This window comes from Prevotella sp. tf2-5, from assembly GCF_900115435.1.
Lineage (GTDB): Bacteria > Bacteroidota > Bacteroidia > Bacteroidales > Bacteroidaceae > Prevotella.
Map to the genome: position 1 here is coordinate 65406 of NZ_FOWK01000011.1, position 57671 is coordinate 123076.

The window sequence follows — 57671 nt, forward strand, 5'->3', positions numbered from 1 at the left end:
TCTTCGATTATTGTATTTATTTTATTTTTAATACTTGCTGGTATTGTATGTATTGTTTCTAATGTTGTCACAAAATAATCAGCATACTGCGGATAGTATTTCTTCACTCCTTCTTCAGCTTGACTGAAGTAATCAGGTGTAGTCTGTTGTTCTACATTCTCTACAATGGGAGATGCAGAACAATTATAAGAAACTTCGGCAGCCTTTGCCGGATAGGTGCATATAGCAAATACGAAACTACATGCAAGGACTCACTGGGTGAATAATGTCTTTCAGTACATAGTCTGGTTCTGTATTTTTGAGTCGTACTGCCCGCTGGGGACGAATTTCCGAAGATGAGGACCGTGACCCCTTGCGGAGCGGCGACCTTTTACCATGTGCCTATCTATGGGCGGCAGCCATGCTAACTTGCCTGCATATCCCTATGCAGCTTAATATAGCACGCTTTTCATTCCCCGCTCTTGCACCGTCGCTCCCGGCCTGTCCTTTTCATCCGCACAGGGCTATGAACGCAGATAAACGCTATCCCCTGGCGTGACTTCTTCCATGCGTCAGCGAGTCAAAGAACTCGTTAATACTTATTTTACTGATGACAAAGATAGGGATTATTTGGTAAGAATGCAAATTTTCAAGCGTATTTCTCCTGTCTTTAACGAATATTGTGTAAATTTGCAGTCATCGGCGGGTGTAGTGTAATGGCAGCACGCAAGACTTCAGATCTTGATTCGGCACATCTCCAGTGTGCAGGCGCGGGTTCGATTCCCGTCACCCGCTCTATGACAGAAAAAGACAGACAGCAACAACCGCGTCCGAAGGACAGTTTTAAGGATTGGGAAGCTCCGTTATACAACGACCTTCGCAAGATATTCTCTCGTGCTAAGTTGCGCGAGGTATTGACACATAGTTCTTTCTACGATGAGGAGGGTAAGGGCAACGGACGTTATGTGTTTGCTGGGATGTTTGTGTTCAAGGGTATGGTGGCACAGGTGCTCTACCGATATTTTTCAGGTGAGGGAACGAGACTGCAACATGTGTTAGGCAACCTGTTCCGCAATGAACGACTGGAAAGATTGTTTGACGACTTGAAGTTAAAGTCGTTCGTCCGTGCTAGCGAGAAGTTCGATGTCAAGACGCACAGGCATATTTTCGTTTATGCCGTTTTTGGCTATGTGACCACACTCGATGAAGATATCCGCAACTGGTTCATCGCCAAGTATATTCTTAATGATGAAAGCGAGCATCTGTTCCTGCATAAGAAACGAAACGCTAACCTGTTGGCACAGGCGGATGCCATGGTGAGGAGGACAAACGGGCAAAGACTGTCATTGGAGATGGAAGTGACGAAAGAGGGGCTTCATCGTGCCAAGGCGGTATTAAGCGATGGTACTGTGCTCTGCGAGGCAGAAAGCAAGAGTTGGCGCTATGCGCGAACGAAGACTACGAAACTCGCCTTGAATATGCTCGCCACTCCGTTCCGCAAGGAGATGTTGTCGAATCCAGAATATCAGGCTCGTGTCTTAGCTCGTGAAGAAGGGAAGATTGCCAAACGCAAGGCAGAGATAGAGGCGCGAGATGCTGCCAAAGAAGCCCTGCGTGCTGAGAAGCAGGAGAAACGAAAGGAGATTGCCCGTGCCCGAGACCGCAAGCGTCGCGCAAGTCAGGCTGCGGCAAAAACACGTAAGGCGGAGAATGCAGCCAGGACCGCTGCGAAGGCTGCGAAAGAGGCAAGACCCATGAGCGCAAAGAAGCGGAGATTTAAACAAGAAAAAATAAAAAAGCCCTGCCAAGCATGATGCCTGGCAGGGTTTTTACTTTGTTCAGCAGGCTCCGACGCAGGAGGTCGTTCCCAGTGCCGTCAGCAGGGCTGTGGCGAAGTACTTACCGCAAGCGGAGGAGCGAGGGTTCGTGTTCTGGATTTTGATGAATTTCTGACTCATGGTTTTAAATTTTTAAAAGGTTATTACAAAGATTGATTGTGTTGATTCAGATCTGCAGCTCTTCCTCATTGCCGTTACATCCTCAATGCAAGTGCAAAGGTACAACATTCCCATTGCGGTCTACGAATTTTCAGGTGTCTTTTTTTAATTTGTCTTGCCCTGAAAAACGTTGTTTTTATTCAACGTTTTTCAGGGCAAGACACCTTAACCCTTAACCTTGAGCCCTTAACCCTTCTCCCTTCTCTAGTATCTGTTAAGATGTATTCCAGTATCTCCCATAGGGGTATAACAGCCCTTAGTATCAGTCATACTAGGCTTTAGTACAAGTGATGGAAGATACTGGAGTGGGGGATAGAAGGCATCGGAATCAAATTGCCCCACAACTTTTGCGTGACAGTGACAGTTGTGACAGTAAGTTTTGGGTTAGTTTTTAACAGTTTAACAGTTAACAGTTAGCGAAAAAGACAAAATCAATCACAAATCACAGATCACAGTTACTTGTTTTGAGATTGACCGAAGAGGATTTTTCAGTTTTCAGCAAACGGGAATGGAAACAGAGTGGAAACGGAAACGGAAACAGTTAGCTTAAAGTGAAAAAATACTGGTACTAAATTTATTATATATATATAATATATATATTATATATATATAATAATATATATATACATATAATATACCTTGTTTCATTGAAAAATCAACTTCAACCTAACTGTTTCCGTTTCCGTTTCCGTTTCAATAACTGTGATCTGTGATTTGTGACTGCCATGATCCATACGGAATAAGTTGACTCCGCACCCTGGGAATCGTTGACGAGTGTCCCTAAGCTGATTGACTCTTATCCTAAGAACGTTGACTTTCACTAACTGTTTTCTATCACAACTGTCACACTTTATCCCTGCCATCGGTTGAATATTTGCTTAACACTAACTGTTAACTGTTAAACTGTTAAATCCCGATTTTTTATGATTTATGAATGTACTGGATATGTCTTCTCAAATGAGCATCTGTGTAATGGCTTCAATCCTAGTACATTCATAGAGATTAAGTAGAAAATTAATTTTATTTTCTCCTTAGACTTTTCCTATTTGATTAAATTTTTTCAATTTTTACTACTTAAATACCAAATTTTTTTGTAACTTTGCCCTTGCATTGCCACGATGCTTTAGCGAAAGCGGCAGTGTAAACTTTTGTGGGTTAAAATTAGCGTTTGCTGTTTACAGAACATTCCAAAGCTTGGTCGCAGAAGGATTTCAAAGTAAAACTTGCAAACGTTCACGGTAATCGTGGACGTTACTTGTTTCTTTGAAGGGTATGACCAAGCACCTGGAATGTGGATGAGTAATCGTCCACGTTTCTTGTTGTTTGGTCTTGCTTTTGTTTTTTAGAGAGCAGCGCATAAACGACATAACGCTTATGCAAGCCAATAACGACAATCCCGTACTGAATAATCCATACGAGGAACCGAGGTATTATTATGATACCGATATGAATGGGAACATAGACTATCAGACCGTTATCAATGGTAGACGGCCTTATGGTTATGATGTGAATATTGTGCCAAAAAAACGAGGAGAAAAGACTTTCTTCTCGCAAGACGACTTTATCTCGGTTGATCCCAATGCCGAGTTCATCAATGGCATCCGTAAAGAAGTAAAAACTTGGCGAGAGGGAGGCTACCCAAAAGCATCTCGTATCACAAAAGAATTACTTGATTTCTGGTTTAACAATAAGGAGCGCAGGGCGAACCTTCGTTTGTTCTTCTGTCAGCGTGAAGCTGTGGAAACGGCAGTCTGGCTGAACGAGATAGCAGAGCGCGACCCCAATACAGGTAACTACATCCTGAATCTGTTGGGCGAACGTAGGCATACCGTCTCAAAAGACGATGCCTATGTGTTGCCTCGTACAGCTTTCAAGATGGCTACGGGTACAGGCAAAACGGTGGTGATGGCAATGCTGATTCTCTATAACTATCTGAATAAGCGAGCCAATCCGATGGATACTCACTACGCTGACCATTTCCTGCTTTGTGCACCAGGTATTACCATCCGTGACCGCCTTTCCGTGTTGCAGTTAGACTATAGTCAGCGCAGCAATAATTTTGAGCGAACAGACTACTATCATCAGCGTGGACTGATACCACCTCAATTCGAAAAAGAACTGGGTGGACTGAATGCCAGCATCACCATTGTCAATTACCAACAGTTCCTGCCTCGTGTGTTTTCAGGCAAACATGCATCGCCTCTTGATGGCAAGCAGAAATGGGTAGATGGAGAGTTGGTGACTCAAAAAGACAAGGAAGACTACAGCGTGATGCTGAGTCGTATTCTGGAAAAAGGCGTGAAGGGCAAGCGTATTGTTGTTATCAACGACGAAGCACACCATTGTTATCTACCCAGACAAAACAAAGACAAGAATCTGACTGAGGACGAAAAGAGCGACCTGAAACAGGAGAACGATGCTGCTATGGTATGGTACGAAGGTCTTCGTCAGATGAAACTTTTGGGCTATAAGCTCCAACAGGTCTATGACCTCTCTGCTACACCTTATTATTTGAAAGGATCCGGTTATCCTGAATACTCTCTATTTCCTTGGGTGGTCAGCGATTTCGGACTGGTGGATGCTATTGAGAGTGGTTTGGTGAAGATACCATATCTGCCTGCCTATGACAATACAACAGACTTGGATGAGCCCAAACTGCGTAACATCTATGAGAGTATCAAAGACAAACTACCCAAGCGTGGCATTCGTGCTCAGAAGAAAAAGGACAAAGAAGATAATGTAGATACATCCATTTTGTCTGTACAGGCCCCTAACCTGCCAACGCTTCTGAATACTGCCTTAGAGCAATTCGTGAAAGACTATGAGGACTACGACAGAGGTCTGCGTCAGGCATACGAGGCTATGGGTACACTCTATACGGCTCCGCCTGTATTGATAGTGGTTTGCAATAACACAACGGTCTCACATGAGGTTTATCGAGATATTGCCGGCTATCAAGATGGTGTTAATAAGGATGGAGAACCTCGCTACCGTCGTGGACGTTTTGAAGTCTTTTCCAACTACGATGGCATGGGATTGCCTAAAGAGAAGTTCCCAACACTGTTGATAGATTCCTCAGCACTTGATGAAGCATCAACCCGTATTGACGAGGCATTTAAAAAAGCATACGCCAACGAGATTGAGGAATTCCGCCATGAATATGCTAATCAGCATGGTGCTGGTTCTGCCGATAATCTGACGGATGCAGACATTCTGCGTGAGGTGGTGAATACCGTCGGCAAGCCTGGCAAATTGGGGGGCGATATAAAATGTGTGGTCAGCGTGTCGATGCTGACAGAAGGTTGGGACGCCAATACCGTCACCCATGTCTGTGGCATCCGTGCTTTTGGCAGCCAGCTGTTGTGCGAACAGGTGGTAGGTCGTGCTTTGCGTCGTCAGAGTTATGACCTGATTCCCTACGACAAACTGGGACGAGAGATAGACCGTAAGGATTTGAAAAGATATAACCCAGAAAATATCACCTATAAGTTCCCACCAGAATACGCTCGTATCATTGGTGTACCATTCAACACCTTCAAAGGTGGTGATACGGTAGTAACGAAACCTCAAAAGCCCAAGGCTATTATCCGTGCTTTGCCAGAGCGTCAACAGATGGAGATTCGATTCCCTGTCATTACTGGTTATCGTTCGGATAATATCGAGGGGGCTCTAACTGCAGACTTCACAGACCTGCCCAAGTTCAAACTAGACTTCAACAAGATTCCTACAGAGACAATACTTGAAACCATCGTCAATGGCGATCAGAAGATGTTGAAGACGGACTATATGGAATTGCGTGATAAACAGGTTGTTTACTACTTTGCCCACCTGATGATTAGAGAAAGATACCGAGACCCAAATGGCTTTGATAAATTCCAAAAGATTTCAGACATTCTGAAAATTGTAGAAAAATGGTATGACGAGCAGTTGGAGATTATTGGAGGAGACGGCAGTAAAGAACAAAGAAGGCTTGTTATGTTTTCTAATTATTTAGCTGTATTAGATAGTATAAGCGAGGGAATCCATCAGGCTAATGTTGATCGTGAAGTTATCTCTGCTGTTTTGAACTACTACAATCCAGAAGGCAGTACCATCCATGTGTATCGCCCCACGAACAAATCTGTCTATCCAACACAGAAGAGTCATGTCAACTACGTGATAGCTGAAGACAATAGTTGGCAGCAGATAGCAGCTCAGACACTTGACTCATTGGAATGTGTAGAGTGTTGGGTAAAGAACACCTATCTTGGTTTCCGTATTCCTTATACTGTTGGTGATGAGAATAAGGAATATCAGCCTTCATTCATTGTTCGTGTGAAGGGAATAAATCTAATAGTGGAGTGTGAAGACTTCGATAGCGACAAGTCTGGTAACAAAGAAGCCAAGCGTCACTATCTGAAAGACTATTGGATTCCTGCTGCCAACAACCTCAAGACATACGGTACTTGGGACTTGTTGGAAGTAAGAGATATAGACCAATTAGAAAAACTCATAAACGATAAAATCAAGCAACTATGACATACGATAAGAATCGCCCCGTAAGTAGTATTAAGCACAACGATAAGCGTGCTGCCATTCCTGATAGTGCCCATCAAGGAGAGGAACAGATGGCTATTAGTGGCATGCCAGAACAGAGTGAGTACGACATCTTCCGTCATGAGTTCCAGCGTGGTAGAGACCCGGAACTCTATTGGCTCAACAAGTATAAGAATGATGATGAGGATAATACCGACTATATGCCGCAACTGCGTACAGACATCCGAAGCCTGTATAAGCATGAGGACATCCGCCCGGAGGCCATCATCGATAGTCTCTATGAACTGCATGAGCATAAGAGCGAGAGTGCCAAACTTCAGCTCGACTTGTTTGGCGATTTTGAGGAAGAGCAAGAGGATGAACTGGAACGATTAGCTGGTTACTACAAGCATTGTGACAATTGGCAGAATCGATTGATTCAAGGTGACAGTCTGCTAGTGATGAATTCCTTGCTGAATCGCGAGGGCATGAAGGGTCAGGTGCAATGCATCTATTTTGATCCGCCGTATGGAATTAAGTATGCCTCTAACTGGCAGATGAAGTTGAATAGTCGAGAAGTTAAAGACAATGACAACAACATCTCAGGGGAGCCTGAAATGATAAAGGCATTTCGCGATACATGGGAACTGGGTATTCATAGTTATCTGTCATATTTACGAGATAGATTAGTTATTGCTAGAGAATTGTTAAGTGAAAGTGGTTCTGTATTTGTTCAAATATCAGACCAAAATGTTCACTTGGTGCGTAGTTTGTTAGATGAGGTGTTTGGTAGTGATAACTTTTTCTCCCTTATTACGTTTAAAAAGACATCTCCACTAGGAAGTGCAGGATTACCTGGTGTTGTTGATTATCTGATATGGTATGCTAAAGATATAGAGTGTATGAAGTATCGTCCTTTGTTTGTAAACAAACCGATAGGACAAGGAACGATGTATAAGAATGTGGAACTTCCTGATGGAACTCGTCGTTCAATGACAAAGGAAGAAGCTCAAGATACTAATCTTCTTCCTAAAGGTGCACGTGCATACAGATTAGATAAACTATCATCAACAGGGTATACCGATTCTTGTATGTATGATTTTGAATTTGAAGGAAAAACATATAAATGTGGCAAAAAGAGTTGGAGAACCAATTATAATGGCATGCAAAGACTCATAGAAAAAAGAAGAGTTGAGGCTCCAAGTACAGTACCTTGTTATGTTTTGTTTGCTGATGATTTCCCAATGCAAGACATTAATAACTTATGGGCAGATACAGCAGGAGCATCAAATATAAACTATGTTGTTCAAACTTCAGAAAAGGTTATTCAAAGATGCCTATTAATGTGTTCGGATCCTGGTGATTTAATCCTTGATCCTACATGTGGTGGAGGCACAACAGCCTATGTTGCAGAGCAATGGGGACGCAGATGGATTACCATAGATACGAGCCGGATAGCGTTGAATATCGCTAAGAAGCGACTGACGACAGCACTCTTCCCATATTATAAAACTCACGATGATAGCGAGAATCCCAATATCCGCAGAGGCTTTATCTACAAAAAAGTGCCACATATCACCCTAAAGGCTTTGGCCAATGATTTGCCCTTTGATGAAGAAACCCTTTACGACCAGCCAGAAGAAGATAAGAAGCGAATTCGTGTGAGTGGGCCATTCACGGTAGAGACATTGCAAAGCCTTGATGTGAGTTCGCCAGAAAGTTTGAATGACAAGCAGAACAACTATGACGAATATGCAGCCTTTACGGAACGCATCTTCAACAACCTGAAGGCCAATGGTATTCGCAATGGTGTGAAGCAGCAACAGGCTGTGATGCACTCGATGGAACATCTGGACGAGCCTTATCTGAATGCCAAGGGCTATTATAAAATGGAGGATGGTACGGAACATTGCGTGTTCTTTATGATTGGCCCCAAGTTTGGCACCGTCAGCAAGCATGCTGTGAACGAAGCCGTTCGTGCTTTCCGTCAGCATCTGAACGAATCGAACTGGCTTGTGATTCTTGGCTTCTCGTTTGAGGATAGCATTGAGAGTGGTGAGAACAAAGACTATAACTTTGGTACGTTCCAAGTGTCAAAGGTTCGCATGAGCGACGACCTGCTGCAAGACGGTCTGCTGAAGAAAGACAAGAAAGCAGGCTCGTTTATCATCATCGGTGAGCCAGATATCAGTTTGGTGAACGATGGCAACGGCAAATGCCATGTAGAGATTAACGGTATGGATATGTACGACCCCATACAAGATGAGGTAAAAGCCCGTAACGTGAATGATATTGCCTATTGGGAGATGGACGACAATTATACGGGCGGTCTCTTCAAGGTGCGCAGCATCCACTTCTGTGGTGGCGACAAGAAAGACTTCGCTGCTTGGCGCAAAGGCCTCGATACAGTGGCTAAAGACCTGGCCAAGAAAAAGGCTGAACACACCCTGCGTCTGGAATTCAACGATGAGATTTGGGATACACTCTACGACTTCAAGAGCGAGCCAATCCCCTACGAAAAAGACAAGAAGATTGCAGTCCGTGTAGTCTCTCAGTTTGGCGAAGAGTCAACGAAAGTACTTGAAATGAAATAATCATGAAGTATTGGATCGTCCCAAGTAATGACCACATCTTTCGTATTGGTGATGCTATGCAAGCACAAGGCGGATTGGTTGACTGGAGAATGTCAAACAACTTCTCCATAGGCGACATCGTGTTTGTCTATAAAACAAAACCAGAACAATGTATCCGCTATCGGATGGAGATAAAAAGTGTGGGACTAAGTATCGATGAGGCTTTCAACCAAGAACAGTATTGGACGGACAAGGACATCTACTATAGTGGCCTTGGCAGTTTTAAGTATGCTCGATTCAGACTCTTGGAGGAATATACAGACGATATCATGTCATTACATCATTTGCATGAGCATGGGGTATTGGGAAATATTCAAGGTGTCATGCAATGTAAAAGTGAGGAAGTTTTGGAGTTCTTGCTTCATCCTTACGAAACAACAAACAATGATGTCTTTGATGTTGACTATCCTGAAGATGACGATAATCTTTACGAGGGGGCATTGATTAAGGTGATGGCTAACAAATATGAGCGTAATCAAAAAGCTCGCAGGGAGTGTGTTGCCAAGAAAGGATATAAATGTCTGGTTTGTGGTCGTGACTTTGAGGATACTTATGGTGAAATAGGGAAGGGGTTTATTCATGTTCACCATCTAACTCCTATTTCATCAATCGGCAAGGAATACCAATTGGATATTGACAGGGATTTAGTTCCTGTCTGTCCTAATTGCCATTACATGCTGCATCGTAAGAATCCTCCATATACAATTGAGGAATTGAAAGAAAAGTTGGAAGATAGAGCCAAGAAGATAGAAATAACTCCATACGATAATTCTATCGCTGCCGATGAATTGTTTCCTCCTGAAAAGGATTGAAATGTCTGAGAGCAGATCAGTGATATGAAAACATTTGGACCTGATCCATTAGGGTACCCTTCCAAAATGGGATGGTGCCTATGAGACAGGTGCCAGTCCCTGAGTGACCTCAGATGTCTGTCCCAGCCATACGTGCCCATTACTTTGAGTTACAACGAAGATTATATTGTGCGATATAATAAACCACACAAGGGAAGTAAAAGCGTTACAATTTGTAACGGTTTTGGGGAACACTAGGGACTGGTCCCTATCTCGTATTATTCTATACGGATAAAATTTGATTTATATAGTTTTGTTTCCGCATGATCTAATGATTGTGCGGATTTTTATTTTTTTTTACTCAATTTTAATAGGGATGAGACAAATATGAAAGAAATTGAGACAAATTTGAGTGACAAAAGGACAGGTACCTGACATAAACGATGTCTGAAGTAAGAAGGAAGATACTTTTTTACTTAAAAACTTGTGTAATATGAGAAAAATGACTATCTTCGCAGTCGAATATACAACTATAATATGGAAGAGAAAAATTATCAACAATTCGAAGAAGAAGAGAACACTGGTATTGCCAGCGAACCTTCTGTTGATGTACAGAATGTCGGAGTTGGAAGCTATACTGGTGCAGTCCCCATACATGATAAGATTGATGACCTGGACTGGGACCGTTGTCCTATCTTGGGTCCAAAGACATTGGAAGAAGCTGTTGCCAGAATTGAGAAGGCTGAATCAGAAATAGATGATCCAACAAAATGGACTGCTTCAGAACGGATGTGGGATGAAATGCATCAGAAGTTTCCATGGCTACAATAATCTGGGAGGACACTGCCAAACTACAATTGGCAGAAAACATCATGTATGCGATGATGGAATTTGGTGAGAGTACTGCTAAACGATGGGAAGCTGATGTTCGTGCTGTTGAATGGCGATTGGAACGCTTCCCCAGCTCTTATCCTCCAGAACCTTTCTTGCATGAAAGACAGAAGTTGTACAGACAATGCCACGTCATGCATAAAAGATTCAAAATCATATATCATTATGATGAGGCAAACAATGTTGTCCGAGTGATGGACATCTGGGATACTCGTATGAGTCCGGAGACATTAATAGATAGAATCAAGTAAGACTTTATAATTTTGTCGTACCTTCGCAAAATAGTTGCTCCAAAATTTGGAAGTTTCAAGAAAAGTTCCTATCTTTGAACCAGAATCCCCCCTTGTATGCAAATTACTTGGGTCAGTTGTGAAAGAGCAACTTAGAAAGATTAATCCCCCCTTGTATGCAAATTACTTGGGTCAAGCCTCTCTCGGGAGGCTTTATTATTATCGACTATGGATAAGAAAAAAGTTATAGTGTATGTTGACGGCTACAACTTCTACTATGGATTGAAGCATGGTGGAAGTATGTGGAAGCGTCTCTACTGGTTAGACATCGTGCTCACAGGGGGACATCCCCTTGTGCTCAGGGGGATGTGCTCAGAGTCAATAAGCATTTTCCGGGACAGTCCCTTGTCACATCACGCCTTGTTGTCGCCTCTTTTCTTCCTATCGTAATAATCGGCTGTAGCGGTAAAGAATACGTCGCTGCTGGAGTTAAGGGCTGTCTCAAGGCTATCCTGTATCACACCGATGATAAAGCCTATTGCTACAACCTGCATAGCCACGTCGCTGCCGATATTGAAAAACGAGCAGGCCATGGGTACCAACAGCAGCGAACCGCCGGCAACACCTGACGATCCACAAGCGCCCAAAGTGGCAATGATACTCAGGAAGAGAGCCGAGGCGAACGTCACTTCAACACCCATCGTGTGGGCTGTAGCCAATGTCATCACCGTAATGGTGATAGCTGCCCCATCCATGTTGATGGTCGCACCAAGTGGGATGCTCACAGAGTAGAAGTCCTCATCGAGTCCCAACTTCTTGCACAGAGCCATGTTGATGGGGATATTGGCTGCCGAGGAACGGGTAAAGAATGCCTGCATTCCGCTCTCCTTTAGACAGGTGAATAGCAGGGGATAGGGATTGCGGCGCAACATCAGGAAAAAGATGAGTGGATTGAAGATAAGCGCACAGGCAAGCATACAGCCTATGAGCAGCAGCACCAGATGGCCATAGGTGCCAAACACCATCAAACCGCCATCAGACACTGACGTGAACACCAGACCCATAACACCGAATGGCGCAAACTCGATGACCCACCTCACCGTCAGCGTAGTGGCCTCTGAGATGTCCTGCACCACCGTAACGGTTTGCTGGCTCGCCTTCATCTTCAGGGCAATGCCTATCAGAATCGACCAGAACAGAATGCCGATATAGTTTGCCTCCGAAATAGACGTCATCGGGTTGGTCACCATATTGGATAGAAGGTTGCTGAACACATCGGAGAGGGCACCGGGCACAGACTGGTCAACGGTATTGCTCAGCTTCAACGTGACAGGAAACAGGAAACTGCCCACCACGGCACACATCGCTGCAATAAACGTGCTGAGCATGTACTGCGAGATGACCACCCGGAAACGGGATCCCAGTCCGCTACCTGCTTTGGCGATGCTGGCTGCTATCAGCACAGCCACCAGTATGGGGGCTATGGCTTTCAGCGCACTGACGAATGTAAAGCCCATGATGCCTATCCAGTTCCACTGTGGCACAAAGAGTCCGAGACAGGTTCCGATAATGAGTCCGCCCAGAATGCGGAGCACAAGACTCATCTGGCACCATTTGTCAAAAATCGATATGCTTGTCATATACTAATATACTTTAATACGATAAATCAAACTTAACTCTATCCGATTGTTGTTATAGTCTTCCAATCCACAACCATCCTTATACTTCACGCTCTTGCCTACGTAGGCCAGCGACAGTCTGGCATCCTGCGTGAGATCCGGAAACCATTGTACAGCAGCCTGATAGGTATAACTTGTACGATAATTGCGGAAAGCCTCGACTTTCCTCAGCGATGCTTTTTCTACGGCACCCTTCACAAAGAGATTCCAATGGGCTGCGGGCTGATAGTGCAATTCGCCTATCACGCTGTTCCGAATCATTCAGAAAACACATACTGTCCCCGTTTCATCTTACCCCAATGGATGGCGTGTCGAGGACAATGGTGATAGCAGGCAAGACAATTCGTGCAAGAACCATCGTGCTTCCATTGGGGTGGGGTACCTTCTATGTCATCTACAGGACAAAGCTTAGCACATAGTCCACATTTGATGCAAGCTTCCTCATCCACCCAGAAATGCTGGTCAGTGATGAGATGCTTGTTATAATAGCCACCAATGACATAGGTGTAAGTGTAGGGGATGGCTCCCTTGACGAGTTCCTCCACACCACATTGCCGATTGCCGACCACCTCACAGATGTGCCGCAAGCGTCCTTTGGCACTTTCTATCTTCTGATGAACCCGTTCGGGGGTGTCAAGATGCAAGAACGAGAAACAGACATTCGACTCTGGCATTACTATCGCAAAGGCGGCATCTGTATGGAGTCCTTTCTTTCCCAGCTCTTTGTTAAAGATGCGCATGGCGTGTCCCATATTATCACCACAGGTGGTCAACGCATAGATATAGGGCAGGGGAGAGGATGGTGAAAGAAAGGTTGCTCTTCGGATAAACTCACGGACGATGCGAGGGGGTTGCCAACCATGCGTGGGAAAGCAGAATCCCAGTCGCTCACCTTGTTGAAGCTGGTACACAAGACCAGCTCCCTCGTTTCCCGTTTTATTCAGCTCGTCAGGAATATACTTTAACACATCACCTGTCGACAAAGCTAACTGCTCTGCCGCCCATTTGGTGTTTCCTGTTCCAGAAAAGTAGAAAATCATGAGTGCAGTTCAAGTACAAAACGAGTACCTTTTGTGAACTCCGGGTCGATCTCAAGGTCTCCATTCATCTTCATCGCCATCTGTTTACAGATAGGCAGTCCGAGACCGTCACCCTTTGTCAAGTCCCTGATTTCCAGGAAAGGCTTGAATATATTCTCCCGCTTCTCTTCTGAGATACCACAACCGGTGTCTGATACGAGGAACTGATGGGTATGCGCACTACGTTTCTTATACTCCAGCCAGATAGTACCACCCTCCGGGGTGTATTCTGCGGCATTGGTCAATAAGTGGAGAAGAATATGGGAAACATATTCCTTATTCATATCAACAGTCATCTTTGGTGCGTTAACCTTCAGAGTCACCTCACGTTTTACCTTATCACGGATCTGATCCATCAAACCCTCACAGAAAGAAGGAATCTGTGTCTCTTCCAATGCTATTTCATCTGAGGAGTTCTCCAACTCAGAGAGTGTCTGGATATGCTGTGAGAAATCCATCAATGCCTTCACCTCAGGCTTACTGCTGTCAAGTTTTTGCAAGGTGGGATCCAGCTGGGCTGAGATATTACTTATAAACTTTGCTTTTAACGCGTTGTTATCTTTCTCCAAATTAATAATCTTCTTTTGTTTACGAGTCTGGAGGATAAAACGTAATAAGATGACAGCTCCAACGACTAATGCCGCAGCCAATGCCCCGGCAAGAATCATAAGACCGACAATGATCACCCAACGGGTTGTCAGGGAACTGTCTTTCTCAGCGATCGAAGCCTCATTATCTGCAATCTGTTTTTTCAGACCAGCTATCTCATCCGCATGTTTCAAGGCGTTGGTGGAGTCTTTCCAAGCAAGATAATTGCTATAAGACTGTGCCACCATTCCTGCATTGTTACTCTTACGACCATTGGCAATCAGTGTCTTATAGACCTCATCTACTTTGTCATATTCCTTGGATGCCGTCAGCTTGTTTGCCATTTCCTTGAAGACAGCATCACCCTGGGCGTTAAGTCCGAAAGAATAAAAATAAATAGCCTTCTGGTAGAGCAGGTCGTTTTTTACTTTCTCATCGTTCGAGGCATTGGCTTGATTCTCCATCACATTTAACTGTTCCTTGGCGCTGTCAGGCTTCCTGAACTTCATATACATCTGCAAACGCTCCTTGGTGACAAGGTAATGTAATGCGGAGGCATTGGCACCATTCGCCTTATTGTTGATGGTCTGGTCTATGTTACGCAAAAGCTCAAATGCTTCTTTGTGCAGTCCATCTTTGGAATATAGTGAGGCAGCCTTGGCACCACATTCTACAGCCAGCTGCATTTGTCCTTTTCCCACATAATCCTCATAGGCCCGGATATAGTTATGACGGGCAGCGGGAATGGTCTGGGCAGTTTCTGCGCTTTTCTGTAATTCACTCTTCTGCGCATCTTGAGCGCTGATTGACGAACAGCCAAGTGTGAGGCTTAATAGTAAAATAGTTACTTTTTTATTCATAGTATATAAAGAATATTCGTTTAAAATTTGACTGCAAAAGTATGAAATTATTTCATTTTATCCAAATAAAGTAACGATTTATTTGGTGGTTGAGCGAAAATAGTGTAATTTTGCAACCAATTTTATTAGGAAAAGAATTATTTTATTAGTCTAAAAGAGATATGAGTGACAGATTGTTTATCTTCGACACGACACTCCGTGACGGCGAGCAAGTGCCCGGATGTCAGTTGAACACAGTGGAAAAGATTCAGGTAGCTAAGGCACTCGAGCAGTTGGGTGTTGATGTGATTGAGGCTGGTTTCCCCATTAGTAGTCCTGGTGACTTCAATTCCGTAATAGAGATCTCCAAGGCAGTTACATGGCCTACGATCTGTGCCCTGACACGTGCGGTACAGAAGGATATAGATGTTGCTGCCGAGGCTTTGCAGTATGCCAAGCACAAGCGTATTCACACAGGTATTGGTACCAGTGACTCTCATATTAAATATAAATTCAACTCCAACCGTGAGGAGATTATCGAGCGTGCCGTGGCTGCTACGAAATATGCCAAGAAATATGTGGAGGATGTGGAGTTCTATTGTGAGGATGCCGGTCGTACGGAGAACGAGTATCTTGCCCGTGTCGTCGAGGCTGTCATCAAAGCTGGTGCCACAGTTGTGAACATCCCTGACACTACTGGTTACTGTCTTCCTCAGGAGTATTTCGAGAAGATCAAGTACCTGAAGGATCATGTGGATGGTATTGACAACGCCATTATCTCCACTCACTGTCATAATGATTTAGGAATGGCGACAGCCAACACCTTCAATGGTGTGATGGGAGGTGCCCGTCAGGTGGAGGTGACCATCAATGGTATTGGTGAGCGTGCAGGTAATACCTCTCTGGAGGAGATCGCTATGATTCTCAAGTGTCATAAGGGCTTGGGAATTGATACGAATATCAATACGACGAAGATATATCCCACGAGCCGTATGGTGTCTAGTCTGATGAATATGCCTGTACAACCCAACAAGGCTATTGTGGGACGTAACGCTTTCGCTCACTCTTCTGGTATCCATCAGGATGGTGTTTTGAAGAATGTACAGACCTATGAGATCATCAACCCGAAGGATGTAGGTATCGATGATAACAGCATCGTACTGACCGCCCGTTCTGGTCGTGCCGCCCTGAAATATCGTCTGAATGTGAATGGTGTGGAGCTGTCAGAGGAGAAACTTGACAAAGTGTACGAAAAATTCCTTCAGCTTGCCGACCAGAAGAAGGAGGTCAATGACGCTGACGTTCTGATGCTTGCTGGTGCGGATACCGCAGAAGCACATGCTGTAAAACTCGACTTCTTGCAGGTTACTACAGGTAAGGGAGTGAAGAGTGTTGCCTCTATCGGTTTGGATATCAGTGGACAGAAATTCGAGGCTGCCGCGTCTGGTAACGGTCCTGTTGACGCTGCCATCAAGGCACTCAAGAAAATCATCATGAAGCAGATGACATTGAAAGAGTTTACGATCCAAGCTATCTCCAAAGGCTCTGATGATGTGGGTAAGGTTCACATGCAGGTGGAGTATGACGGCAGCATTTACTATGGTTTTGGTGCCAATACAGATATCGTGACTGCTTCTGTCGAGGCATATATTGACTGTATCAATAAGTTTAAGAAATAATGAACACATTGTTTGATAAGATATGGGACAAGCATGTCGTCCAGAAAGTGGAGGATGGTCCTACTCAGTTATATATAGACCGTCTTTATTGCCATGAGGTGACATCACCACAGGCTTTTGACGGAATGAGGGCTCGTGGACTGAAATGTTTCCGTCCAGACCATATATATTGTATGCCGGATCATAACACACCGACACATGATCAGGACAAACCCATTGAGGATCCTATATCAGCAAAACAGGTAAGCACACTGGCTCAGAATGCCAAGGATTTCGGACTGACCCATTATGGTATGATGGACAAGTCGAATGGCATCATTCATGTGGTAGGACCAGAGAAAGGGTTATCGCTGCCAGGTATGACCATCGTCTGTGGTGACTCCCATACCTCCACACATGGTGCCATGGGTGCTGTCGCTTTCGGTATCGGGACTAGCGAGGTGGAGATGGTGATGGCTTCACAGTGTATTCTTCAACAGAAGCCGAAGTCGATGCGTATTTGTATCAACGGAACTTTGGGAAAAGGTGTGACGGCAAAGGATGTCGCCCTCTACTTGATGAGTCAACTCACCACCTCTGGTGCTACAGGATATTTCGTGGAGTATAGTGGTGACGTGGTGAAGAATTTGTCGATGGAAGGACGTCTCACCTTATGTAACCTGTCTATCGAGATGGGTGCCCGTGGTGGTTTCGTCGCTCCTGATGAGACGACTTTTGCCTATTTGAAAAACAAGGAGTTCGCTCCCAAAGGTGAGGCATGGGATAAAGCCATTGCGTATTGGAAAACTCTGAAGAGCGGTGATGATGCAGTCTTTGATAAGGAACTGACGTTTGACGCCAAAGATATAGAACCTCGCATCACATACGGTACCAATCCTGGTATGGGTATTGGTGTGACGGAGACAATACCTGTTGAGGGTGGGGCAGGGTTCCAGAAAGCACTTGACTATATGGGCTTTAAGGCTGGTGAGAAACTGTTGGGCAAGAAAATTGACTATGTATTTCTCGGAGCCTGTACCAATGGACGTATTGAGGACTTCCGCGCTTTCGCCACCATTGCCAAGGGGCGTCAGAAAGCCGATCATGTTATCGCATGGTTGGTACCTGGCTCATGGGCTGTCGATCGTCAGATTCGTGAGGAGGGACTCGACAAGGTCTTGGAGGCTGCCGGTTTTGAGATTCGTCAGCCAGGTTGTTCCGCCTGTCTCGCAATGAACGATGACAAGGTTCCTGCAGGTAAATATGCGGTCTCTACTTCTAATCGTAATTTTGAGGGTCGTCAGGGACCTGGTGCACGCACCATCCTTTGCTCACCTCTCGTTGCAGCCGCTGCTGCGGTCACTGGAGTAATCACTGATCCAAGAACATTATTATGAAACAGAAATTCAACGTTATAACATCCACTTGTGTGCCCCTTCCTTTGGAGAATGTGGACACCGACCAGATTATTCCGGCTCGTTTTCTGAAAGCGACCACCCGTGAGGAGCGTTTCTTTGGTGACAACCTCTTCCGTGACTGGCGTTATAATGCCGATGGTACCATCAATAAGGACTTCGTACTGAACGACCCCACCTATGGCGGTTGTATCCTTGTCGCAGGTAAGAACTTCGGCTCTGGTTCTAGTCGTGAACATGCTGCTTGGGCGATTGCAGGGTATGGCTTCCGGGTGGTTATCAGTTCTTTCTTCGCTGACATCCACAAGAATAATGAATTAAATAATTTCGTGCTACCTGTTGTGGTTAGTGAACAGTTCCTCGCTGAACTCTTCGAGAGTATCAAACAAAATCCTAAGATGGAGGTGGAAGTGGATCTGCCTAACCAGATTGTTACTAATAAGATGACAGGTAAGCAGGAGAAATTTGAGATTAACGGTTATAAGAAACATTGTCTGATCAATGGATTGGACGATATCGATTTCCTCATTCAGAACAAGGATAAAATCGAACAATGGGAACAGCAGAACGCATAAATAGTTCTCAACGCACCCTTCCTTACGTAGAGATTATGGATTCGACACTCCGTGATGGTGAACAAACCAATGGCGTGTCGTTTCTTCCTCATGAGAAACTGATGGTTGCACGTATGCTACTTCATGATGTCAATGTCGACCGTATTGAAGTGGCTTCAGCTCGTGTCTCTGAGGGTGAGAAGGAGGCGGTGAGGATGATTTGTCGTTATGCTGACCAGATTGGAAAACTGGATAGGGTAGAGGTTCTTGGATTTGTCGACGGTCACCTGTCTGTCGATTGGATAACTGATTGTGGTGGAAAGGTTATTAACTTGCTTGCCAAAGGCTCGTTGAAGCATTGTACCCATCAACTGCAAAAGACTCCAGAAAATCATATCGCAGATATCAAGGAGACGGTGGAATATGCCACATCAAAAGGTCTTTCTGTAAACCTCTATCTGGAAGACTGGAGCAATGGTATGAAGGACTCCCCGGAATATGTCTACCAACTGATGGACGAATTGTCATCTGTCTCCACGATCAAACGTTTCATGCTTCCTGACACACTGGGTGTAATGAATCCCTTGCAGGTCATCGAATATTTCCGTAAAATGATTAAACGTTATCCGGATATTCATTTCGACTTTCATGCGCATAATGACTATGACCTCGCTGTCTCTAATTCACTCGCCGCTGTACTAAGTGGTGCTAAAGGCCTGCATGTAACTGTCAATGGACTGGGTGAGCGCTGTGGTAATGCACCGATGGCGAGTGTGCAGGCAATTCTGAAAGACCAGTTCCATGCCAAGACTGGAATCGTGGAGGATCAGTTAAATGGGATTAGCCGTTTAGTGGAGGGATATAGTGGTATCGCTGTGGCTCCAAACCAACCTATTGTCGGAGAAAATGTATTCACTCAAGTGGCTGGAGTTCATGCTGATGGGGACACAAAAGACAAGCTCTATTATAATGAACTGATTCCTGAGCGTTTCGGACGAAAACGGGAGTATGCTCTGGGAAAGAATAGTGGCAAGGCGAATATCGCCAAAAACCTGGAGGAATTGGGTCTGGAGCTTACACCAGAACAGACCAAGCGTGTCACACAACGTATCACGGAACTTGGTGACAAAAAGGAAATTGTGACCCAAGAAGATCTTCCATATATTGTTAGTGATGTCTTAAAACATGACGCGCCAGAAGATAAAGTTAAATTGATAAGTTATGTTGTATCAACAGCTTACGGTTTAAAACCTGGAGCAAATATTAAAGTTGAGATCAATGGCCAGCAATATGATGGCAGTGCGGTTGGAGACGGTCAGTATGATGCGTTTGTAAAAGCGTTGCGATACATTTACAAAAAATACCTGAATCGTACTTTCCCAATTCTTGCCAATTATCAAGTATCCATACCACCAGGCGGTCGTACTGACGCATTGGTTCAGACTGTTATCACGTGGCATTATAATGACGGACTTCTCCGTACTCGCGGCTTGGATGCTGACCAGACAGAAGCTGCTATCAAGGCAACCTTCAAAATGCTTAATATAGTTGAGAGTAACCTTTAATACTCACAACTGATATTTTTAAATATAATAGGTATTATGATAAATAGCTTCAGCAGAATCCCACTACTCGTTTTTTAATGTCGGTAAAGACAAATGATATTTTACAGCCAAAAAACGAATCAAGCAAGTGACACAGAAAGAGGAAATAACTGTAATTTCTATGGGTAAATGCAGAATATCCAGAATCCAGTAAGTGATTCCGCCAAGAATTGCTGCCATCGCGTAAATCTCCTTATGGAAAATGACTGGTTCATTATTAAGTAACACATCACGGATAACTCCACCAGCAGAACCAGTGATACATCCCATAATTATACCTACCCAATACGGATGCCCAAATAACAGCGATTTTTGAATACCAGCAATTGTGAAAAGCGCCAGACCTAAAGTATCAAAGAAAAACCATGTATTTCTAAGTCCTTCCATATGTTTTGAGAAAATAATAACAAAAATCAGCGCAAAAGCAGTACAAATCATATAGATAGGATTAGTCATCCAGAAAGGTGTAGTACCAAGCATGACGTCACGAATAGTACCACCGCCGATAGCTACTGCAATTCCGCATACATATCCCCCAAACCAGTCAAAGTGTTTGGCTGCTGCATGTCGGATACCTGAGATAGCAAAAGCAAAAGTACCTAAGAACTCTATCACCTGGGTGACGATTTCGTTATATTCCATACCTTATTAATGTCTATTTATCATAACATAGTCTGACATCATTTCTCATCCTTAAAACGCTCCCCCCAGTAATTGACCATTCGATCATATAATTTTTGTTCTAATGGAGAATGCTGAGCATGCCATAACCGTTCTTTTACAAGGGTATCCGGCATATACTGTTGAGAGATGAAATGTCCAGGATAATCATGCGGATACAGATAGCCGTCATGATAGCCTAAGTCTTTCATCAATTGGGTTGGTGCATTACGAATAGGAAGCGGTACCGGCTGATTTCCCGTACGTCTAACCAGATCCAATGCTGCGTCAATACCTAGATAAGCAGAATTACTCTTTGGCGATGTGGCAAGATAGACAGTGGCCTCCGCTAGTGGGATTCTTCCTTCAGGCCATCCTATCTTCATGACGGCATCGAAAGCGGCATTGGCAAGCAACAAAGCGTTTGGATTAGCCAGTCCTATATCCTCTGCAGCGGAGATAATGAGTCTGCGGGCAATAAACTCTGGGGCTTCCCCACCCTCTATCATCCTGGCAAGCCAGTATAGTGCCGCATCAGGGTCAGAACCACGGATGCTCTTGATAAAGGCAGAGATGATGTCATAATGCATCTCACCATTTTTATCGTAAGCCAATGGATTCTGTTGTAGTCTTTCGGCAACGAGTTGGTCCGTAATGATAATTTCCTCATCAGAATTAGTCGATTCAATGACTAATTCAAGGATATTAAGTAACTTACGGGCGTCTCCCCCACTATACCGCAGTATTGCGTCTGTCTCTTTTAGTTCTATCTTACGTTCTTTGAGAAACACATCCTCTGTAATAGCCCTATTCAACAATTTCAACAAGTCTGCCTTCTCAAGGGGTTTCAGCACATACAACTGACATCTGGATAATAACGGACGAATGACCTCAAAAGACGGATTCTCCGTGGTGGCACCAATCAAGGTAACAATACCTTTCTCAACGGCACCTAGTAGAGAGTCCTGTTGTGATTTGGAGAAACGATGTATCTCATCAATAAATAAAATAGGTGAAGCCTCGTTAAAGAACTTTCCTTTCTGTGCTTTCTCTATCACATCCCTGACATCCTTCACGCCACTGGTTACAGCTGACAGCGTATAAAAAGGAGTATTCAACCGGTGAGCTATGATCTGTGCGAGCGTTGTCTTTCCAACTCCAGGAGGTCCCCATAAGATAAAAGAAGAAATATGTCCTGCGTCAATCATCTTACGCAAAACAGCTCCCTCTCCTACCAAATGATTTTGACCAATATAGTCGTCGAGGGTTCTTGGTCTAAGTCTTTCAGCTAACGGCTCTGCCATTTCTGGGTTCAAAGGTAGTGTTTTTTTAGGAAATTAACAAAAAAATATAAAGGAAATACTTGTATTTCGATACTTTTTGCATTAACTTTGCACCCATAATCATTAAATAAGTATATAGTAATATGAAAGAGTCAACAGCGAAGCAAACGTCTAGTCTTAAGAATTTAACAAAAAGTGGCGTTTGGGATATACAAGAGAATGATATTTTTAGGATGCTAAACAGTGGAAGTAAAGATGCTGAAGTGAAGGATAATCTCCGTCATTATGTGGATATCATACGTTCTGCGTTTACCATTGAAGAGCTGAAAGAAGACACCCCCGCTATCCGGAAGTCATATGAGAAACAAGGCTATAAGGTAGGTTTTGTCACGCTGGACGAAAGTACGAAAGTGTTGTGGGCTATCCGTAAGCGTCCTATCATGAGAGTCACAGACTTGACATACGAGAACATCCGTCATATTTCCGCCTCTAAATTAGTGGAAGTCTTAGACCGTAACTTTGGAGGTGGATGGGATTCTCTGTCTCAGTCTATTCAGGATATAATAGAAAGTGGCTTTGACATCTCTACCACGACTCTTCCCAAAGACCGTCTTCACAAGAAAGGTGGTATGTATGAGAAAAAGATTGCTGACGGCTACGAAGTATTGGAAGTTGCCAAAGGAACATGGGTAGAGGCTATTTTTGCCAAGTTAAAACCCGAAGTCATCAAGCCCCGTATGAAGTTTGATACGATTGACGAGGATGTAGAAATAGATGAAGAGGACAACTATAGCAGCCATGACGAGGAAGAAGAGATAGACGAGTTCAATGAGGATGAGATGAACGAGGACAATTATCGCACGACTTTTGAAATAGAGGGCGATCCTGATGAGGAAGCTGGTGAACTTTCAGAATTCTCTGTTGACGAATAGTTTCTTCTCATTGGACACAATAACTTAAACCTTATTACATTATTTATATGAATATTCCATGTGTTTTTTGGCTAGTCCCCATAGCCTCATTGGTGGCATTGGGGATGGCTTGGTACTTCTTCAAGAGTATGATGAAGTCCGACGAGGGAACACCTCGTATGAGAGAGATTGCACTCTATGTGCGTAAAGGTGCTATGGCATACCTGAAGCAGCAGTACAAAGTCGTCGGCATCGTATTTGTCGTCCTTTGTGCCCTATTCTCCTTCATGGCATATGTACTCCATGTACAAAATCCATGGGTACCGTTTGCTTTCCTGACTGGTGGTCTCTTTTCTGGTTTAGCTGGTTTCTTTGGAATGAAAACAGCCACCTATGCCTCAGCACGTACAGCCAATGCTGCCCGTAAGAGTCTGGATGGTGGCTTGAAAGTGGCATTCCGGTCTGGTGCCGTCATGGGGCTTACTGTCGTAGGTCTTGGATTGTTGGATATAGCATGTTGGTTTGTGGCATTGAACGGACTGACAGACGATAGTCTGATTTCTATCACAACGACGATGTTGACCTTCGGTATGGGTGCATCTACACAGGCTTTATTTGCTCGTGTGGGAGGTGGTATCTACACTAAGGCTGCTGACGTCGGTGCAGATATTGTAGGAAAGGTAGAGGCGGACATCCCAGAGGATGACCCTCGCAATCCAGCAACCATCGCTGACAATGTAGGTGATAATGTAGGGGACGTCGCAGGAATGGGTGCCGACCTTTATGAAAGTTATTGTGGTAGTGTTCTCTCAACAGCAGCCCTTGGTGCTGCGGCCTTTGGCGTGGCTGGTCTCGAGATACAGTTGAAAGCTGTTATCGCACCGATGCTGATAGCAGCTGTAGGTGTGTTCCTCTCACTTTTAGGTATATTCTTGGTAAGAACAAAGGAAGGTGCCACGATGAAAGATCTGTTGCGCTCTCTTTCACTGGGAACCAACGTGAGCGCATTCTTAATAGCTCTCGCAACCTTTGCCATTCTCTACCTGTTAGGTATTGAGAACTGGCTGGGTCTTTCTTTCTCGGTTATCTCAGGACTGGCTGCTGGTGTGATTATCGGTCAGGCAACGGAATACTACACCTCCCATAGTTACAAGCCAACCCAGAAAATTTCTGAAGCAGGACAGACTGGTGCTGCCACTGTTATTATAAAAGGTATTGGTACAGGTATGATTTCTACTTGTATTCCCGTTATTACTATTGGTGTAGCTATCATGATGAGTTATCTCTGTGCTAATGGCTTCGACCTCTCGATGTCGTCAGCCAGTCTGTCGCATGGTCTCTATGGTATCGGTATTGCAGCTGTGGGAATGCTCTCCACATTGGGTATCACTCTCGCTACAGACGCGTATGGTCCTATTGCCGACAATGCAGGTGGCAATGCTGAGATGTGTCAACTGGGAGAAGAAGTGCGTCAACGTACCGATGCCCTTGATGCATTGGGCAACACGACAGCTGCTACAGGTAAGGGCTTTGCCATCGGTTCTGCTGCCCTTACCGCCCTCGCCCTACTCGCTTCATACATTGAAGAGATAAAAATCGCGATGGAGCGTGCTGGTGAGACCCTGACAAATGTTGCAGGTCAGACCATCTCTGCCGCTGACGCCACTATTCCTGATTTCATGAATTACTTCCAGATTAACCTCATGAACCCTAGAGTGATTGTAGGTGCCTTCATCGGTGCGATGTCAGCTTTCCTGTTCTGCGGCATGACGATGGAGGCTGTAGGTCGTGCGGCAGAGAAAATGGTACAGGAGGTTCGCCGTCAGTTTAAGGAGATAGCAGGTATTCTAGAAGGAACAGGAACTCCTGATTATGGACGTTGTGTGGAGATTTCCACTCGTGCCGCACAACACGAAATGATTATCCCGTCTGTACTTGCTATTATTATTCCAATCCTTGTAGGTATCATCCTTGGTGTAGCCGGTGTTCTTGGTCTACTCGTCGGAGGACTTGCAGGCGGCTTTACCTTAGCAGTCTTCATGGCGAATGCAGGTGGAGCATGGGACAATGCGAAGAAAAACATTGAGGAGGGTGCTTTCGGTGGTAAAGGTTCCTTTGCTCATAAGGCTTGTATCGTCGGTGATACAGTAGGTGATCCCTTCAAGGATACTAGTGGACCTTCCTTGAATATTCTGATTAAACTGATGTCAATGGTCAGCATCGTGATGGCAGGATTGACCATCGCTTTCATGTAAAACATCATTTTCCTTCCATAAAAAAGGCTCTGGTCGTATGATTCAGAGCCTTTTTCTTTCTTTTTTTGAAAAAAGTCACGGAAAAGTTTGCGGGAATGAAAAATAGTTTGTACCTTTGCAACCGCAAAACAAAAGGACGCGCTTGTAGCTCAGTTGGTAGAGCACCTGACTCTTAATCAGGGTGTCCAGGGTTCGACCCCCTGCAGGCGTACAAAAAGAAAGAAAAGCGACAAACTCACAAGGTTTGTCGCTTTTCATTTAATACCATCTTTCAACCTACATATCCTGCGTGTTTCCTTGCGTGCCTCGCGCCATCGGGGGAAATACTTGTCCATCAGGGTATAGAAACGAGAATTGTGACTTGGTTCCAACAGATGACATAGCTCATGAACTACCACATGTTCCACACACCACTCTGGTAAAAGCAAAACATAAATTGAAATATTAATATTTCGATTTTTAATGTTACATTGTCCCCAACGAGAGATAGTCGGTTTGTATGAAATGGCATTGGGACAGACACCCATTTCCTTGGCGTGCTGTTCGATCATTGGTTCTACTAAAACTTTCAATCGTCTTATCGCCTCCTCTCGTTGAATACGAGTTTCCATTGGTAGTTGATTAAAGAATTTTGTCCGCTGTTCCTGTCTGGCAACCATCCTCTTACTAGCTTGAAGGATCCAGTCACGGTGTTCCTCAATAAACTCCCCGACTTTCTTCCGTGACAGCCCTACTGGTGCTGATACATGAACATCACCGTTTTTTACGATACGCATCGACAGACGGGTGGTTCTTCTATAGGTTACTTGAATATTCATCTACACAGAGTGTCTATCATAAAAATAGGGAAAAGCCTGTCTCTGTTCTAAGAGGCTTTTCCCTATTCGTTATCAGTGAAAATACTAGTCGAGTCCGAATAAAGTACGGAGTCCACCGTCTACACCAGAGAAGCCCATGAAGGCAAGACTAAGCAGCCCCGCAGAGAGCATGACGATAGCCATCCCACGCATCCCTTTTGGAATGTTCACCAGTTCAAGTTGCTCACGCATACCAGCAAAGACGGTCAGGGCGAGTCCGAAACCTATTGCCGTAGAGAAGGCATAGACAACAGACTGCAACAAGTCGAAGTCTTTTTGGATGACGAGGATAGCAACACCTAGTACGGCACAGTTGGTCGTAATCAGGGGCAGGAAGATTCCCAGTGCTTGATAAAGTGCAGGTGACACTTTCTTCAGCACTATCTCCACCATCTGCACCAAGGATGCGATGACAAGAATGAAGGCGATTGTCTGCAGATACTGCAACCCGAAAGCATCAAGCACATATTTCTGTACCAGCCATGTTACGATGGTGGCAAGTGTCAAGACAAAGGCTACTGCCGCAGACATACCCAAAGATGTGTCCACTTTCTTAGAGACACCCAGGAACGGACAGATGCCCAAAAATTGTGACAACACGATGTTGTTCACAAAGATAGCGGAAATAAATATCAGTATGTATTCCATAACTTCAATTCTTTAATTCTTCAATTTATTCACGATGGCAATCAGGAAGCCAAGGGTGATGAAAGCACCTGGAGGCAACACAAAAAGCAGAATATTATATGTCTCAGGCAACAGTGTGAAACCGAAAATACTGCCATTACCTAAAACCTCACGACAAATACCCAACAATGTCAGACCAATGGTGAAGCCAAGTCCGATGCCGATACCATCGAAAAGAGAAGCGACTGGAGAGTTCTTTGCTGCAAAAGCCTCCGCACGTCCCAGAATCACACAGTTGACCACAATCAGTGGGATAAACAAGCCAAGAGATGCATCAATATCAGGAAGGAAAGCCTTGATGACAAGTTGAAGGATAGTCACGAAGGCTGCAATCACTACAATGAATACAGGAATGCGCACCTTGTCAGGGGTGATGCTCTTCATACAAGAAATCACGAAATTGGTACATATCAGTACTGCCATAGTGGCAAGTCCCATAGACATACCATTCATTGCTGAGGTGGTGGTGGCAAGTGTAGGACACATACCCAACATCAAGACAAACGTCGGGTTCTCTTTGATAATACCATTTTTAATAATATCAATATAACTCATAGCTCAGTCCTCCTTATCATTTAATTCCGTGGCACCAGTGGCTGCGTCAGCAGGTGTTGCCTTATAAGCGTTATAAGCATTGTTTATTGCCAAGAGGAATGCACGACTGGTGATAGTAGAGGCCGTAATGGCATCCACCTGTCCGCCGTCTTTAGATACGGTAAGAGGTTCTTTCGGATCCTTACCGATGATGTCACCCTTCTCCCCTTTCTGGAACCATTTGTCCGCCTTGGCACCAAGTCCTGGCGTCTCCGCATGTTCCAGTAGCGTATAACCGAGAATCTTTCCCTCTGGGTCAAAACCTACCAGTACTTTCAGATCACCACCGAACCCACCAGTGGTACTCTCAACAGCGGCACCAAGGTCTTTCTTCTGGGCATCCTGAATCTGATAGATGATATAGGTAAGTTCCTTGCTTTTGGCATCATTCTGCTTAACGGTGTCTGTCTTTGCTACAACAAGGTTGTCGCAAACCATGACCGTTTTAATACCGTCAGCAAGAGCCTTGTTCTTCTGCTCATTGATAGGACCTTCCGTCAAGTGGTTGACGAAGGCAAGAATACCACCCATGATGACGGCTACTCCTGTGAGTACCAACGCCATATTTGTCAAAGATGATTCAAGTTTCTTCATACGTCTTTCCTCCTCTTACTTTTTGGCAGGCACTTCACCGAAGCGCTTGGGTTTAACATAAGTATTAATCAACGGTGTGAACGCATTCATAATCAGAATGGCGAACGACATACCCTCCGGATATGCACCCCAGTTACGGATGACTATTGTCAGAAAACCGATGGCAACACCATAGATGAGTTGTCCCTTTGGAGTCATCGGTGAGGTGACATAGTCGGTTGCCATAAAGATAGCACCCAGCATCAGACCACCAGATAAGATGACACTAATAGGATCTGCGTAGACAGGATTAGCAAGATGCAGCAATCCAGCGAATACGAAGATAGTTCCAATGATAGATACAGGAATATGCCAAGTGATAATCTTTTTCCAGAGCATATAAACAAAACCTATCAACAGTGCCAAAGCACATATCTCACCCGTTGCTCCTGCTCCGTCAGGATGATTACCTAAGAACAAAGACATGGAGTCAGGTAGTTGATTAAGTAGAGATGCATCACCGTTCTTAATAGCATCTTTCATGATGGAAAGTGGTGTGGCACCTGTCTCTGCATCGAGATAGCTGGTGAGCTGTCCCACCTTCGGCCACGTCGTCATCTGAGCAGGGAAAGCCACTAACAGAGCGGCACGTCCAACCAAAGCAGGGTTAAAGAGATTACCTCCCAGACCACCAAATGTCATTTTTCCTACACCGATGGCAAACAAGGCACCAATGATGATAATCCAGATAGGAAGGTTACTGGGGAGGTTGAAACCAAGCAGCAGACCTGTCAGGACAGCAGAACCATCGCAAATCGTGGTTCGCTCATTTTTCAGCATAAACTTATTGATAGCCCACTCGAAGAGGACGCAGGCTGCGACACTCGTAGCACAGACAATGGCAGAGCCAATGCCGAAGAAATAGAATGACACGAGCAGTGCAGGCAACAAGGCGATGATCACACCGTACATGTTACGCTCTACCGTATCGGTTCCATGTGCATGGGGCGATAGTGATACAATTAATTTTCCCATTGTATATTCTTTATTTATTTCTTATTTCTTTGCAGCACGACTGCGGATTATACCCATTACTGTGGATTTACCCAAACGAATGTTGTCAAGCAACGGACGATGGGCAGGACAGGTGAACTGACATGAGCCACACTCAATACAACTGACAACATCTTCCTGCTCTGAGCGCTCCCAGTTCTGCACTGCGGCGAGCTTGGCAAGCAGGTAAGGCTCTAAGCCCATCGGACAGACACTGACACACTTGGCACAACGAATACATGGCTGTGGTTCCTTACGGACAGCCTCATCACCAGAGATAATTGTCACAGAGTTTGTACCTTTACAGATAGGTACCTCAATAGATGTCAGTGCCTTACCCATCATCGGTCCACCAGCCAACAACTTATTGTCACCCTCGGGCATACCGCCACAAGCGTCAATCAAATCCTTCATCGGTGTTCCCATACGAACCAGGAAGTTGCCTGGGTTTGCAAGACGCTTACCTGTCACAGTGGTATAACGCTCAAAGAGTGGTTTGTGTTTCATAACAGCCTCATAAACCGCAAAGGCAGTACCGACGTTCTGGACGATAGCACCCACATTAACTGGGATAGCGGGAGGTGCTGGCACTTGTCGACGGATGACTGCGTCAACGAGTTGTTTCTCACCACCCTGTGGATAACGTTGTTTCAAAGGAACAACTTCTACCTGATAGGTAGAGCCATTAAACTTCTCCGCACATTTTTGGGTGAGCAATTCTATTGCCTTAGGTTTGTTTGTCTCAATACCAATGTAACCTGTGTTCACCTTAGCCCCCTTCATCAGCAGCTCTAAACCTATTAGGATCTCATCAGCATGTTCTATCATCAAACGATAGTCGGCTGTGATATAAGGTTCACATTCTACTGCGTTGATAATCACACACTCAGCTTTTGCCGTTGGTGGAGGAGTGAGTTTAATGAATGTGGGGAAACAAGCACCACCCATACCAACGACACCAGCGTCCTTGATACGGTTGACGATTTCCTCAGGAGTCAGTTCTGGATGTGCCTCAACAGTCTCCAGCTTATCAGAACGGTCAATGGACTCTTCCCATTCATCACCTTCCACATTAATTATAATAACAGGCTTACGATAACCTGTAGCATCAATCGCAGTATCAATCTTAAATACTGTTCCACTGACAGATGAGAAGATAGGAGCAGACACAAAACCACCTGCCTCGGCAATCATCGTTCCAACTTTAACCTTGTCACCTTTGGCAACAACAGGCTTTGCAGGAGCACCAATATGCTGAGAAAGGGGGAAGATTGCCTGTTTGGGAAGGTCGGCAACCTTGGTCACTACCTCATGGGTCAGTTTATTCTCTTCAGGGTGAATACCACCAATACGGAATGTTCTTACGTTCATGCTTGTTCCTCCTTTTCTACTTTAGGTTCACTAGAAATACCAGGAGTACTAGATGTACTAGGAGTACTTGTTTCACTAGTCTCTGGCTTGGGCTTCGGAGCTGGGAAATTCACAGCATGGATAGCTTTCGTAGGACATGCCTCCACACATTTCTTACACAAACGGCACTTGTTGAAGTCAATGTAAGAGACATTTCCATCTATCGTGATAGCACCGAACTTACATTCTTTCTCACATTTTCCGCAACCGATGCAAGCTGCCTTACAAGCCTTCATGGCAACAGGTCCCTTATCCTTGTTAACACAAGACACGAAGACTCTCCTACCCTTTGGACCTTTCTTACGAAGTTCAATGATATGACGAGGACATGCTTTAACACAGGCACCACAAGAGGTACATTTTTCCTCGTCAACTTCGGGAAGGCCCGTCTCAGGATTCATGTGGATGGCATCAAACTGACAAGCGGCGACACAATCACCACATCCTAGACAACCGAAACCACATGCTGTCTCACCTGCACCGCACGCATTCATTGCCGCACAAGAACGTAAGCCACTGTACTCAGCGATTTTCGGACGGAGCGTACAGGTTCCGTTACAACGAACCACTGCCACCATCGGTTCACCATTGGCGATAGCCATTCCTAACAGATCAGCTACCTTACCCATCACTTCCTGTCCACCGACGGGGCATTTCAAGCCATCCAGGCTTCCTGCATCAGCTCCTTTGACTAAAGCATCAGCAAGACCTCCACAGCCAGCAAAGCCACATCCACCGCAATTAGCGCCAGGCAACACTTCTGTCACCTGTGCTATACGAGGATCCTCGTAGACAGCAAATTTCTTGGAGCAGACATACAGTATAATAGCAGCAATCAAACCGATACCGCCTAATACTGTTACCGCAATCAAAATAAAGTTCATAATCTCTTGTATTTGTTTTAGTTATACTTGTTTATTCAATGACAAATGACATCTTTCTACGCATCCTGTGACGTAACAGGAACAGAAGTCCATAATAGGGTATCAATGTCAGAAGCCCGCTTAATGCTGCCATCCCTTCATTTTTTGTTTGCCAAAGTACTATCACCAAGACAGCGACCATCAAGATGAATGGAAAGCCAAAAGCCCATAACAGGGCTTGAGCTGCTATATTACCCGTGGTAGACACAGTAACGGTGTCACCCACTTTCATGGCAGAGGCATCAGTCTGGAACACATCTACGATTTTCTCTTTTGCCTCGGCAGCATTGCAATAGCCAGCCACCTTACATGCGGCACATGCAGAAGTCTGGAGAATGCGAACATGGACACATCCCCCATCTATACTGTCAATGATTCCCTCATGACGAATTCTGTTACTCATAGATTTGTAATATCGACTTAGCAAATGCAAAGATACTACAAAAAAGTGAATAAATGGATACTAGAACAAAATAATTTAAAAAAATATTCGTAATCGTTTGCAATTATCCATACTTTTAATTACTTTTGTATCGTTTTAAGCATAGAATGATGAAAGCGACAGAACAAACATTTCAACAAATTGAACGCGCCATCCGTAAAGTGGCTGACAAGTTTCCTACCAATGATGAGAGTGGTATACTGACAGATATCCACCTGAGAGTGACACAGGACACAGGTGAACTCGTTGCCTTTGACGATGACGACAAAGAGATTACCAGATGTATTATCGAACAGTGGATAGAGAATAAAGATGATAATTTCTATGAGGACGTGGCTGTCGTACTCCGTTCTGTGCTCACCAAACAAAAGGATCTCATTGAGAAAATGGCCATTCTCAAGCCATACTCCTTCGTCTTGGAGGATGATGACCATGAGCATCTTGCCGAATTATACCTGGTCGATGACGACACAGCAATCATCGACCAAGAACTTATGGCTGGTCTTGACAAAGATCTGGATAATTTCTTAGAGGATCTCCTCAAAGACTGATTTCGAATTAATATCCTTCACGGAACATACGGTCTGCACCAGAAGCGTCGGGATGTCCTCCCGCCTCTCCCGGGATGTCTGGAATCTCAAGGAGCGGCTCGTCTTTCCAACTATCGTCTTCCGTGGCTTCCTTGATATCATTCTTTTGTGCTGTGTCAATAGGAAGGCGTACTTGTTCCATTTGTTGACTATGGTCTGTCTTTACACGGAAGCGGTTGCATCCCATAAGTGTCAGGACTGACAAGACGGTTAAAACATAAAGGCTCTTTTTCATCATTTTATAGTTTTGCGATTATTATCTGATTCGTAATACATCACCTACTTTGATTTGGTAATCTGGTGTTAAATCATTCATTTTATATAAATGCTTCAATCGAATACCGTAATGTTGTGATATTGTGTACATTGACTCACCACTCTTCACAATATGCGGTCGGTTCTTATACTCCTTTGGAGTATTACGACGTTTCTTCTGTAACCAGACGAATTCTCCTTCCTCTAAAAGAGCATCACGCTCGTTCTCATTGTACTTTGCAAGTTTTTTGTAAGAGACGCCGACTTCCTCACCGATGGTACGGAAAGTATCACCAGCTTTGGCGATGACATAGTAGTTCTGGTTAAACTCATACACACGATGGGAAAGCAACGAACCACCAACGGGAGTATGGGATTTTTTAGACTTGCTGTATGACTTTGCATCATCTAACTCATAGAGTTTATAGAGCTGGATAATGTCAATCAACTGTATGGCGTAGCGGGGATTGGTAGCATAGCCACAGGACTTCAATCCATAAGCCCATCCCTTGTAATCAGTCTGTTTCAATTGGAACAAGGAACTGTACCGACTACTGGTAGACAAAAACTTTGAATGATCCTCAAAGCTCTCTGAGGCATTGGAATAGGCTCGGAAACACTCGTTGTTCTCGTCATCGTCATGATAGACGGCACGTCCCGTCCATCCATGACATTTGATACCAAAATGGTTATTTCCCTTGACTGCCAGCTCACTCCTACCCGCTCCAGACTCCAAGACACCTTGAGCGAGCGTTATACTGGCAGGAATATGGTAACGCCTCATCTGGTCAATTGCCATATCCTTATATTGATCAAAGTACTGCTGAAATTGCTGACTCCATTTCATCTGTCCCTTAACAGAAACAGGTATGAGTAATACCATCAGCCCCAGAACTATCTTTATTTTCATGAACAATTCTTTATTTCTGTTGCAAAAATAAAGAAAAATAATTATATTTGCAAATAAATAGAAAGAATATGGAACAAATAGAGCTTAAATCGAAGATTCTAGTGGCACAAATAGGTGAATTGACTGATGAGGAACAAGAATTAGTACATCAGGCGATTACCTCCACAGCTGGTTCGTATGCTCCTTACTCTCACTTCAGGGTAGGTGCTGCCGTATATCTGTCCAACGGCAAGACTGTCGTCGGATGTAACCAGGAGAATGTCTCCTACCCTGCAGGTATCTGTGCGGAGCGTACTGCGATTTATGCCGCTGGGGCTCAGTATCCTGACACCCCTGTCGAGATGATTGCTATAGCCGCCCGTGGTACAGATGGTCTGTTGTTGGAGGAGCCTATCAGTCCTTGTGGCATTTGCCGACAGACGATCGTGGAGTTAGAGACACGTTTCCATCAGCCCATACGGATTCTCCTGTATGGCACAAAACACATTTATTTAATAAAAGGTATAAAAGAATTGGTGCCTTTGGGCTTTACAGATTTCTAAGGTCACCTATCTTGTTCTGATGGGCAGGCGACTCTTCCTTGATAGAGAAATTATAATACAAATTCTCTGTATCAAAGACGACAAAATGTTTCTCTCCCTGAATCTCATCCTTGGGACTCTCCCATATAACATCGACAAAATCCTCCATATCCGAGGGCTTTAGAGTCCTGAGAATACAATTATTGAATGAGAATCCTGACCCGTCGCCCATGATGACATCCTCTTCATAGCCAGTAACGAGTGTGTTATCACAAATCAGGACACTCTCACTGTCAAAGCGAAGGGCTACTCCTCTGTCTGCGGAGAATGGATAGAACTGTGCCAATGTGGTGTGGTCTATAGTCACCAAGGAACCTATCACATTCAGACAGTCACCTAAAGTGTTGGTGATCCTACAACTATCTATGCTTGCCATAGACTCGTTGAGCTCTAGTCCCGTTCCTTTGCAGTTATGAATCGTACAACGCAGGAGAGACAAGGAGGTTTTCTCGTCACAGGATATCCCCGAACAACTATTCCTGATCTCACAATCCTGCAACTTATTAGCTGTGGAGTTAGCATGGAAGAAGATTCCTTTCCATTGCCCACTGATACGGTCATAAGGTAAATAAGAGAACATCTTGTCCAGACGGTCGCCACGGAACAAGCAGCTGTCTGCCACCAAGGTCCCATCGACTTCTATCCCCGCACCATCATGAAAATATAATTGGGCATGAGAAATCGTCAATGTCACCCCTTTGTTGATGAAAATTCCTTTGGTAATTACAATGGGACGTCTCTCGTCAATCGTTGTGTTCTCCTTGATTTCCCAGACATCATGATAGAAAATCGCTTTCCAACTGTATGCACTCAGCTTGATTGGTTGCTCCCTTCCATTCTCCAACGAGAAAACCAGTAAGTCCTCAAAACGCTGCGGTTCGTCTTGTTGGGTGACAGGAGCTGTCATTTCGACAAAGACACGGATAGAATCACCCTTCCGGACCTCAAAGTCATAAGCAACGGAGTCAACATATTGCCCGTCCACATTCACACGGAATCCGGATTTGGAGGGTTGAATCAGATGAACATCCTTGATACGGACTCCAGAGTTTCCCTTGTTATACACCCAGAAATCATAGGTCCTTGTGGATGTCTGGCTGAAAACGGAATCCATGGCAAGGCTGTCAATGGAGAATTCCAATATAGCGGATGCGTCTGAAGAGAACTTGTCATTATCAGAGCATCCTACCAATAGAATTGATAGAAATAATATTATAAATATAGGAATCCGTCTCATCACTTGATAAAACGGATTCCCTATCGTATTATTGTTTTTACTTACCAAAATATCTCTTTAATAAACCAGCAAAACCAGCACCATGACGAGCCTCGTCCTTAGCCATCTCATGAACGGTATCGTGAATGGCGTCGAAACCTGCAGCCTTCGCATTCTTGGCAATACGGAACTTATCCTCGCAAGCACCAGCCTCCGCAGCGGCACGCTTCTCCAAATTGGTCTTGGTGTCCCAAACACACTCACCCAACAGCTCTGCGAAACGAGAGGCGTGGTCTGCCTCCTCGAAAGCATAACGCTTGAAAGCCTCCGCGATCTCGGGATAGCCCTCACGGTCTGCCTGACGAGCCATAGCGAGATACATACCTACCTCACCGCACTCACCATTGAAATGGTTACGCAGGTCCTGAATCATCTCCTCGCTGACACCCTCTGGCTTACCGTCACCAATCTTATGAACAGTAGCGTAGGTCATATCGGCATCGTCCTTCAGTTCTGAGAACTTAGAGGCTGGAGCCTTACAGATTGGACACTTCTCGGGAGCTGCATCGCCTTCATAGATATATCCACAAACGGCGCAAATAAATTTTTTCTTCATAATCGTACTTGTTTAAGATTAGTATTTGTCACTTATTTTTGCAAATATAAGGAGAAAAATCAAATCTTGCAAGTTTTTATGTTATTTTTGTTTCACTTTCAATTTTTTTTGTAAATTTGCAACAGCAAAACCATGTTGGTTGTGCAAACAATAATATAATAATGAGAAAGATCAGCATTTTACTGATGCTTGCAGCCGTCTTCACTGTCAACAGTAGCAATGCACAGGTGAAGAAAGAGACATTGGTGTTCACCCCTCAGTGGACGGCACAGGCGCAGTTCGCAGGCTATTATGTAGCGGAAGCGAAGGGATTCTATCGTCAGGCAGGTATTGATGTGAGGATAGAGCATCCGTCATCCACACAACCAGCCATGAGTCGTTTGCGTAACAACCAGTGTCAGGCTACCACACTGCAACTTTGTCAGGCGATGGATATTATAGACGTGGGAATCCCTTTGGTAAATATTCTCCAGACATCGATGAACAACGCCATGGTCATCGTATCCGCCAAAGACAAAGACCCGCTGACCCAGAAAGGTGCTCGTGTAGGTATCTGGAGTGTGGGCTTCGGGCAATTGGCTATTTGTATGAGTATTAAGGACCATCTGGATTACCAATGGGTGCGTTTTGCACAAAACATCAATCTGTTCGTAGCAGGAGCCCTTGATGCTACCTTGGCAATGAGCTACAACGAGTATTATCAGCTGATACAGGCTGGTATCGTCATGACAGACAAGAACGTGTACCGTTTCTGCGACCATGGCTATAATGTGCAGGAGGACGGTGTCTATATGAGACGTGACTATTATGAGACACATCGGGAACAGGCTCGTCGCTTTGCTGAGGCAAGCAAAAAAGGATGGGAATGGGCTGCCCAGCATCCTGACGAGACACTTGACATTGTGATGCAGTATGTTGATAAGAACCATATCGCCACTAACCGTGTGATGCAGCGGTTGATGCTGAAAGAGGTGTTGCGCCTGCAGGTGGATCGTGAGTCAAAGAAACGTGAGTTCCGTCTTCGTCCCGACATGGTACGACTTGCCAGCCAGCTGATGGTTGAGAACAGTATGTTGAGTCGTGAGGTGACGTATGAAGAACTAATTCCACATAAATAAAGAGCTACGAATATGAAAGGAATGTTACAATATATCCGACGCAAGCTCTCCGTCAGGGTCAGTTTATGGGTGGTGCTTTTTGCCGCTCTCATCTTTGTCGTGGCACTCGGGTTCCAGTTCTATCAGTCTCGTGAGGCTGTGCGTCAGGAAGCCATCAGTCATGCCTCTCAGATCCTCGACAAGACATCACTGCGTGTCGAGGGGATCCTGAACCGTGTGGAAGTGGCGTCAAACATGACTAAATGGCTCGTACTACGACATCCTAACAAAGCGGACTCCATGTTCGTTTATAGTCGTGGTATGTTGCAGAACAATCCCGACTTCTACAACTGTTCCATCGCTTTTGAACCAGAACATTTCCAAGACAAGGGTCGCTATTTCTCTGCTTACACCAGATATGTCGGTGACAGTTTACGTACTACACAAGGCGGAAGCGACAATTATCAGTATTTCTTCATGGACTGGTATCTGATGTCCACTCTATTGGATAAACCGTGCTGGACGGAGCCTTATGTGGATTTTGATGTGGCTACGAACACGAGTGAGATGGTGACCAGCTATTGCCAGACCATCAAGGACAAGGAGGGAAAGAAAATAGGCGTCATCAACACCAGCCTCTCTATCAATTGGCTCTCACAGACCATCTCGATGGTAAAGCCCTACCCTAACTCCTACAGTATCATGATTGGACGTGGTGGTACCTATTTTGTGCATCCTGACACCACGAAGATCACACGCCAGACCATCTTCACCCAGACAATGGAACACCCCGACACGGCTTTAATCGCACTGGGACATGCCATGCAGAGAGGTGAGGAGGGCATGAAGAAAATGTTCTTCAACGGAAAGGACTGTTACGTATTCTATAAGCCCCTCGGTCAGACCGGCTGTTCAATGGCTATCGTCTGTCCGGAGGAAGATATCTTCGGTGGTTTCGATCGCCTACGCCGCGCTGTCATGTCCATCGTTGTCGTAGGACTGTTGCTGATGCTCTATTTATTCATCCGCATCATCACCCGTGAGCTGAGTCCCTTGCGCCGGTTGGCAAGGGAGGCAGAGACGATTGCATCAGGGCAGTTTGACGCAGTACTTCCTGACTTCCAGCGCATCGACGAGATTGGTCAACTGAGCCACTCGTTCGGCAATATGCAGCAGTCGTTGGTTAAATATATTGAGGAACTGAAAGAAACCACCGCTCAGAAAGCTTCGATAGAGAGTGACCTTCGTATTGCCAGTGGTATACAGATGGGTATGCTTCCCGAGCAGTTCCCCACCAAGGCAGACCGCGACGACGTACAGATTTATGCCTCACTGACTCCTGCCAAGGAGGTCGGTGGTGACTTGTTCGACTTCTATTTCCGTGACGACAAACTCTTTTTCTGTATCGGTGACGTATCTGGAAAGGGCGTTCCCGCCTCCCTCTTCATGGCGGTCACCAGATCTGTCTTCCGCACCGTATCAGTACATGAGTCAATGCCGAATAACATCGTGACTATAATGAACACGATTATCGCCGATATGAATAAAACGCAGATGTTCGTTACACTCTTCGTCGGTGTGCTCGATTTGCCCACAGGGCATCTGCACTACTGCAATGCCGGTCATGATGCTCCACTGCTCATCGGAGACGGCATCGGTGAGTTGCCTTGCGACCCGAACATTCCCGTAGGTTTCTTGCCATCATGGGAGTACTCACTACAAGAGGCACAAATCTCAACAGGCACTACTATCTTCCTCTTCACTGACGGACTGACCGAGGCAATGGATGCCAATTATAATCAGTTCCAAATGGAACGTATCAACGATGTAGCATCACAGGCTCTCTCTCAGCAACAGCAAGAACCTCATAAGCTCATCAACAAGATGACGGATGCAGTTCATCAATTCGTTGGGGATGCAGAACAGAGTGATGACCTGACGATGATGGCGATACAATACATCAGGTAAACTCATAAACATTGTTTTCCAAGGGTCATGGTAATATCTGTTATACCCCCATTGCAATATCTATTATACCCCCATAACGATGCCTTGCATCACTCATAGGAGATATTGGAATAAGTGATGCAAGGTATCGGAATAAAAAGCATCTAAGGGGGGGCTTTTAGCAGATGGGAATTACTTGATTCGCTTATAGAAAGCACGGAGTGAGCCTTGGTTGACTCCCCTACCCGACAGTTTGTCGAGTTCCCTCCGTGCGGCATCATTTCTTCCTAAACGGATAAGCACGTCTATGTACGACAACTGGTAGTCAGTATTATCAGGGTCCCTTTTTGTCGCCTCTTCCCAATCATAGAGAGCAGCCTCATAACGCTGCATATCCGTCTCTAGAGATGCACGAGCCACAAAGCCAGCAACAGAGTCCGGGTGTTGCTCCACCACAATATTCAGTAAATCGAGCGCATCATTACGCTTACCCATCAACTGGTACACATACGACAATCCTAAACGCGCCTCCATATGAGTCGGTTTCTCCAGCAAGATGTCGTTATAGTCATTCTTCGCCAAGTCATAACGGCGAAGATGGATATAGGCATAGGCACGATAGAACAAGGCTGTGAGGTTTTTATCGTCATTCCGCAGGATCAGTTTATATTCGTCAACCGCGAACTCCCACTGCTGCAACTCCAGATTGACAGCTGCCTTTCTCAGATGAAGGTCGACATTATACGGAGACTGTGCGATCTGTTGATTGAGAACATTCAACGAGTCACGCCACTCCTGGTTGGTCTGCGCCAGCACTGTCTGTTGCTGAGTCACAGCAACAGACAGGAGTAGCAGCATCAAGCCTTTTTGATATAGTCTACGATCCATGCACCTACCTCTTTGGTACCGTATTTAGCACCACCTTCCACCTGTATCTCAGGAGTACGGACATTGGCATCAAGGGAAGCATTCACAGCCTCACGAATCAAAGCACCCTCTTTCTTCAGGTCAAAGTGTTCCAGCAGCATCGCAGCGGAGAGAATCTCAGCAAGCGGGTTGGCAATATTCTGTCCTGCTGCCTGTGGCCATGAGCCATGAACTGGTTCGAACAACGGGGTGTGCTCACCTAAAGATGATGAAGGCTGCAAGCCCATAGAACCTGTGATACAGGAAGTCTCATCAGTGAGGATATCACCAAACGTATTCTCTGTCACGATGACATCAAAGAAACGAGGCTCTGTCAATACACGCATAGAAGCATTGTCGATAAACATATAGTCAGTATTCACATCAGGATACTGTGGCTCCATCTCCTTGGCTATCTGACGCCACAGACGACTGCTGGCAAGCACATTCGCCTTATCGACTACTGTCAGGTGCTTCTTACGCTTCTGTGCTGTCTCAAAGGCTACCTTCAGGATACGCTCGATCTCCGGACGAGTATAGATATCCGTGTCGTATGCCTTGTCATTGTCCTGATATTTCTCACCGAAATACATACCACCAGTCAGTTCACGGATGACTACGAAATCGGCACCCTTCAGTAACTCGTCTTTCAACGGAGACTTATGCAACAGACAGTCAAAGGTGGCAACGGGACGTACGTTGGCGAACAGTCCCAATTTCTTACGCATGGCAAGAAGACCCTGCTCAGGACGAACCTTCGCTGTGGGGTTATTGTCAAAACGGAGGTCACCGACAGCGGCAAACAATACTGCATCGGCACGCATACATACATCATGGGTAGCCTCTGGATAAGGATCACCTACCGCGTCAATAGCATGAGCACCACAGAGAGCTTCCTCGTAAGAGAACTCATGTCCAAACTTCTCGGCGATAGCATCCATCACAGCTACACCTTGTTTCATAATCTCTGGTCCTATTCCGTCACCAGGAAGGACAGCAATTTTCAGTTTCATACTTATTATATTATTTAATTATTTGATCTTCTCTTTTTCCATTTCAACTTGGGAATTTTGATAATCTGCCCCTCTTGTAACGGAGTATTGGGCTTCAAATCATTATATACCTCGATATAGCAAGACATTCCCTCGCCTAATTCATGACGAGCGATCCGAGACAGCGTCTCTCCTTTTCGTGCCTTTACCTCATGGTCGGTCCCAACGATATGGTAAGCACCAGTACGGACACGGGCATCCATCGCCTCATACTTCTTCCAAAACGGCTCTTCCTCAGCTTTCTGCTCTTGTCTCACCTCCTGTTTAGGTTGCTCTGCGACAGGTTGTTCCACTGTCGGTTGTTCTGCGACAGGCTCTTCAGCTATGGCTATGGTATCGTTCGTCAGGTCCGGGATACTGTCTACGGCTGTCACTTCCGGAGTTTCTGTGACAGGTCCTTCCGAGACAGCATTTGCCGTTCTCTGTCCATACCAGTAACCTCCATAGGCGGAAGCAGCCATGAGTAATAAGGTAAGCAAAGCATAGCCTAATGTTTTTTTCCAAGATGAAAACTCCTCCTCTTCTTCGTAGAAAGATAAGACTCCCTCTGGCTGAGGTTCCTCTGGCTGAGGTTCCTTCATTTGTGGCTTCTCCGTCTGGGGTTCTTCCTGAAGAGACTCTTCTTGAAAAGGTTCTTCAGCGACAGACTCCTTCTCTCCTTCCATAGCAGGATGATTACCTACAACATCCAACAGAGGCTGAGCGATCGTTGATTCCTCATTTTCTTGATCCTGGTCCATCTGTTCCTCTTCTGTCAAGTCATCAGCAAGGTCTTCAAACTCAATCCCGTCGTTAAGGACGACAGTCTCAAACTGCGAGAAAGGCTTATTGACCAGTTCTTTCATCATGGTATCAGGGGTAAAGGTGATCTTTGCATGACTGTCAATCATCACACGTTCACCGGTCCTGACACTAACACTCTCACGAGCCTCGACACGAATCATCTTGAAAGTACCGAGTCCCTTGATCTTTACGAGTTCCTCACTGTCAAGACGCTGCTGGATGAGCTCAAACATAGAAACAGCAAACTGACTCGCCTCCTTGGGGGTTAGTTTGTTTTTCTCGACAAGAATCTTCGCTATCTCCTGTATCGTCAATTTCCCCATCGTCAACGTCCTCCCTTCAGTTTCTCCTTCCACACTTGATTCGGCTTGAAGTTCAGTACCAGTTTGGGAGGTACGAGCATCCGCTGTCCTGTAGAGGGATTCACAATCACACGCTCCATTTTCTTCTTTGTCTCAAAGACACCAAAGTTAGGAACGATCACACTATTATCAGCCACAAACGCATCACTCATCGCTGTGATGATATTGTTCACGAGCTTCTGGGTCGACTTCTGGTCATACCCGGCACGTGTAGCTAACTCACTGATAAATTCCTTGTTATTCATATTGTGTTGTTGCGTATAAATCAAACTCTTCTGCACTAGTCACCTTGACATCATAAAACTCACCAATGGTCAGATTCTCCTTCATGGGAATCAGTACCTCCGGATCAACTTCAGGAGAACAGAACTCACTACGTCCGATGAACCAGTCACCTTCCGTCCTGTCAATGATGACACGTATTACCTTTCCTACCTTTGCACCTTCTATCTCTGCACTGATATGCTGTTGGATCCGCATCAAACGGTCAAGGCGAGCCTGCTTGACATCTGCTGGCACATCATCCTTATAATGTTTTGCCGAATAGGTGCCATCTTCCTCTGAATAGGCAAAAGCCCCCATTCTTTCGAAACGAGCCCAGCGAGTGAAATCCAACAGTTCTTGGAAATCTTCATCGGTTTCACCGGGGAATCCGACCATCAATGTGGTACGAAGATGGATACCTGGTACTTCCTCACGAATCTTGCGTACAAGCTCATAGGTCTCTTCTTTAGTCACATGACGCACCATACGGGTTAACATATGGTCACTGATATGTTGAAGGGCAATATCCAGATACTTACAGACATTTTTCTTTTCCCTCATCACTCTCAATAAGTCCCAAGGGAAATGAGCCGGATAGGCATAATGCAGACGGATCCATTCCACGCCCTCGATGTCAGCCATGCGCTCTATCAGTTCGGCAATGTGTTGTTTGCCGTCAATATCTATACCATAATAAGTCAACTCCTGTGCGATGATCTGGAATTCCTTGGTTCCTTGTGCTACCAGGGAACGAACCTCTTCCAATATCTCCTCTATAGGACGACTCTGGTGCTTGCCTGTAATGATAGGAATGGCACAATAGGCACAATGGCGGTCACAACCCTCACTGATCTTAATATAGGCATAGTGACGAGGGGTTGTGAGATGGCGGGGGGCTGTGGTATTTATAGTATCAATAGTGACTATAGTGTTTAATAGTTCCTTATAGTTGAACTTTCCATACCAACCATCGACTTCTGGAATCTCTTGTTCAAGGTCTGCAAGATAACGCTCTGAAAGACATCCCATTACGTAAAGCTTTTCTATTCTCCCTTCAGTCTTTGCCTGTGCAAACTCAAGGATGGTGTCTATACTCTCCTGTTTGGCATCCTCGATGAAACCACACGTATTAATCACCACTATTTCACCATGGGGATCATTACTATCATGCGTCACATGATAGCCGTTAGCTTCAAAGAGTCCCATCAATTTCTCACTGTCAACAAGATTCTTCGAGCATCCCAACGTGATAAAATCGATGGTCTTTTTACTCATTCTTAAACAAGGAATCTACAAACTGGCGTTTATTAAACAACTGGAGGTCTTCCATACCCTCACCCAAACCGATATATTTCACAGGGACTTTCAACTGGTCGCTAATACCAATCACCACACCACCTTTTGCGGTTCCATCGAGTTTGGTAATAGCAAGAGAGGTGATCTGGGTCACTGCAGAGAACTGTTTTGCCTGCTCAAAGGCATTCTGCCCAGTACTACCATCCAAAACAAGCATTACCTCATCGGGAGCCTCAGGCAGTACCTTTTTCATCACATCTTTGATCTTCTTCAACTCATTCATCAGTCCCACCTTATTATGCAGGCGACCAGCGGTGTCAATGAGAACCACATCAGCTCCATTTGCTTTGGCGGAACTAAGCGTGTCGAAAGCCACTGAGGCAGGATCGCTGCCCATCTGTTGCTTAATGACAGGAACACCGACACGCTCTCCCCAGATGCACAACTGCTCAACGGCAGCGGCACGGAAGGTATCGGCAGCACCTAAATACACTTTCTTTCCAGCCTGTTTGAACTGCCAGGCAAGTTTTCCGATAGTAGTAGTCTTACCAACGCCATTCACACCTACAACTAAAATGACATAAGGTTTGTGGTCTGCGGGTAAGTCCCAGTTATCGTTATCCTCAGAGTTGTTCTCTGCGAGCAATGCGGCGATTTCATCACGAAGTATGCCATTCAGTTCACTGGTACTGACATATTTGTCACGAGCCACACGCTCCTCAATACGCTGTATAATCTTCAAAGTCGTGTCAACACCCACATCACTGGTTATCAACACTTCCTCCAAGTCATCCAACACATCGTCATCCACCTTCGACTTTCCTGCCACAGCACGTGCCAGTTTGTCGAACACGCTCGTCTTCGTCTTCTCCAGACCTTTATCGAGTGTTTCCTTTTTATCCTTATTAAAGAAACCAAATATACCCATAATATTTATTTATTTCGATTTCAACGGCAAAGGTACAAAAAAAAGCCGAAACCATGAAAGATTTCGGCTTTTTCTATATTACTCTTTAAATATTAGTTCTTAAAGAAGTCCTTAACCTCCTCGTTAGGAACCATCTGCTCATCGAAGATGTAAGCACCTGTCTTAGGGCTTTTTACCATCTTGATAACCTTTGTGTAAGCGCGACCATCCTTAGAACCTTCATGGAGGGTTGCGACGGTTTTCTTTGCCATGCTTTAAATAGATTATTTAATCTCCTTGTGCACTGTCATGCGCTTCAGGATGGGGTTATACTTCTTCAATTCCATTCTCTCAGGAGTGTTCTTACGGTTCTTGGTCGTGATATAACGACTTGTTCCGGGCAATCCACTCTCTTTCATCTCGGTACACTCCAGGATTACCTGAACGCGATTACCTTTAGCTTTCTTGCCTGCCATGTGTTAGTCTCCTATAACTTTAATGTCCTTCCAGTCTACATAACCTTTAGCAACAGCCTGCTTCAGGGCAGCGTCCAGACCTACCTTATTAATCATACGCAGACCAGCGGCGCTGATCTTCAACTGAATCCAGCAAGCCTCCTCTACATAGTAGAACTTCTTGCTGAACAGGTTTACATCAAAGCTGCGCTTTGTGCGGTGCTTTGAGTGAGACACATTATTACCAATCTGTGCCTTCTTTCCCGTAATCTGACAAATTTTAGACATTCCTATCTACTTTTTTGTGTTCCTAAATTGTAACTTACTCCAAACAGGGTGCAAAGGTACGAAAAAGTTTAGAGTTTAGAGTTTAAAGTTTAGAGTTTTCTCTTTCTCTTAATATTTTTTAACTTCTTCGTCCATTCCCGTCTCTGCTTTCAGGAAGTCAAGGAACATTTGCATCGCTTTGTGAGTCGCAATAGCGAGATTGATGTCACGACCATGATCCTCCTCCACTTTCAGTGTGACTTGCTTTTCGGGAGAGCCACACGCTAACCATATCGTTCCCACGGGAATATCCTTGGTGCCTCCTGTGGGACCAGCGAAACCTGTGGCGGCAATGGCAAAGTCGGTATTCAATGCTTTACAAGCTCCTGTCACCAGTTGACGAGCCACTTCCTCACAGACAGCCGTCTTCTCCTCCAACACCTGGGCATCGACACCCAGCAGTCGTTCTTTGATTTCATCGACATAGCAAACGATACCACCTTTAAAATACTTAGAAGCACCTGGGATAGAGATCAGTGACTCTGCGATACGTCCACCAGTACAACTCTCTGCTGTACCTACGGTCTTCTCTATCTCCCAGAGGATCTGACTCACCTCTCTGCTGATAATCTTACTTTCAAAATCTATCATGATATTTGTGTTTTATTTGAACGTCACTTTTGAGAAGGCTGGCGCGTCGATAGGACACGTCTCGCCGTCAAGGTATTTATAATAGCCCACGATACCTATCATCGCGGCATTATCAGTGGTGTAGCTGAACTTCGGGATATAGATCGTCCATCCATACCGTTTGGCATGATCATAGAAGGCATTGCGCAATCCATTATTGGCGCTCACGCCTCCGGCAACAGCGACATGTTTGATACCCGTCTGTTTTACAGCAAGGCGTAATTTCTTCATCAGGATGTCCACAATTGTCCATTCCAACGAGGCAGCAATGTTTTCCTTATGATGCTCGATGAAATCAGGATCCTCCCCAATCCACTTCCGCAGACTATAAAGGAAAGAGGTTTTCAGTCCTGAGAAACTATAGTCGAGTCCTGGGATATGCGGTTCCGCAAACTGGTAAGCCTTAGGATTACCCTGACGCGCCAGTTTATCGATAATAGGACCACCGGGATAACCGAGTCCCATCACCTTCGAGCATTTGTCAATAGCCTCTCCTGCCGCATCATCGATAGTCTGTCCGAGGACCTCCATATCGTTATAGGCGTTCACCTTGACAATCTGGGAGTTACCACCGCTGACCAGCAGACAGAGGAAAGGCAGTGGTGGCTGGTTGGTGTCGTCATCCGACTCCTTGATAAAATGAGCCATCACATGTCCTTGCAAGTGGTTGACATCGATTAGAGGAATCCCTAATGAACGGGCGAATCCCTTCGCAAAGTTCACACCCACCAGTAGCGAGCCCATCAGTCCCGGTCCTCTGGTAAAAGCGACAGCCGTCAGCTGTTCCTTGGAGATACCAGCCTTCTTGATCGCCTGATCGACTACTGGTACCACATTCTGCTGGTGGGCACGAGATGCTAATTCCGGCACCACACCTCCATATGCCTCATGAACAGCCTGCGATGCTGTCACATTCGACAGCAGTACCCCATCCTTCAGCACAGCTGCAGACGTGTCGTCGCAGCTAGACTCAATTCCTAGGATATATATGTTTTTTTTCATTGCGATATTTCGAGATTTCGGGATTACGAGGGTTCGGAATTACGAGATAACGGAATTACGGAATTCCGAATATTAATAGGTTAATATTTCCACGCCGTGCTCTGTCATCAGCAGGGTGTGCTCCCATTGGGCAGAGGGTTGCTCGTCCTCGGAGATGACTTCCCATCCATAGGGGTCATCAGCATCAATGAAGACCTTCCATGTCCCCATGTTTATCATCGGTTCGATGGTGAACACCATACCAGGGACCAATAACATGCCGTCACCACGCTGGGCGAAATGGCATACCTCCGGTTCCTCATGGAAGTGGCACCCTACTCCATGACCGCATAAGTCACGGACGACACCATAATGATATTTCTTGGCATGTTTCTCGATTGCCTTGCCGATCTCGTTGACAAAGCCCCATGGCTTAGCTGCCTCCATGCCGATCTCCAGACATTCCTTCGTCACCTTGACGAGTTGTTCCTTCTCTGGTGTCGTCTTCCCGATGATGAACATACGAGAGGCGTCAGCATAATAGCCATCAAGGATCGTCGTGAAATCAACATTGATAATATCACCATCCTCCAGGATATCATCTGCCTTGGGAATACCGTGACATACCACCTCGTTGATACTGGTACAGACACTCATCGGGAAACCCTCATAGTTCAGACAAGCGGGTGTCGCACCATGTGCCGCACAGTAGTCACGGCAGATCTGGTCGATTTCCAAAGTCGACATGCCAGCATGAATAGCGGCGCCAACAGCATCCAACACACCAGTATTCACCACACCGGCACGACGGATACCCTCTATCTGTTCCGGTGTCTTAACCAACTCACGGGTAGGTACCAGAGCACCTTTGTTCTCCAAGTACATAATCCTTTTGTCGAATTCTGTAGGTTGTTCTCCTGCCTTACAATGCCATCTTCTTTTCATGATCTTCGTTATTTGCCTGCAAAGGTACAAAATAATTATCAAATTTCAATTATCAATATTCAATTATCTTGAATATGGCACGGTATTTGCACTTATTAGTGCAGTAAAGATTATAATATAATAATAAATAAGGTATATGCAAAAAGGTAACATCGGGGTTACTACAGAGAACATCTTCCCCGTCATCAAAAAGTTTCTCTACTCAGATCATGAGATTTTCCTCCGTGAGATGGTCAGCAATGCCGTCGATGCCACACAGAAGTTGAAGACCCTGAAAGAACAGGGTGAGTTCAAGGGAGAGCTGGGCGATCTTACCGTTCATATCACCCTCGACACCGACAAGGGCACCATCACCATCAGTGACCGTGGTATCGGTATGACGGAAGAAGAGATCGACAAGTATATCAACCAGATTGCCTTCTCAGGTGTCAACGACTTCCTGGAGAAGTATAAGGACAATGCCAACAACATTATCGGACACTTCGGACTGGGTTTCTACTCCTCGTTCATGGTATCAAAGAAGGTAGAGATCGTCACCAAGTCGTATAAGGACGATGCCAATGCAGTGAAATGGAGCTGCGACGGAAGTCCTGCCTATGAGATTGACGAGACGGAGAAAGACGACCGTGGCTCGGATATCATCCTGTATATTGATGACGACTGCAAGGAGTTCCTTGAGAAGTCGAAGATCCAGGAGCTGTTGAATAAATACTGTAAGTTCATGGCAGTGCCCGTTGCTTTCGGCAAGAAGCAGGAGTGGTCTTCCGACGAGAAGAAGATGGTGGATACCGCAGAGGACAATATTATCAATCATGTGGAGCCGCTATGGACGAAGGCGCCCTCTGGTTTGAAGGATGAGGACTATAAGAGTTTCTATCGTACCCTTTACCCCATGAGTGACGAGCCGATGTTCTGGATTCACCTGAACGTAGACTATCCCTTCAACTTGACAGGTATCCTCTATTTCCCTCGCATCAAGTCGAATATCGACCTGCAGCGTAACAAGATCCAGTTGTATTGCAACCAGGTGTTCGTTACCGACCAGGTAGAAGGCATCGTGCCGGAGTTCCTGACTCTGTTACATGGTGTCATCGACTCCCCTGATATTCCCTTGAACGTATCACGTTCTTACTTACAGAGTGACCGTGACGTGAAGAAGATCTCCACTTATATCACCAAGAAGGTAGCTGACCGTCTGCAGAGTATCTTTAAAGAGGACCGCAAGGCTTACGAAGAGAAATGGGATGACCTGAAACTCTTCATCAACTACGGTATGTTGTCGGAGGAGAGTTTTTACGACCGTGCCAAGGATTTCGCATTGCTCAAGGATACGGAGGATAAGTATTTCACCTTCGAAGAGTACAAGAAACTGATTGAAGGTGCCCAGAAAGACAAGGACGATACCCTCGTCTATCTCTATGCCACCGACAAGGAGGAACAGTACAGCTATATCCAGGCAGCAAAGGACAAGGGTTACAGTGTCCTGCTGTTGGACGGACAACTCGATGTCCCTGCCATCCAGATGTTGGAGCAGAAGTTTGAGAAGAGCCGCTTCACCCGTGTCGATAGTGACATCATCGAGCGACTGATTGTCAAGGAGGACGCTCCCAAATCTACCCTGTCAGACGACGAGTCTGCCAATTTGTCATCTGTCTTCCGTTCACAAATGCCGAAGATGGAGAAGACGGAGTTCATGGTAGAGGTACAGGCTCTCGGTGAGCAAGCCCGTCCTGTGATGATCACCCAGAACGAGTATATGCGTCGTATGAAGGAGATGAGTCGTTTCCAGCCCGGCATGAACTTCTACGCCCAGATGCCCGACTCGATGAATCTCGTCTTGAACAGCGACCACCCGTTGGTAAAGCGTGTGCTTGACGAGAGCAAGACCTCTACAGAGGAGGCTCTGAAACCAGTAGAGGCAGAGTTGAAGGGACAGGAGGCTCGTCTTGCCGCTATCCGTCAGGCTCAGGAGAAGAAGAAAGCCGAGGAGTTGACACAGGACGATAAGGACATGAAAGCAGAATGCGAGAAAGCCATACAGGAGCAGAAAGACAAGAAGCAACAGATTCTTGCCGACTATGCGAAAGGCAACTCTATCGTTCATCAGCTCATCGACCTCGCCCTGCTGCAGAACGGTATGCTGAAGGGAGAGGCTCTCGACCAATTCTTGAAGCGAAGTGTTGACCTCATTAAGTAAGGTTTAATACATACAAAAGAAAAAGGAATCTCGATTGAGATTCCTTTTTCTTTTGTGACTCCCGCGGGATTGACTTTGTCCATCCCTCCCCTGCCACGGGCTGAGCAACACAAAGAAGAAATCCAAAACTGAAAGTAAACTTTCGTCTTGGATTTCTTTCTTTGTGACTCCCGCGGGATTCAAACCCACAACCTTCTGATCCGTAGTCAGATGCTCTATTCAGTTGAGCTAGGGAGCCATCCTTTTCGTTTTGCGGTTGCAAAGGTACATACTTTTTATGGAACTGCCAAACTTTTAGCGAACTTTTTTTGAAAAACTTTCGCATGAAGGCAAAAAGGTGGGGCAAACCGAAAGGTCTGCCCCACTCCTCTTATGGTAGTAGCATGTTCTGGAGGTCGTTGAAATCGCCTCCTCCCATGATGAAATTCAAGCCATCGTCCTCGAACAACCTGCCACCGGCACTACCGCCATCGCCCCAATCCTGTGGGGTCAGATTAGAAGTTTGCAGGATAGGTCCCTGAGGTTGGAAACAAAAGCTTTCCATCTGCGGAGCGATATATAGTTTCTTTTTCATCTTACAGTCCTCCTTTATTTAATGATTACCTTTTTACCGTTCATGATATACATACCCTTCTTAGGATAAAGTACACGACGACCGCTCAGGTCATAGTAAACATTGTCCTCAGAACCCACCTTGATATTCTTGACAGCAGTGGTTTCGTCGTCTACGACAATATCCAGGAAGCGACCTAATGAAGCGCCACCCGTCACCTTGATATAGCAACGGAACGGATCCACCGTCATAGAGTTGTCGATGACATGAACTAATATACCGTCTTCTGCTTTGAAGCAGTAGTACTGTGTACTAGCGTCAGAAAGGATCGACTTCTGGTCATACGTTCCCTCGAAGGTAGCGGAGCCTACTACGGGTGCCCCTGGGATCGTAGCCTTCACCTCGACCATCTTCGCACTGACAGTCTCCTTAGCCGGTTTGAACATATATGGCATGTTGGCTTTCGTCTCCTTGACGGATGTGAACATGATCTTGCCATCGGCGATACCTGTCATCTCATAGAAAGTACCCAAGCTGCTTGCCTGTTCCTCGTCCAGAGCGAATGGCAGATATACGGTGCAGTGCTTGTCCAGCATGGTAGAGAAGTCACGAGCATGTACGGCTTTCACGGCAACGAAGTCTTTTGATGCCTCAAATGGAGCAGCGGCATCCAGTTCCATGTCATTACATACGCTGCCGACAACCACGTTCTTGGTACCAGTTATTACTTCATTACCTGCAGGCAGATAGATAAAGGTCTTCTCAGGAAGTTTCTTAAACAGGTCGTCAGAAATCATGCGGTTTACAGACATACCCTTAATACTGGTCTGACGTAAGTCTACATAAGTGATGTCACCTGACAGCTCGTCGAAGGCATCAACCTCAATGTCCTCAACATCCATGTCTTTCACGGTGATGTGATTGCCTTCCTTTACCAAGAGAGACTTATCCAACTTCTTCGGAGACAGAGCGGGTCCTGGTGCCGGTGACACGTCGCTGGCGCTGACACTCAAACCCTTGATACCCACTGTCGTCGTCTCCTTACGTCCTGGAGCACGATGGCCGGCACTGCGACGAGAGGAGCTTGGAGCGGATGTCACATTATATATAAATACATAAGAAGCTTCTGTCAACGCATAAGGAACGCGTCTTTCCTCAAAGCCCGTCGTAGCAGAGATGACAACGGGATCGTTGTTGCCCACCTTCACATGCAGTTCTCCTGCCTCGTTCGTATTGACATCAAGGATGATATCACCAGAACCTGCAGGCAGCAGGAAGGACATACCATGGAAGTAATATGCAAATGTATAAGGATCGCCAAGTTTCGTACCAGGCTGGATCAATCCATTCTTAATGTACTCCAGAATATCGTTAACTTCACCATCATCCATCGGGGTGTTCAGCGCAACCACCTTACCATTTACTGCCACATAGTCAGGATCATCAATATAACCGTCATCGTTATTAGGCAAGGTATACAGTATCTTATTGACTATTACACCTTCACCCAATAATGTCGTTGCTGCCTCAGCGGAGAGTCCTTGGACTACTTGTTCAAGATCCTTACCTAATCCTATACCGTTACCATCTTCAGTTTTCTCTTTTTCGCTTTGTGTTACAAACGGCTCCATGCTGACGGCAATAGTTATCTGGTGTAGGTCAGGATTCATCATATCTGTCAAGTTGTTCAGATAAGTCGGTGTAAATCCAACCAAAGGTTGATCAGAATAACTGAGCGTCAATGTTCCTGGCTCCACATCACCGGTAGCGAATGTCAAAGATACATTGGCACCTTGTCCTTGATAGATGAGTCCATCCTGTTCCTGTTCACCAATCGTATTGTCACCCTTCAAGTAGATGGTCAGTCCTTTCTTAACCCAACTGTCATCAGCACCGAGTATGACACTCGATATCCAGGCATTATTCAATATCAGGGTGTTCTTACCATCAAACTGTACAGATCCTCCGTCACCAAGCACATCCAAACGGTTGTCACTGGTAACAGGATAAGAGCCTCCGGCTGTAGTAATAGTAATACCGTAGTTCACACCGATGACAACAGATTTGTTACCAACATTTCCTGTCATACTACCGGAAATGACTGACAGCGGTGATGTGTATTCCATAGTCACATGCTCACTGGCCATATTACCATCTTGAGAATAATTCATCGTCATCGTGAGCATACCCTTAACATCGGCTGATGACTTGAAGGTAATAGTTACATCATCACCGTAAGGAGTCTCAATCACATGACCGTCATAGTAATTTCTGAGGGTATTTTCACCTATCAGGTCAACCGTCAGCGTAGCAAGCGAAGTGCTAAGAGGACCAGACAGACTGGCACCATTCAGTGTCAAAATATTCTTCGTTTTATCGAAACTGACCGTTCCGTCGCCAAACACATCCGCAGCATTGCCCTCATAGATCTGTGTTTCGCCAATTTGAACACCATAAGAAGGAACAAACTGAACGTTGTGAACCTCGCCTGCCGTGAAATAATAGGTATTGAAAGTATATTCACCGTTTCTTAATATAATCAGCGCGAGTTCCTTGCTGATAGTGTAGTAACTAGTATTATTAGAATAAAAACTACTGCTAATCACACCGTCATCAGTCTCATCGCTGTTATTCGTCAATGTCAGGCTTCCCACTACGTCAGCGTTTGACTTAAAGGTCAGCGAAGGCACACCAGTCGTTGCTGTATTCTGAATACAAGTAGTATTTGTTGTAATAGTGTTGTTACCACGAATATCAAACGTCAGGTTAGCCAGACCTACCTTCACAGGAGCAGTGAGGGCAGCACCATTCAGTGTCAGCGTATAGGTTGGTGCAGCTTCCTGACCTCCACTTACAGTGAACGACACCTTACCGTCACCAAGCACGTCATCAGCATTGGCTTCCGTTACCTGAGTATCACCAATGAAAAGAGAATAACTCTTCTGGACCGTCACATCGAAAGTAAGATATTCGTAATTAAGGACTGTACAACCATCGTCAAGTGTAAAGCCCACATTGAAAGTCTCTGAGCCAGGACCTAATATGGTCACCTCTCCAGTCGATGCGTTAATCGTCGCAACATCGCTCTGTTCTCTACCTAAGTAAGAAACAGTAATCTTATCTTCAGGATCAATGGCTGGACGCAAGGTCGGAGCAGACAGTGTCTCAGCTGTACCATAGACCGTGGAGAGAGAAGTCTCTGACAAGTCGAAGAGTTTACCTTTAACGACATCACTAGTAGCATCGCCAAAAACTGTCCATGCGGTAACCGTTGCGGCACCTTGCAAGGGGACATTATCTCCTTGCATATCATATAACGCATTGGTAACATCAGCCAAAGACTCGTCCACATAGTCAATGGAATAACGAATCTCCCATGAAGGGTCACCCTCAAAACCAAACGTTGGTTCATTTTGCTGATTAGATGAAGCATACATAGAAGGACGCGGCAAATCCGAAAAGGCAATAGCACCCGCTGCTTCAGAGCCATCTTTCTTTAACAAATGTTTTCCGACTAGTTGAACAGACTCTTGTTTTTCTGCATCCCAATCCTCTATTGTAGCAGGTCCGTATGTATAATCACCATCCCAATAAAGTCCTGTGAGTGTGAGTGAAGAGAAATCGCGAATCGGTCGGTTGTTGTTGAAAGTCAATTGATTACCCGAGCCTGTACTCTTTAGCGTTAGAACACCACTGGGGTGAACGTTTCTTACAGCCGTTGCGGAGTCACCTGCACCAACACTACAATAACCACTTACGTCGATTGTCAGGTCGCTCAATACACTAAAAACATTGTAATAAGTCAAATCGGCATTCTGCAGACTCAATGTATTGCTAGTATTATCAAAAGACACTTTACCTGCTAATGACTGATCGTTTGGAAACAAATCAGTTTTATTCTCATCGCTCAATTGCGTATAACCCACCCATAAAGAATAGTGAGGAGTGGAAGTAATAGTAGCATTTTGAAGAATAACACCTGAAAATTGTACTCCTTTAAACTGTTTTGCAGTAGCATTATAGGCGTAGGGTGTTTCTGAAGAAACATACAAGCCATCCATGCTCACATTATCAAAACCATCAATAATTGATTTTCCGACCGTATTATCCAGATACATGGTGCTACCCTCAGTACCACTCTGAAGAGTTAAATTATGGGTTCCAGCTACATCAGCATTGGCACCAATATAACTTTCAATCATATTCGTTCCATTGAATATAATCGTCAAGTTCTCCAGTCCACTTTGAACACCACCGTAGCCGATTGCTACGTTTGTAAGCGTCAGGGTGTTAGAATTAGCGTCAAACACAGCAGTACCTTCTGTCAAATACTGACCAGTAATGTTTGAAGCATTGGCGCTGGTCACATTCACACCTGCAACGGTCAGTCCGTAATCAGTCTGTCCCCACACCCCCATTGGCAGGAGCAATAAGGCGAAGAACAAAGAAAGCTGCCTGAGCACTCTTGTTCGATTGTGTTGATTTAGTAATAATTCTCTCATGTTTGTTATTGTTTTGATTGTTAATTCAGGTTTATAGTATATGCTACTATTCGTTTGCAAAGATATAAAAAAATTAGGAATCTACATTATAAATAATGTATTATATTTTTTGCTTGGTGTATCATCTTTTTGAATCATCTTGACAAAGATCGCCTGTAGAATCGCATAAAATCCACCAAGGTCGAAGTCGGCTTCAAATACGCGAAAATAGAGCCGTTACGATAAGTCGCTGTAAGAGAGACGGTTATCTATCCGGAACAGTTTTTAACCCTTAAAAAAGGGTGCAAAAACAACCAAAAAGTGCTGTTTTTGCCCTTGTTTTTCACGTAGAAAGGTGCCGCCTTTCGGGTCAGAAGGCGGCACCTTCCGGGTAGTTAGTCGGCACCTAACACCCTCGAAGGTGGCACCTAACTCCTTTCTTGTCCATTTCAAACAATTTGGGAGCTCCTATTTTTCTAGAAGCTCCCAAAATCCGAACATAAAATCCGGCAAGTTTTCTTTACAATATTACATCGGTAAAGTCATGACGAAGCGGGCACCCTTGGCGGTGTTAGCCGTATCCAGCATCAATTCACCACCTAAGCGGCGGGCAATGCTGCGGGCAAAGGTAAGACCGAGTCCCTGACCGTCAAAATAGCTGTTGAGCTTGACGAACGGCTCGAAGATACGCTCTGCCTCATTGGCAGGAACACCCATGCCAGAGTCTGTCACCGTGTAGGTGATCTTCGAATCCTGCAGACTGGCATCCACATCCAATGTCACAGTACCATCCGTCGTGAACTTCTTGGCATTGTCGAGTACCAGTGCCAGTGCATGGGCAGCCTGTTTCTCATTCGTCTGCAACATTGAGGCAGCCTGCGGACTGACCTTTAACTCGAAGGCAAAATACTGGCACTTGTCGATTGCGGACTCAGCGACAGCACGTTTAGCGACCTGCTCGGCAACGATATTGTCGTTACGCTCAAGAGCTGTCTCACTACCCATGTCGTTGATATCCTGGATGCTACAAACCATACCAGACAATGGAGCGGCGACAGCGGCATCCCACTTATCCAGTTCCTTCGACATCTTCTCTGTAATCTGCTGAAGGAACTCCTTGTTGATACGCAAAGACTCCGCATTGGTCTTGCCGGCAGCCTGCAGATCAGCATTCTGTTTCTCCAGGAAGGAATTACGCTCCTCCAGTTTACGACTGTTCTCCTCCATCTTGTCATAAAGGTCGAGTGCCTGCTCGTAACCCTCACCGACATTCTCAAAGTTCTTTTGAAGACTACGATAGTCCTCAAGCAGTTGTTGTTGTTCATCCACACGACGCTGATAGTCCCTCAGCAACGTCTCCTGCTCGTTCGCCTGGTCATGACCACCCTTGATTTGGAAATACAAGGCAACGGCAAGGATGACAACGATGATAACTAAGGCAATAATAACGAATATCATAGCAGATTAATCTTTTCTCTGTTCTACCTTCATAAACTTCGTAAAACCAGTCATATTCAGTACCTTGTAGATCTCAGGGCTTACGTTCGTCATCTTGAACTGACCCTTCTGCTGCATGACGGTACGCATGGTCTTCTGAATCACACGCAGACCAGAACTTGCCATATAGTTCAGTTCTGTACAGTCCATCTCCAGGTCAACACCACCATCTGCCAATGCTGGCTCGATATCACGTTCAAACTCACCGGCATTCATAGTGTCAATACGCTGTCCGGTCTTAATAATGGTCTTACCATTCTCTTTCAAAATCTGTGTCATAGTTGTTATTTTTTAATGTTAATGTTTTACTTTACTTGATTTCCTTCTTCATCGTCAACAGGTTCTTACCCTCCAGTCGCTGATAAGTCACCTCGTTCATGATGTTCTTGACGATATAGATACCCATACCGCCCAAGTCACGCTCGGCGGGGTTCACATCCATATCAGCACTTTCACTCAGCGTGGGATCAAACTCCCTTCCACGATCAGTAAGCACAAAGGTCAGTTCCTTTCCTTTGCTTTCCGCCTTCAGTTCAATGTCGGCTTCCGTTCCTTCGGGATAGGCATAGGAGATGACATTTACCACCATCTCCTCAATAACTAGGTTGAGGTTCATCTGGAGTTCCATGTCAAGTCCTAATTCCTCCCCGATTTCTTCAATGAACTGGTTGACTCGCACCAGTTCGTCCATTCGGTTCTTAATACAGATCTCTTTCTCCATAT

Annotated in this window: 53 protein-coding genes and 2 tRNA genes; 19 read left to right on the top strand and 36 right to left on the bottom strand. The window is 45.2% G+C overall.

Annotated elements, in window-relative coordinates; genetic code table 11:
* The first annotated feature begins 695 nt into the window (after nucleotides 1-695).
* From BM257_RS11615 to BM257_RS15190, 7 genes are all read left to right on the top strand, one after another.
* The gene (locus tag BM257_RS11615; protein WP_177216103.1) at nucleotides 696-1793 is read left to right on the top strand and encodes a hypothetical protein; all 1098 of its coding nucleotides are present in this window, start codon (nucleotides 696-698) and stop codon (nucleotides 1791-1793) included.
* A 1557-nt stretch (nucleotides 1794-3350) separates the two neighbouring features.
* Nucleotides 3351-6494 carry a BPTD_3080 family restriction endonuclease gene (locus BM257_RS11620; RefSeq protein ID WP_092072760.1) on the top strand — a complete coding sequence of 1048 codons (3144 nt, stop codon included), beginning with the start codon at nucleotides 3351-3353 and terminating at the stop codon, nucleotides 6492-6494.
* Nucleotides 6491-9085 carry a site-specific DNA-methyltransferase gene (locus tag BM257_RS11625; protein ID WP_092072763.1) on the top strand — a complete coding sequence of 865 codons (2595 nt, stop codon included), beginning with the start codon at nucleotides 6491-6493 and terminating at the stop codon, nucleotides 9083-9085. The genes BM257_RS11620 and BM257_RS11625 overlap by 4 nt, the downstream gene beginning before the upstream one ends.
* 2 nt (nucleotides 9086-9087) lie before the next feature.
* A complete protein-coding gene (locus BM257_RS11630) occupies nucleotides 9088-9936 on the top strand; it encodes an HNH endonuclease (protein WP_092072766.1) in 849 nt (282 codons plus the stop codon).
* 516 nt (nucleotides 9937-10452) lie between these two features.
* Nucleotides 10453-10746 (top strand): hypothetical protein, encoded by a 294-nt coding sequence (locus BM257_RS11635; RefSeq protein ID WP_092072768.1) that lies wholly within the window; start codon nucleotides 10453-10455, stop codon nucleotides 10744-10746.
* Nucleotides 10734-11057: a type II toxin-antitoxin system RelE/ParE family toxin gene (locus tag BM257_RS11640; protein ID WP_092072771.1), complete on the top strand. Its 324-nt coding sequence runs from the start codon at nucleotides 10734-10736 to the stop codon at nucleotides 11055-11057. Before BM257_RS11635 ends, BM257_RS11640 begins: the two co-directional genes overlap by 13 nt.
* A gap of 207 nt (nucleotides 11058-11264) precedes the next feature.
* A complete protein-coding gene (locus BM257_RS15190) occupies nucleotides 11265-11486 on the top strand; it encodes a PIN domain-containing protein (RefSeq protein ID WP_092072774.1) in 222 nt (73 codons plus the stop codon).
* Here the strand turns inward: BM257_RS15190 and sstT are convergent.
* From sstT to BM257_RS11665, 4 genes are read right to left on the bottom strand one after another with little or no spacing between them, the layout of a single operon-like run.
* The gene (gene sstT / locus BM257_RS11650) at nucleotides 11450-12676 is read right to left on the bottom strand and encodes a serine/threonine transporter SstT (protein WP_092072777.1); all 1227 of its coding nucleotides are present in this window, start codon (nucleotides 12674-12676) and stop codon (nucleotides 11450-11452) included. The two genes, BM257_RS15190 and sstT, sit on opposite strands and share 37 nt — an antisense overlap.
* 3 nt (nucleotides 12677-12679) lie before the next feature.
* A complete protein-coding gene (locus tag BM257_RS11655) occupies nucleotides 12680-12961 on the bottom strand; it encodes a porin (RefSeq protein WP_218154511.1) in 282 nt (93 codons plus the stop codon).
* Between the two features lie 11 nt (nucleotides 12962-12972).
* On the bottom strand, nucleotides 12973-13755 hold the full coding sequence (locus BM257_RS11660) for an EFR1 family ferrodoxin (protein ID WP_092072783.1): 783 nt from the start codon (nucleotides 13753-13755) through the stop codon (nucleotides 12973-12975).
* Nucleotides 13752-15242: a sensor histidine kinase gene (locus BM257_RS11665; RefSeq protein WP_092072785.1), complete on the bottom strand. Its 1491-nt coding sequence runs from the start codon at nucleotides 15240-15242 to the stop codon at nucleotides 13752-13754. Before BM257_RS11665 ends, BM257_RS11660 begins: the two co-directional genes overlap by 4 nt.
* Nucleotides 15243-15403: 161 nt before the next feature.
* On the opposite strand from BM257_RS11665, the gene BM257_RS11670 reads away from it, so the two are divergent.
* The 4 genes from BM257_RS11670 to BM257_RS11685 are packed head-to-tail and all read left to right on the top strand — an operon-like array spanning nucleotide 15404 to nucleotide 20413.
* Nucleotides 15404-16900, top strand: a complete 1497-nt coding sequence (locus BM257_RS11670; protein WP_092072788.1) for a 2-isopropylmalate synthase — start codon at nucleotides 15404-15406, stop codon at nucleotides 16898-16900.
* Complete coding sequence (gene leuC, locus BM257_RS11675) at nucleotides 16900-18276, top strand: 3-isopropylmalate dehydratase large subunit (protein ID WP_092072791.1); 1377 nt, start codon at nucleotides 16900-16902, stop codon at nucleotides 18274-18276. Before BM257_RS11670 ends, leuC begins: the two co-directional genes overlap by 1 nt.
* Entirely contained in the window at nucleotides 18273-18869 is a 597-nt protein-coding gene (leuD, locus tag BM257_RS11680; RefSeq protein ID WP_092072794.1) for a 3-isopropylmalate dehydratase small subunit, read from the top strand. Before leuC ends, leuD begins: the two co-directional genes overlap by 4 nt.
* Complete coding sequence (locus BM257_RS11685; protein ID WP_092072797.1) at nucleotides 18848-20413, top strand: alpha-isopropylmalate synthase regulatory domain-containing protein; 1566 nt, start codon at nucleotides 18848-18850, stop codon at nucleotides 20411-20413. Before leuD ends, BM257_RS11685 begins: the two co-directional genes overlap by 22 nt.
* A 63-nt stretch (nucleotides 20414-20476) precedes the next feature.
* Here the strand turns inward: BM257_RS11685 and BM257_RS11690 are convergent, their stop codons facing one another.
* Entirely contained in the window at nucleotides 20477-21094 is a 618-nt protein-coding gene (locus BM257_RS11690) for a trimeric intracellular cation channel family protein (RefSeq protein ID WP_092072800.1), read from the bottom strand.
* Nucleotides 21095-21132: 38 nt separating this feature from the next.
* On the bottom strand, nucleotides 21133-22416 hold the full coding sequence (locus BM257_RS11695; protein ID WP_092072804.1) for a replication-associated recombination protein A: 1284 nt from the start codon (nucleotides 22414-22416) through the stop codon (nucleotides 21133-21135).
* Between the two features lie 122 nt (nucleotides 22417-22538).
* On the opposite strand from BM257_RS11695, the gene BM257_RS11700 reads away from it, so the two are divergent.
* The 3 genes from BM257_RS11700 to BM257_RS11710 all read left to right on the top strand — a co-directional run bounded on the left by BM257_RS11700 (nucleotide 22539) and on the right by BM257_RS11710 (nucleotide 25772).
* A complete protein-coding gene (locus tag BM257_RS11700; protein WP_092072807.1) occupies nucleotides 22539-23327 on the top strand; it encodes a hypothetical protein in 789 nt (262 codons plus the stop codon).
* A gap of 47 nt (nucleotides 23328-23374) precedes the next feature.
* A complete protein-coding gene (locus BM257_RS11705) occupies nucleotides 23375-25561 on the top strand; it encodes a sodium-translocating pyrophosphatase (RefSeq protein ID WP_092072811.1) in 2187 nt (728 codons plus the stop codon).
* Nucleotides 25562-25699: 138 nt separating this feature from the next.
* Nucleotides 25700-25772 (top strand) — tRNA-Lys (locus tag BM257_RS11710).
* Between the two features lie 43 nt (nucleotides 25773-25815).
* Here the strand turns inward: BM257_RS11710 and BM257_RS11715 are convergent.
* The 8 genes from BM257_RS11715 to BM257_RS11750 form a co-directional block, all read right to left on the bottom strand.
* Nucleotides 25816-26379 carry a M48 family metallopeptidase gene (locus BM257_RS11715; protein WP_092072814.1) on the bottom strand — a complete coding sequence of 188 codons (564 nt, stop codon included), beginning with the start codon at nucleotides 26377-26379 and terminating at the stop codon, nucleotides 25816-25818.
* 84 nt (nucleotides 26380-26463) lie between these two features.
* Complete coding sequence (gene rsxA, locus BM257_RS11720; protein WP_092072817.1) at nucleotides 26464-27066, bottom strand: electron transport complex subunit RsxA; 603 nt, start codon at nucleotides 27064-27066, stop codon at nucleotides 26464-26466.
* Between the two features lie 12 nt (nucleotides 27067-27078).
* Nucleotides 27079-27660 (bottom strand): electron transport complex subunit RsxE, encoded by a 582-nt coding sequence (rsxE, locus tag BM257_RS11725; protein WP_092072820.1) that lies wholly within the window; start codon nucleotides 27658-27660, stop codon nucleotides 27079-27081.
* A gap of 3 nt (nucleotides 27661-27663) precedes the next feature.
* Complete coding sequence (locus BM257_RS11730) at nucleotides 27664-28293, bottom strand: RnfABCDGE type electron transport complex subunit G (RefSeq protein WP_092072823.1); 630 nt, start codon at nucleotides 28291-28293, stop codon at nucleotides 27664-27666.
* A 15-nt stretch (nucleotides 28294-28308) separates the two neighbouring features.
* Nucleotides 28309-29307: an RnfABCDGE type electron transport complex subunit D gene (locus BM257_RS11735; protein WP_092072826.1), complete on the bottom strand. Its 999-nt coding sequence runs from the start codon at nucleotides 29305-29307 to the stop codon at nucleotides 28309-28311.
* Between the two features lie 21 nt (nucleotides 29308-29328).
* Nucleotides 29329-30696 (bottom strand): electron transport complex subunit RsxC, encoded by a 1368-nt coding sequence (rsxC, locus tag BM257_RS11740; RefSeq protein WP_092072829.1) that lies wholly within the window; start codon nucleotides 30694-30696, stop codon nucleotides 29329-29331.
* A complete protein-coding gene (locus tag BM257_RS11745; protein ID WP_092072832.1) occupies nucleotides 30693-31619 on the bottom strand; it encodes a Fe-S cluster domain-containing protein in 927 nt (308 codons plus the stop codon). Before BM257_RS11745 ends, rsxC begins: the two co-directional genes overlap by 4 nt.
* A gap of 31 nt (nucleotides 31620-31650) precedes the next feature.
* Nucleotides 31651-32061, bottom strand: a complete 411-nt coding sequence (locus BM257_RS11750; protein ID WP_092072835.1) for a SoxR reducing system RseC family protein — start codon at nucleotides 32059-32061, stop codon at nucleotides 31651-31653.
* Between the two features lie 149 nt (nucleotides 32062-32210).
* On the opposite strand from BM257_RS11750, the gene BM257_RS11755 reads away from it, so the two are divergent.
* The gene (locus BM257_RS11755) at nucleotides 32211-32651 is read left to right on the top strand and encodes a hypothetical protein (protein ID WP_092072992.1); all 441 of its coding nucleotides are present in this window, start codon (nucleotides 32211-32213) and stop codon (nucleotides 32649-32651) included.
* Between the two features lie 7 nt (nucleotides 32652-32658).
* Here the strand turns inward: BM257_RS11755 and BM257_RS11760 are convergent, their stop codons facing one another.
* The gene (locus tag BM257_RS11760; RefSeq protein WP_143096843.1) at nucleotides 32659-32928 is read right to left on the bottom strand and encodes a hypothetical protein; all 270 of its coding nucleotides are present in this window, start codon (nucleotides 32926-32928) and stop codon (nucleotides 32659-32661) included.
* A gap of 18 nt (nucleotides 32929-32946) precedes the next feature.
* Nucleotides 32947-33855 carry a glucosaminidase domain-containing protein gene (locus tag BM257_RS11765; protein ID WP_092072841.1) on the bottom strand — a complete coding sequence of 303 codons (909 nt, stop codon included), beginning with the start codon at nucleotides 33853-33855 and terminating at the stop codon, nucleotides 32947-32949.
* A gap of 68 nt (nucleotides 33856-33923) precedes the next feature.
* Here BM257_RS11765 and BM257_RS11770 point away from each other — a divergent pair, with 68 nt between their 5' ends.
* Nucleotides 33924-34397, top strand: coding sequence for a cytidine deaminase (locus BM257_RS11770; protein ID WP_092072844.1), 474 nt, complete (start codon nucleotides 33924-33926; stop codon nucleotides 34395-34397).
* Here the strand turns inward: BM257_RS11770 and BM257_RS11775 are convergent.
* Together BM257_RS11775 and BM257_RS11780 are read right to left on the bottom strand one after the other, a co-directional pair.
* Nucleotides 34384-35673: a right-handed parallel beta-helix repeat-containing protein gene (locus BM257_RS11775; RefSeq protein ID WP_092072848.1), complete on the bottom strand. Its 1290-nt coding sequence runs from the start codon at nucleotides 35671-35673 to the stop codon at nucleotides 34384-34386. The two genes, BM257_RS11770 and BM257_RS11775, sit on opposite strands and share 14 nt — an antisense overlap.
* A gap of 37 nt (nucleotides 35674-35710) precedes the next feature.
* The gene (locus tag BM257_RS11780) at nucleotides 35711-36268 is read right to left on the bottom strand and encodes an NADH peroxidase (protein WP_092072851.1); all 558 of its coding nucleotides are present in this window, start codon (nucleotides 36266-36268) and stop codon (nucleotides 35711-35713) included.
* A 161-nt stretch (nucleotides 36269-36429) separates the two neighbouring features.
* On the opposite strand from BM257_RS11780, the gene BM257_RS11785 reads away from it, so the two are divergent.
* Nucleotides 36430-37386 (top strand): ABC transporter substrate-binding protein, encoded by a 957-nt coding sequence (locus BM257_RS11785; protein WP_092072995.1) that lies wholly within the window; start codon nucleotides 36430-36432, stop codon nucleotides 37384-37386.
* 12 nt (nucleotides 37387-37398) lie between these two features.
* Nucleotides 37399-39333: a SpoIIE family protein phosphatase gene (locus tag BM257_RS11790; RefSeq protein ID WP_092072854.1), complete on the top strand. Its 1935-nt coding sequence runs from the start codon at nucleotides 37399-37401 to the stop codon at nucleotides 39331-39333.
* Between the two features lie 171 nt (nucleotides 39334-39504).
* Here the strand turns inward: BM257_RS11790 and BM257_RS11795 are convergent, their stop codons facing one another.
* The 12 genes from BM257_RS11795 to map form a co-directional block, all read right to left on the bottom strand.
* Nucleotides 39505-40200, bottom strand: a complete 696-nt coding sequence (locus tag BM257_RS11795) for a tetratricopeptide repeat protein (protein ID WP_092072857.1) — start codon at nucleotides 40198-40200, stop codon at nucleotides 39505-39507.
* A complete protein-coding gene (gene leuB / locus BM257_RS11800) occupies nucleotides 40170-41231 on the bottom strand; it encodes a 3-isopropylmalate dehydrogenase (protein ID WP_092072860.1) in 1062 nt (353 codons plus the stop codon). The genes BM257_RS11795 and leuB overlap by 31 nt, the downstream gene beginning before the upstream one ends.
* A 14-nt stretch (nucleotides 41232-41245) precedes the next feature.
* A complete protein-coding gene (locus tag BM257_RS11805) occupies nucleotides 41246-42409 on the bottom strand; it encodes an HU family DNA-binding protein (RefSeq protein ID WP_143096844.1) in 1164 nt (387 codons plus the stop codon).
* Nucleotides 42379-42660, bottom strand: a complete 282-nt coding sequence (locus BM257_RS11810; protein WP_092072866.1) for an HU family DNA-binding protein — start codon at nucleotides 42658-42660, stop codon at nucleotides 42379-42381. Before BM257_RS11810 ends, BM257_RS11805 begins: the two co-directional genes overlap by 31 nt.
* Nucleotides 42653-43954 carry a 30S ribosomal protein S12 methylthiotransferase RimO gene (gene rimO / locus BM257_RS11815; protein ID WP_092072869.1) on the bottom strand — a complete coding sequence of 434 codons (1302 nt, stop codon included), beginning with the start codon at nucleotides 43952-43954 and terminating at the stop codon, nucleotides 42653-42655. The genes BM257_RS11810 and rimO overlap by 8 nt, the downstream gene beginning before the upstream one ends.
* A complete protein-coding gene (gene ftsY / locus BM257_RS11820) occupies nucleotides 43947-44903 on the bottom strand; it encodes a signal recognition particle-docking protein FtsY (protein WP_092072872.1) in 957 nt (318 codons plus the stop codon). The genes rimO and ftsY overlap by 8 nt, the downstream gene beginning before the upstream one ends.
* A gap of 92 nt (nucleotides 44904-44995) precedes the next feature.
* The gene (locus tag BM257_RS11825) at nucleotides 44996-45154 is read right to left on the bottom strand and encodes a DUF4295 domain-containing protein (RefSeq protein ID WP_021963923.1); all 159 of its coding nucleotides are present in this window, start codon (nucleotides 45152-45154) and stop codon (nucleotides 44996-44998) included.
* Nucleotides 45155-45166: 12 nt separating this feature from the next.
* Nucleotides 45167-45358, bottom strand: coding sequence for a 50S ribosomal protein L33 (gene rpmG / locus BM257_RS11830; protein WP_091959019.1), 192 nt, complete (start codon nucleotides 45356-45358; stop codon nucleotides 45167-45169).
* Between the two features lie 3 nt (nucleotides 45359-45361).
* Nucleotides 45362-45625 (bottom strand): 50S ribosomal protein L28, encoded by a 264-nt coding sequence (rpmB, locus tag BM257_RS11835; protein WP_092072875.1) that lies wholly within the window; start codon nucleotides 45623-45625, stop codon nucleotides 45362-45364.
* 108 nt (nucleotides 45626-45733) lie between these two features.
* Nucleotides 45734-46252: a CinA family protein gene (locus BM257_RS11840; protein ID WP_092072998.1), complete on the bottom strand. Its 519-nt coding sequence runs from the start codon at nucleotides 46250-46252 to the stop codon at nucleotides 45734-45736.
* A gap of 15 nt (nucleotides 46253-46267) precedes the next feature.
* On the bottom strand, nucleotides 46268-47296 hold the full coding sequence (gene tsaD / locus BM257_RS11845; RefSeq protein WP_092072878.1) for a tRNA (adenosine(37)-N6)-threonylcarbamoyltransferase complex transferase subunit TsaD: 1029 nt from the start codon (nucleotides 47294-47296) through the stop codon (nucleotides 46268-46270).
* 72 nt (nucleotides 47297-47368) lie between these two features.
* Entirely contained in the window at nucleotides 47369-48220 is an 852-nt protein-coding gene (gene map, locus BM257_RS11850) for a type I methionyl aminopeptidase (protein WP_092072881.1), read from the bottom strand.
* Nucleotides 48221-48356: 136 nt separating this feature from the next.
* Between map and htpG the strand changes: the two genes are divergently transcribed.
* Nucleotides 48357-50417, top strand: a complete 2061-nt coding sequence (htpG, locus tag BM257_RS11855) for a molecular chaperone HtpG (protein WP_092072884.1) — start codon at nucleotides 48357-48359, stop codon at nucleotides 50415-50417.
* Between the two features lie 164 nt (nucleotides 50418-50581).
* Here the strand turns inward: htpG and BM257_RS11860 are convergent.
* The 6 genes from BM257_RS11860 to BM257_RS11885 form a co-directional block, all read right to left on the bottom strand.
* A tRNA-Arg gene (locus BM257_RS11860) sits at nucleotides 50582-50655 on the bottom strand.
* A 132-nt stretch (nucleotides 50656-50787) separates the two neighbouring features.
* A complete protein-coding gene (locus BM257_RS11865) occupies nucleotides 50788-50991 on the bottom strand; it encodes a hypothetical protein (protein WP_092072887.1) in 204 nt (67 codons plus the stop codon).
* A 14-nt stretch (nucleotides 50992-51005) separates the two neighbouring features.
* Nucleotides 51006-55433, bottom strand: coding sequence for a hypothetical protein (locus BM257_RS11870; protein WP_143096845.1), 4428 nt, complete (start codon nucleotides 55431-55433; stop codon nucleotides 51006-51008).
* A 546-nt stretch (nucleotides 55434-55979) separates the two neighbouring features.
* The gene (locus BM257_RS11875; RefSeq protein ID WP_092072893.1) at nucleotides 55980-56909 is read right to left on the bottom strand and encodes a sensor histidine kinase; all 930 of its coding nucleotides are present in this window, start codon (nucleotides 56907-56909) and stop codon (nucleotides 55980-55982) included.
* 6 nt (nucleotides 56910-56915) lie between these two features.
* A complete protein-coding gene (locus BM257_RS11880; RefSeq protein ID WP_092072896.1) occupies nucleotides 56916-57227 on the bottom strand; it encodes an STAS domain-containing protein in 312 nt (103 codons plus the stop codon).
* Between the two features lie 31 nt (nucleotides 57228-57258).
* On the bottom strand, nucleotides 57259-57669 hold the full coding sequence (locus tag BM257_RS11885) for an ATP-binding protein (RefSeq protein WP_092073001.1): 411 nt from the start codon (nucleotides 57667-57669) through the stop codon (nucleotides 57259-57261).
* Nucleotides 57670-57671 lie beyond the last annotated feature (2 nt).

Bases quoted from the DNA above. Each gene is read 5' to 3' on its own strand.
- BM257_RS11615 (WP_177216103.1), top strand. From the start codon at position 696: ATGGCAGCACGCAAGACTTCAGATCTTGATTCGGCACATCTCCAGTGT.
- BM257_RS11620 (WP_092072760.1), top strand. From the start codon at position 3,351: ATGCAAGCCAATAACGACAATCCCGTACTGAATAATCCATACGAGGAA.
- BM257_RS11625 (WP_092072763.1), top strand. From the start codon at position 6,491: ATGACATACGATAAGAATCGCCCCGTAAGTAGTATTAAGCACAACGAT.
- BM257_RS11630 (WP_092072766.1), top strand. From the start codon at position 9,088: ATGAAGTATTGGATCGTCCCAAGTAATGACCACATCTTTCGTATTGGT.
- BM257_RS11635 (WP_092072768.1), top strand. From the start codon at position 10,453: ATGGAAGAGAAAAATTATCAACAATTCGAAGAAGAAGAGAACACTGGT.
- BM257_RS11640 (WP_092072771.1), top strand. From the start codon at position 10,734: ATGGCTACAATAATCTGGGAGGACACTGCCAAACTACAATTGGCAGAA.
- BM257_RS15190 (WP_092072774.1), top strand. From the start codon at position 11,265: ATGGATAAGAAAAAAGTTATAGTGTATGTTGACGGCTACAACTTCTAC.
- sstT (WP_092072777.1), bottom strand. From the start codon at position 12,676: ATGACAAGCATATCGATTTTTGACAAATGGTGCCAGATGAGTCTTGTG.
- BM257_RS11660 (WP_092072783.1), bottom strand. From the start codon at position 13,755: ATGATTTTCTACTTTTCTGGAACAGGAAACACCAAATGGGCGGCAGAG.
- BM257_RS11665 (WP_092072785.1), bottom strand. From the start codon at position 15,242: ATGAATAAAAAAGTAACTATTTTACTATTAAGCCTCACACTTGGCTGT.
- BM257_RS11670 (WP_092072788.1), top strand. From the start codon at position 15,404: ATGAGTGACAGATTGTTTATCTTCGACACGACACTCCGTGACGGCGAG.
- leuC (WP_092072791.1), top strand. From the start codon at position 16,900: ATGAACACATTGTTTGATAAGATATGGGACAAGCATGTCGTCCAGAAA.
- leuD (WP_092072794.1), top strand. From the start codon at position 18,273: ATGAAACAGAAATTCAACGTTATAACATCCACTTGTGTGCCCCTTCCT.
- BM257_RS11685 (WP_092072797.1), top strand. From the start codon at position 18,848: ATGGGAACAGCAGAACGCATAAATAGTTCTCAACGCACCCTTCCTTAC.
- BM257_RS11690 (WP_092072800.1), bottom strand. From the start codon at position 21,094: ATGGAATATAACGAAATCGTCACCCAGGTGATAGAGTTCTTAGGTACT.
- BM257_RS11695 (WP_092072804.1), bottom strand. From the start codon at position 22,416: ATGGCAGAGCCGTTAGCTGAAAGACTTAGACCAAGAACCCTCGACGAC.
- BM257_RS11700 (WP_092072807.1), top strand. From the start codon at position 22,539: ATGAAAGAGTCAACAGCGAAGCAAACGTCTAGTCTTAAGAATTTAACA.
- BM257_RS11705 (WP_092072811.1), top strand. From the start codon at position 23,375: ATGAATATTCCATGTGTTTTTTGGCTAGTCCCCATAGCCTCATTGGTG.
- BM257_RS11715 (WP_092072814.1), bottom strand. From the start codon at position 26,379: ATGAATATTCAAGTAACCTATAGAAGAACCACCCGTCTGTCGATGCGT.
- rsxA (WP_092072817.1), bottom strand. From the start codon at position 27,066: ATGGAATACATACTGATATTTATTTCCGCTATCTTTGTGAACAACATC.
- rsxE (WP_092072820.1), bottom strand. From the start codon at position 27,660: ATGAGTTATATTGATATTATTAAAAATGGTATTATCAAAGAGAACCCG.
- BM257_RS11730 (WP_092072823.1), bottom strand. From the start codon at position 28,293: ATGAAGAAACTTGAATCATCTTTGACAAATATGGCGTTGGTACTCACA.
- BM257_RS11735 (WP_092072826.1), bottom strand. From the start codon at position 29,307: ATGGGAAAATTAATTGTATCACTATCGCCCCATGCACATGGAACCGAT.
- rsxC (WP_092072829.1), bottom strand. From the start codon at position 30,696: ATGAACGTAAGAACATTCCGTATTGGTGGTATTCACCCTGAAGAGAAT.
- BM257_RS11745 (WP_092072832.1), bottom strand. From the start codon at position 31,619: ATGAACTTTATTTTGATTGCGGTAACAGTATTAGGCGGTATCGGTTTG.
- BM257_RS11750 (WP_092072835.1), bottom strand. From the start codon at position 32,061: ATGAGTAACAGAATTCGTCATGAGGGAATCATTGACAGTATAGATGGG.
- BM257_RS11755 (WP_092072992.1), top strand. From the start codon at position 32,211: ATGAAAGCGACAGAACAAACATTTCAACAAATTGAACGCGCCATCCGT.
- BM257_RS11760 (WP_143096843.1), bottom strand. From the start codon at position 32,928: ATGATGAAAAAGAGCCTTTATGTTTTAACCGTCTTGTCAGTCCTGACA.
- BM257_RS11765 (WP_092072841.1), bottom strand. From the start codon at position 33,855: ATGAAAATAAAGATAGTTCTGGGGCTGATGGTATTACTCATACCTGTT.
- BM257_RS11770 (WP_092072844.1), top strand. From the start codon at position 33,924: ATGGAACAAATAGAGCTTAAATCGAAGATTCTAGTGGCACAAATAGGT.
- BM257_RS11775 (WP_092072848.1), bottom strand. From the start codon at position 35,673: ATGAGACGGATTCCTATATTTATAATATTATTTCTATCAATTCTATTG.
- BM257_RS11780 (WP_092072851.1), bottom strand. From the start codon at position 36,268: ATGAAGAAAAAATTTATTTGCGCCGTTTGTGGATATATCTATGAAGGC.
- BM257_RS11785 (WP_092072995.1), top strand. From the start codon at position 36,430: ATGAGAAAGATCAGCATTTTACTGATGCTTGCAGCCGTCTTCACTGTC.
- BM257_RS11790 (WP_092072854.1), top strand. From the start codon at position 37,399: ATGAAAGGAATGTTACAATATATCCGACGCAAGCTCTCCGTCAGGGTC.
- BM257_RS11795 (WP_092072857.1), bottom strand. From the start codon at position 40,200: ATGGATCGTAGACTATATCAAAAAGGCTTGATGCTGCTACTCCTGTCT.
- leuB (WP_092072860.1), bottom strand. From the start codon at position 41,231: ATGAAACTGAAAATTGCTGTCCTTCCTGGTGACGGAATAGGACCAGAG.
- BM257_RS11810 (WP_092072866.1), bottom strand. From the start codon at position 42,660: ATGAATAACAAGGAATTTATCAGTGAGTTAGCTACACGTGCCGGGTAT.
- rimO (WP_092072869.1), bottom strand. From the start codon at position 43,954: ATGAGTAAAAAGACCATCGATTTTATCACGTTGGGATGCTCGAAGAAT.
- ftsY (WP_092072872.1), bottom strand. From the start codon at position 44,903: ATGGGTATATTTGGTTTCTTTAATAAGGATAAAAAGGAAACACTCGAT.
- BM257_RS11825 (WP_021963923.1), bottom strand. From the start codon at position 45,154: ATGGCAAAGAAAACCGTCGCAACCCTCCATGAAGGTTCTAAGGATGGT.
- rpmG (WP_091959019.1), bottom strand. From the start codon at position 45,358: ATGGCAGGCAAGAAAGCTAAAGGTAATCGCGTTCAGGTAATCCTGGAG.
- rpmB (WP_092072875.1), bottom strand. From the start codon at position 45,625: ATGTCTAAAATTTGTCAGATTACGGGAAAGAAGGCACAGATTGGTAAT.
- tsaD (WP_092072878.1), bottom strand. From the start codon at position 47,296: ATGAAAAAAAACATATATATCCTAGGAATTGAGTCTAGCTGCGACGAC.
- map (WP_092072881.1), bottom strand. From the start codon at position 48,220: ATGAAAAGAAGATGGCATTGTAAGGCAGGAGAACAACCTACAGAATTC.
- htpG (WP_092072884.1), top strand. From the start codon at position 48,357: ATGCAAAAAGGTAACATCGGGGTTACTACAGAGAACATCTTCCCCGTC.
- BM257_RS11865 (WP_092072887.1), bottom strand. From the start codon at position 50,991: ATGAAAAAGAAACTATATATCGCTCCGCAGATGGAAAGCTTTTGTTTC.
- BM257_RS11875 (WP_092072893.1), bottom strand. From the start codon at position 56,909: ATGATATTCGTTATTATTGCCTTAGTTATCATCGTTGTCATCCTTGCC.
- BM257_RS11880 (WP_092072896.1), bottom strand. From the start codon at position 57,227: ATGACACAGATTTTGAAAGAGAATGGTAAGACCATTATTAAGACCGGA.
- BM257_RS11885 (WP_092073001.1), bottom strand. From the start codon at position 57,669: ATGGAGAAAGAGATCTGTATTAAGAACCGAATGGACGAACTGGTGCGA.